Origin of the sequence: Balneola vulgaris DSM 17893, assembly GCF_000375465.1 — a bacterium.
GTDB classification, from domain to species: domain Bacteria; phylum Bacteroidota; class Rhodothermia; order Balneolales; family Balneolaceae; genus Balneola; species Balneola vulgaris.
The window spans coordinates 288357-346027 of the sequence record NZ_AQXH01000002.1 but is presented as its reverse complement, the minus strand read 5'-3'; the positions used below and the strand labels follow the sequence as shown (position 1 = coordinate 346027).

The window sequence follows — 57671 nt, the reverse complement described above, 5'->3', positions numbered from 1 at the left end:
AAGATCTAATCAGATGCTTCTCGAGTGTTTTTAAACCGATTTGTTCCGTATCAAGCGGGTTCAATTCCATGGTCTATCCTTCATTAGTTAAAATAAGATAGTGAAATCGATTTGAAATATAGAACTAGAATGAATCAGGCTTATTCTCCGATTTTCTGAAGGAATGATTCTTCATCCCAAATTTCAATGCCTAGGTCTTGAGCTTTTGTAAGCTTACTACCAGCAGCTTCACCAGCTAATACCGCATCTGTATTTTTACTCACCGACGAGGTTGTCTTACCGCCATGCTTCTCAATCAATTCTTTAGCCTCATTTCTAGAAAGAGTCGGTAAAGTTCCTGTTAACACGATTTTCATGCCTTCTAATGCAGATGAAGCTTGTTCTTTCTCTTCCACTTCAAATTGAAGTCCAGCTTCAACTAAGCGTTGAATGATGGCCTGATTGGTTTCATTCTGGAAGAAGCTTACCACTGATTCGGCTATTCGAGGGCCGATAGAATCTACGGCAAGTAGTTCTTCTTCAGTAGCAGATTGGAGTGCAGATAGGGATTTAAATGCATAGGCTAAATCCTTTGCAACGGTCTTACCAACAAAGCGAATACCAAGGGCATACAATACTTTTTCGAAAGGTTGTGATTTACTCTTTTCAATTCCATTGATAAGATTTTGGGCACTTTTTTCAGCCATACGCTCTAGTGGCGTAATTTGATCAATGCTAAGGTCATAAAGATCAGCGTAATTGGTAATCAAATTAGCTGAAACCAGTTGATCTACAACGGATTCCCCAAGTCCATCGATATCTAGAGCATCACGAGCGGCAAAATGTTCAATTTTTATTCGCAGTTGCGGTGGACAAATAGGATTAATACATCTCCAAGCCACTTCACCTTCATACTTAATGAGTTCAGCACTACATGCTGGACAATGAGAAGGGAATTCAAAAGGTTGATTTCGATCTGGGTTGTCAGGATTTACTACACTTATGACCTGAGGGATGATTTCACCAGCTTTTTCAACAACTACAGAATCTCCGATACGAATGTCTTTACGTTGAATTTCATCTTCATTATGAAGGGAAGCTCGTTTTACTGTGGTTCCCGCAAGTAATACCGGATTAAGTTCAGCCACGGGCGTAATAGTCCCTAATCGTCCAACTTGAAGGGTAATATCATTAATTATAGTAGTAGCTTGTTCGGCTTCAAATTTATAGGCTATAGCCCAACGCGGGAATTTCGATGTAGTTCCGAGTTGCTCACGCAGTGATGATTGGTTGATTTTTATAACCACACCATCGGTTTCGTATGGGAGCTTATGTCGAAGTTCATCCCATTCTTTGATTTGTGAATGAACTTCTTGGATAGTTGAACAAACTTTGGGATGCTCGTTGATAGGGAGCCCAAATTCTTGCATCAACTCATTCTTTTTAGATTGAGTGAGCTGTTGGTCTTCGTTATCGAAAAGTACGTCGAAGGCAAAAAACTTTATAGGCCTTTGAGCTACAGCCTTTGGATCCTGCATTTTCAAAGAACCGGCTGTTGAATTTCTTGGGTTGGCAAAGGTGCTCAAATCCTCTTCTTCACGTTTTTGATTAAGTCGTGCAAAGGCTTCCCGTTCCATGAATGCTTCACCTCGTACTTCAACTACTTCTGGGTAATTACCTTTTAGCTGAAGAGGGATATCACGGATGGTGCGAATATTTCGTGTAATGTCGTCGCCTTTCTGGCCATCACCACGTGTTGCACCCACTACAAGTTTACCGTGTTCATAACGAAGTCGAATGGAGGCACCGTCAAATTTCAGTTCAACAAAATAATCGTAATTGTTGTGTCCGAGTAATTTTTGAACCCTTTTGTCAAAATCGTTTAGCTCTTCTTCGTTATAGGTATTATCTAAACTTAAAAGAGGTATTGGGTGCTCAACGGTCTCAAATTCAGATGATACTTCACCACCAACTCGTTGTGTAGGAGAGCTAGGGTCGAGTAGTCCAAACTCGGCTTCAAGTTGTTCTAATTCTTTGAGCTTCTCATCGAATTCCTTGTCGCTCATAAAGGGTTGAGCGTGATCGTAATAGGCTTTGTTTGCTTCTTCTAAGAGAGTTCTAAGTTCTTGAACTCGGGTTTTAGCCTCTTCTTTCTTCATTGAGTTTTCTAAAATCGAATAGGGTATATGATACTATCTGGTGCTGCTACACCTAGGTTTTCTGGAAACGTGAATGGTGCAGCTTGTAGGTATCGTGGTTGATTGAGGATTTCGCGCGTAATAACTACTGAATTTAACTCAGGATCAAAATGATTTTGACGAGGATTGTCAATCACATGACCATTAAACAATAAAAGCATTCTTGAATACTGACCACGAACGAGTAGGGAATCACTAAAATCGAAGTTATAAGCTTCGCCTTGGTTCATCCAAAATGGATTGGTTTTACCATTAAAATCACTAGTAACACGAACGGGGTCTAATACATCATATGCGGCATAAACTGCCACAGTAATAGTGTCATCTAAAGTAATTGCAGAATTTGAGTTTTGTCCAGCCGAAGAGTTTGTTGGTGAACTAAGTGGTACTGAAGTAGTACTTGTAGTATCTATAACCGAAGTATTTAGGTCATTATTCGATGATGGTTCAGATTGTGTGACTTCATTACTCAGAATTCCACCTTCTTCTTTGGTGAATAAATCTTGACCGAAATAATACCCAACTGCACCAAGCACAATTATTGTAAAAAAGATGCCTAATAGAATACCAAGTTTAGAATTTGTTGGAGCTGCATAAACTTTCTTGCTCATGTCGGCCCAATTTACAGTAGCAACGGTAGGCTTATCTTGAGTGGCAGCTACCGGTTCCTCTTGTAAAAATTCGGGACTTTCTTCGATCTCTTCTTCATAGGTAGATGCAGTGGATGACTCTGTACTAGCTACATTCGTAGAATCAACTTCAACTGTATCCTTATTTACACTATATGACTCAACAGAGGTGTTGGGGTCGCGCAAAATTAGTAAATCGTTGCTATATGTGCCTGCTTCTGTTTTTTCCAGTGCTACTCTAATATGATCAGTCGGGATCTTTAAAGCCTTCGCATAACTTCGAATAAAACTTCGAAGATATGTAATACTCTCGCTGGAACTACTTAGTAGAGTGTCATTTTCTATAGATTGAAGGGTATGAACCGGTATTTTTGTAGAGTTGAATATATCCTCTAACGTTAAGTTCTTCTCCTTTCGGATGGTTGCGAGATCATTACCCAGCGACATATGCAACTAAATTAAATTTCATTTTTTGTGATTTACAGAGCAAACTAAGTAATTAAAGTTGTCAGCAAAAGCAACATTTCAAATTTAAAAAAGAAATAAAGTGCTCAAGCTCGTTAAATATTTTAGTTCCTCCATAAGTCATCTGTTATTTCCCGAAGTTTGCCTGCTTTGTGGCACCAAAGTTTCCGGAAAATTTAAGATGATTTGTACCGAATGTGCCGTTTATAAATTCGAGAGTGCTACACAAAGCTATGAGGATAGAATTAATATGCCTGAAGGGGTCTCGTTCAGGGTAGCACTTTGGAGTTTTGACAAAGGGGGATATCTACAGGAAATTCTACACAAATTGAAATATCACCGATTAACCGCTGTAGGTGAAGATTTAGGATTATTTCTTGGAGCGCGAATTAAAAAAATTCCTGCTGCAAAAATATTGAATAAAGAGAATTCATTAATACTGCCGGTTCCACTTCACCCCAGAAAAAAACGGATGCGCGGATTTAATCAGGCGAGATATATAGCTATGGGAGTATCGGAAGTTCTAGGTATTCCGCTGTGTGATTCAAAAAGTGTTCGGCGAATTAAGAATACGAAGTCACAAACGGGTTATAGTCTAAAAAAGAGAAGAGCGAATATTTCGAAAGCATTTAGGATGGAGGATGCAGAAGAGATAACCGGTAAGCATATCATTATCATCGATGATGTTATTACTACTGGAGCAACAACCTTTGAGCTTGCCAATGAATTAAAAATTGCAAAGCCTTCAAGTATCTGCATCGCGACAGTGGCACAGGCATGAATTAAGTTAATCTTTAACTTATATTCTGCCATGACTAGAGAACCAAGCAAATACGAATGGAACATGATGGAATTGCAGGACGGTATTACTACCTCCAGTGGCAATTGGTATCATACAAACAGCAAACAGATTAATAACTATATCCCGGGGCTTCTTAAGAAGTTTAAGGTCGAGGATATCATTAAAAATGCAGATCATTGGGTAGCTAGTGCTAATGGGTTTTCGCTGGTAGTATATCTCATTCTCGCATTGCTTGGGGTTAATCCATACTTGTCAGGTATCATCTCCTTACTCTTTTTTGTTATGTGGTATAGGAATACCAGTGCCTTTGCATACCCTGGATTAAATAGTTTGGCGAGACTTCTAAATTTTGATGGCTTTATTTATGTGATATCCGGTGCTTCTCTCATATGGTTAGGTATGTCGGGGGCATATGTAGCTACTTGGATCGGCTTGGTGATGTTTTTTCTCTTTAAAGTGGGACTGCTTCAGTTAGGTATGAAATGGCTGGATAAAAAAAGTGATAAAGCTGAACGCCAAGATAAGATTCTAAATATGCTTTTAATCCGATATGGAATGAAAGAAGGGTTAATGAGTGGCAAAATTGAAGACATGCAAAAGTCATTAATTAATACTGTGAATTACCACAAGACAAGGAAGAAAAAATAGAAATGTCGGATAAGAGGATATTTCTAGTAAGGCATGGGGAGACAGATTACAACCGGGCCAAATTGATGCAAGGGAGAGGGATAAATGCTTCAATCAACGAAAAAGGTTTAGCACAAGCAGAGGCGATAAAGCGTGAACTTGAAACGATAAAGGTTGATGCTATTATAACGAGTGGTTTAAAACGAACTCAAGAAACGGCCAAGCCTTTAAGCATTCACCATGATGTTCCCATTCAAAGTTATTCAGAACTAGACGAAATGGATTTTGGGGCATTAGAAGGTAAAGCCTTTGATGAGGTAATAAATGATCTTAAAGCATTGCATTCGAGTTGGAGTTCAGGATTGTTGGATGTGCCTGCTGGAGGAGGAGAGACCCCTATTGAGGTGTTTAAACGAGCAAATAAAAAGGTGCTTGAATTACTTGGAACAACCACAGCATCCACTATTGTTTTTGTGCTTCACGGACGGTTGTTAAGAATTTTATTATCTGAATGGCTAGGATTGGGGCTTAAGAATATGCATCAAATTGAACACACCAATGGCGCCATAAATGAACTTGTGTGGTATAAAGGTAAATTTGAAAGCCGGCTATTAAATCAGGTAGATCATTTGAATGATTTGCACCATGATTAATCCATATATATGAGGAATGTTGCTTATCTTCAAAGCTTGAAACCATCAGGCTAAAGAATTGGTTTTACGCTTTAAATAATCCAATAAAATTATGAGTGAAAAAGTAAGGTCGATGTTCGCTGATATTGCTAGCGACTACGACAGAATTAATACAGTTTTATCATTTGGTGTACACCATGCGTGGCGAAAAAAAGCGATTTTAGAAAGCGAGGCCAAAACTGGTGATCATGTGTTAGATTGCGCAACAGGAACCGGTGATTTAGCGATTGCCTTTAAAAAGGTTGTTGGGGAATCAGGATATGTTATGGGGACTGATTTTTGTGCTCCTATGATTGAGCCAGCTCCTGCCAAAGCAGAAAAAGAAGGGTTGAGCATCGACTTTGAAGTAGCAGATGCGATGAACTTACCTTATGAAGATAATTGGTTCGATATTTCAAGTATATCTTTTGGAATCCGAAATGTAGACGAGCCTGTTACCGCACTTAAAGAAATGGCGCGTGTTGTAAAACCGGGTGGTAGAGTGGTAGTTTTGGAATTTGGGCAACCCAATGGTTTACTCAAAATGCCTTACAATTTATACAGCCAACATATTATGCCAGCTGTAGGTGGGTTTTTAAGCGGTAACCGTGAAGCCTATACCTACTTACCTAGAACTAGTGCTGCTTTTCCAGCGGGCGACAACTTTATTAAGTTAATGGTTGAAGCTGATTCATTCACTGAAATGAAAGCCATTAAATTAACTGGTGGTATTGCCTATATATATGTGGGCGTGGTTCGATAAATTTATATTTTAAGGATTAATAAAAAACAGATTTATGCATATAGAAGACATTAAAAAAGTATTACCTCATCGCTACCCATTTTTATTAGTTGATAGAGTATTAGAGAAGGGTGACGATAAAATTGTAGCTATTAAAAATGTTACGGTAAACGAAGAGTTTTTTAACGGTCATTTCCCTGGTCAGCCCATTATGCCAGGTGTTTTACAAGTAGAAGCGCTTGCACAAGCGGGTGCTATTTTATTAATGACTGAAAAAGTTGAAGATCCTGAAAACTCATTAATGGTATTCACAGGTATTAAGAATGCTAAGTTTAGACGTCAAGTTGTACCAGGCGACCAACTTAAACTAGAAGTTACATTAGGTTCAATGCGCCGTAATTTTGTAGTTATGACTGGTGTTGCAACCGTTGATGGTGAAGTTGCATGCGAGTTAGAAGCATCTGCAGCAATAGTTCCAAAGCAATAAAAAACCATGAGTACGAATACCTCTGATCGCCCCGCAAAAATTACCACACAAACGGTCGTAGATATGAAGCGAAATGGAGAGAAAATCTCCATGTTAACCGCTTACGATTTTACGATGGCCACCATTGTTGATCAAGCAGGTATTGATATTATTTTGGTTGGTGATTCGGCAAGTAATGTGATGGCTGGTTATGAAACTACCGTGCCAATGACTTTAGATCACATGATTTATCATACCTCATGTGTGGTACGTGGGGTTGATAGAGCACTTGTTATTGCCGACCTGCCTTTTATGAGTTATCAAGTTACGGCCAAAGAAGCCCTGATTAGTGCTGGCCGGATGATGAAAGAAGCTGGCGCTCACGCTATTAAGCTTGAAGGTGGAAAACCAATTGCTGGTACCATTCGAAAAATAGTAGATGCAGGTATCCCCGTGATGGGTCATTTAGGGTTGACTCCTCAAAGCATTTATAAGTTTGGCACATATAAAGTAAGAGCTACCGATGAAGAAGAAGCCACAGCATTAATCGAAGATGCTAAACTACTTCAAGAGGCGGGATGTTTTTCCATTGTGTTAGAAAAAATACCTGCTAATCTAGCCAAAAGAGTTTCTGAAGAATTAGACATTCCTACTATTGGCATTGGTGCTGGTGCTGGTTGCGATGGACAAGTGTTAGTACTTCACGATATGCTTGGGCTTAACAAAGGCTTCAATCCACGATTTTTACGTAGATATGCCGATCTGCATTCTGAAATGACAGGTGCAGTTCAACAGTACATAAGTGATGTTAAATCAATTGATTTTCCTAACGAAGAAGAACAATACGGCGGATAATGAGCGACAAAAAACCACTGATTTTAGTTTGTAACGACGATGGTATTTTTTCACCTGGTATTAAGGCTCTTGCTGAAGTAGCAGAAGAATTTGGGGATGTAGTGATTGTAGCTCCCGACCGCCAACAAAGCGCTGTTGGGCACGCTATTACAATGTCGGTTCCTTTAAGAGCAAACGAGATGACGGTTGCCAATAAGTATAAAGGATTTGCTGTAAATGGAACACCTGCCGATTGTGTAAAACTTGCACATGGTAACTTATTGGAGCAAAAGCCTGATCTAGTATTAAGTGGTATTAACCACGGGAGTAATGCAGGTATCAATATTCTGTATTCAGGAACCGTTAGTGCTGCTACCGAAGGTACGATTCTAGGCTATCCATCGATTGCTGTAAGTTGCACAGCCTACCCTGAAGACGCAGATCTAAAAGGAGCACAAGAAGCTGCACGCCGTGTAGTGCGCTATGTTCTCGACCGTGGTGGGTTGCCAAAAGGTGTTACACTAAATGTGAATGCCCCTGAAGGCGAGTTCAAAGGTATTGAATGGAGCCGTATGGCTGATAGTCGTTACGTAGAGGAATACGAAGATCGTAAAGATCCATATAACCAGGCTTATTACTGGTTAACTGGAAAGTTTGAACTGCTTGACGATCGAGAGGATTCAGACATTCATGTATTGAATGAAGGCAAAGCTACAGTTACGCCTATTCAATATGATCTAACTGATTATACTCTTCTAAAGGAAGACGGAGACGAAGTATTTTTGTAAATAAAAGAGTAAGGCGTCTAGAACCCTTGCTCTTTTAGCATCCGTAGAATTCCTGTCCAAAACTGGTTGTAAACCGGTTTATTCTCTTTACTTACCTGAACATTAATTTGGTTCATATGCGAAAGTTCAAGCGTTCCCATATGCTCACCCCATTTTGCACTTTCTACCGATACAAATGAGTCGTTGACCCCTTCTTTAGAATAGATTTGAGCATTTTGAAAGAGAAACACAGGGTTTAATGATTTCTCAGTGCCTTTCCCCACAGCAGCACTATACGAATAGTATGGAATATCAGGATGATTGGGTGTGTTAGGGTTGAAGGACTTTTGAATGTAGTTCCTACATAGTTGTTCAACCGAACTTAGTACCTGGCTTTTTTCTTGTGGGTATACACTATTGCCAAACCAATCAACCACATCGCTTAATTTCTCTGTGATGATTTCGGGGGTCTTTAGAATCAGATCAGCTAAATATGTGCCGTGATGAGGTGAAGCAACCGTAGTTAAAGAGGTGACTCTATGGGCAATATCGAGATGAGCTAAAGCAAATCGCATATCTAAGCCACCCATACTATGGGCTACTACACTTACTTTTTCTAAGCCGTATTTATCACATACTAAGTTGATTAAGCGAACCCAATTTTTTGCCCTCGTTTCAATGGAAGCATAGGGCACAACATTGGGGGCAAAAGCCCATACTCCATGTTCTCTCATCAACATGCACGGATCATGTAGGGGAGAAGGTTTTACTAACGAACCAATAGCGCCAAATCCATGGCAAAGAAATACAGGATATTTTAGAGGAATAATATCAGGTTGAGTAAACTCTTGAAGCTTCAATCGCTTTAAAATAGCGGGAGTATTCGTCATGCTATTCAGCCCTTTGAGGTTCTGTGGTAATTAAACGGATGGTACTACGTATCGTGTTGCCGTCATACACATAGATATTCATATCCTTTTCCGGGAAAAGGACTTTCGCTGGAGATGCAAGCTTTAAATCTGTTAAAGATTTATGAAGATCGAAATGAAATACGGTCTTCGAAAAAGAAGGGGGTACAGGAACTCTATACACCGTTCGTGTGAAACTACTATCAACCTCAATTTTATAGGTTCTGTAGTTTGAACCTATAACTGGGTCTTCAATTAATTTAGTTTCTATGAGCTCATTTAGATCCATTAACTCAGATGGATCTATCTTTTCGATAGGTTTAGCGAAAACTAGAATCACCATACTTACAACGCATAATAACGCCAGCAGAATAGTGGTTAGCGATTTTTTATTTCTAATTTTCAAGCTTATTTATTTACCCAAGTTAGATTTAACAATCTAAAAACATCCAAGCTAAAAAGTTGGGTCAGATTTTAAATTTGTATTCTTTCTTAAAGAAATTACATTATACCCGATCATTTACAGACATATAGATAAGTAGACACGAAATTTAGTTCATCAAAAGCATTGGGTTAATACCCCAGGGGAATAATTGAAAAATCAGATTTGGGTAAAAGACGGCACTAAAGATGCCTTTTTTATAATTGAAAAACGCTCATTTGTCATTATAGAAGCAAGTGCAGGTGCGTTAAATCTATATGGGCAGCCAGAAACTTATTTTGAAAATAAATCACTTGAAGATTTAAGTTTTGAGTGTGACAAGAGTATTATTTGTGCAGATGGAGACCCTTACGCGAGTAGAATAATTAGAAGGCATAAAGCAGCAAATAATGAAGAGTTTCTTACCTATTTGTCTTTAGATGCGGCATGTGATGAGTCAGATAAAATAAGATGCAGTATTACACCTATCCATGCAACTAACCAAGTTGATCATCACGAGCTTCGTAACAGCGATTTAATATCTCAACATTTATACAAATCTGAGTTAGGTATTATTCATTGGCAACGGAATTTGAAATTATCTGAATGGTCAGATCAAATGGTAGCCATTTCGGGATTAAAGGCTGATGACGTATTAGGCTCTTCGATTTTTGACCTCAACTTTGTGGGTTCTGAAAAGATTAATGAGGTAAAAAAGACTCTATTCTGCTATCTAGAAAAAGAGTATGAAAAATTTCACATCGAAACATTTTTAGCACAAAAAGACTCGGTTCAAAAGAGAGTAAAACTGAACTTTAGTGTGGTTTGGGATGATAATAGGTGTATAGAATCCATCATGTGTTTTGTGGAGGATAAAACCGATGCCTACCAAAAAGATCTTCGCATAAAAGAAAGTGAATTACGCTATAGAACTTTGTTCGACTCTTCCACAGAGGGAGTGCTTATTTATAAAGATGGCCATTTTTTTGATTGTAATGAGCGAGCGACACAGTTATTTGGTTGTTCAAAGGATGAAATAGTCGGTCAATCACCGGTGTTTTTTTCTCCTGAGTTTCAGAAAAATGGAGAAAGATCGGATAAGATGGCTATGAATTATATTCAAAAAGCCATTGAAACAGGTCAACAAACCTTCGAATGGAGCCATTCTAAACTTGATGGTACAGTTATAGATACGGAAGTGAGTTTAGTAGCTATAAATATTGAAGGGCAAACATACATTCAATCTATCATCAAGGATCTAACCAGCCGCAATGATAGAGAAACGCGCATCAGAAAAAGTGAGAAGCTATTTAGGAGTTTATTCGAGAATTCTTCGAATGCCATAGTAATGGTAGACGATACCAATAAGGTGGAGATGATAAACTCTAGTTTTAAGAAGCTGTTTGGTTACGATGAAACCGAAATCATTGGCGAAGATATTGATGCAGTTATAGTGCCAGATGATGAATATGAAGAAGCACCTAAAATGCCAGCTTTAGGAATGAGCCAAATTAAGCTCACAAAGGAAGTAGTTAGGTTGAATAAATTCGGTGAACGTAAACATCTGATACTGTCAGCTATTCCAGTGTATCTAAATGAAAAGCCATTTAAAGGGTATGGAATTTATATTGATATCACAGATCTAAAAGAGAAAGAGCGTACACTAAAACAATCGCTCTATGAAAAGCAGCTGTTGTTGGGTGAAATTCACCATCGTGTAAAAAACAATTTAGCCCTGGTTACTAGCTTGATTCAGTTGCAATCATATGAAGTGAAGGATGCACAGTTAATCGAAATTTTATCGAACTGTGAAGGTAGAATTCGGTCGATTGCCACCGTACATGAGTTGTTATATAAAAGTGAAAGTTTTTCGCATATACCCTCGGTTGAGTGCATCCATAAAATTGTGAAACAGATTCAGCAAATGGATGATAAAGCGGATATCACAACAGATGTTGAAGAACTTCAGATCAACATTAATCAAGCTATTACCTTAGGCTTGTTACTGAATGAAATACTTGTGGATGCAATCAACAGAAGGTCACAGATTTATCCGCAAATCCATTTAGTATTGAAAAGAGATGGAGATCAAATAATGATTTCTATTAAATATGGTGAATGTGCACCGGTAAATGAGCTTCGAACAGAAGAGAGTAAAAAGTTCAATTCCACACTGATAAATACACTACTTCAGCAGTTAGAAGCCGAACAACAACCACAACTGGATGGATATGGTGGGCAGATTATCCGTTTTAGAATGTCGGATGAAAAAGGGTCAGCAAGTTATAGCTTATAACGCTATTTCTTGAAAATATGACCTAACACAGCAGTTGCAACTTCTAGTTTTGAACCTTTGAGTTGAAGGCTATCAGAAGGGCTGATTAAGTGAACTACATTGGTGTCAACTTCAAAGCCTGCACCAGCTTCAGAGAGGGAATTAGCTACGATCCAATCAATATTCTTTTTCTTGAGCTTGCTGGTAGCATTATCAATCAAATTCTCAGTTTCCATCGCAAACCCAATCAGAGTCTGTCCTTCGAGCTTTCGCTCTCCTAGCCAAGCTAGTATATCTTGTGTGCGCTTTAAATCGATGGACGAAGAGCCTTGATCCTTTTTAACTTTATGCTGATGCGTTGTAGAAGGAGTGAAGTCTGAAACGGCGGCCGCCATGATGATAACATCCGCGTCTTGGTGATTCTGAATAGCTTTAAATAAATCTTCCGCACTTATAATGCTTTCTGTAGTAACACCTTCTGGATGAGGAACGTGAATAGGTCCATGAATAAGGTGTGTAGCCGCTCCTAAGCGTAATGCGGCCTCTGCCATGGCAATACCCATCTTGCCGCTGCTAGGGTTGGATATGAATCGTACAGGGTCGATGTATTCCCTAGTAGGACCTGCAGTTACAACCACTTTTTTGCCTGCAAGTGGACCTTCAATCGAACCAATGATTTCATCGGCTTTTTCTAGAATTACATCAAATTCGGGTAATCGACCTTTTCCTTCTAATCCACTTGCTAAAAAACCAGCTTCAGGTTCTAACACATGGTAACCGAACTCTTGCACGGTTTTAAGGTTATCCGTTACCGATGGGGATTCATACATCTCACCATCCATAGTTGGACAAATCAATAAAGGGCAACGAGCAGCAAGCACGGTGCTTGTTAGCATGTTATCGGCTGTGCCATGTGCAATTTTTGATAGGGTATTTGCGGTACAAGGTGCAATAACAAACAGGTCAGCCCATTCGCCCCAATAAATATGACGTGTCCAGTCGGTGGAATCTGAATCTTCTGGGAAGATGTCGATGGCAACTTCATGGCCAGATAAGGAAGCAAAAGTATCTAAACCAACAAAGCGAGTGGCAGAAGGAGTCATTGTGACTCTAACTTCAGCACCCGCTTTTTGAAATTCTCTTAGTAAAAAAACAGCCTTATAGGCTGCGATACCGCCGGTAACACCTAAGATGATGCGTTTACCGGAGAGCATAATTAGTCCTCTTCTGGACGGCGGAAATAAGTTTTTCCATCTTCCATTTCATTAATGGCACGCTGAACAGCATGAGGAAGTTTTTCAAAAGATTTTGAAATCTGCTCTTGTTCTTCATTGAATGAAAACTCATCGTCATCTTCGAAACCTTCGAAGTATTGAAGTTTTTCATCCAACTCTAATTTTTCTTGAGCTGCGATTTGACGTGCTCTTTTTGCCATGATAACTAGCAACTCATATTTGTTGCCGGTAGTCTTTTTAAGCTCTTCGATGTCAATAGTTCTTATTGGCATATTCTCTAATTTGAGTTCATGAATTCTTCAACAGCGCGCTTAACTTGAGCGTAGGCTGCCTCTAAATCATCATTAATAATGACCCGATCGAACCGATCGGAGTAAGTAAGTTCTTCTTTAGCTCGTTCTAAACGTAGGGCTAAAGATTCGTTGTTTTCAGTGCCTCTGGCTATTAAACGCTGTTTTAGCACTTCCATTGAAGGTGGTTTAATAAAGATGCCGAGGCACTCATTACCGTAAAGTTCTTTGATATTCACGGCACCTTTTACTTCAACGTCAAGCAGAACAAAATAGCCTGATTTTAGATTTTTATCAACCTCTGAACGTAAGGTTCCATAACGTGTTCCACCGTAAAATTCTTCCCACTCTAAGAAGTCTTTTTCGGCTATTCGTTCCTCAAATTCTGCAGGCGTTAAAAAGTGATAATGAGTTCCATTTACTTCGCCTGTTCGAGGCTTTCTAGTAGTGGCTGAAACTGAAAATTTAAGCTGCTCGAAGTCTTTAAAAAGTTTATGAGCAATGGTGCTTTTACCGGCTCCACTTGGAGCTACTAATATGATTAGTTTTCCTTTTTTCAAGTACCTGTCTCTTCTTATTCTACGTTTTGAACTTGCTCGCGAATTTGCTCTAATGTTTCCTTCGATCGAACGATGTGATGTGCAATACCAGAATCGTTGGCTTTAGAACCAATGGTGTTGAGTTCACGGTTCATTTCTTGTGTGAGGAAATTCAAGCGACGTCCTGATGGCTCTGGCTGTTCAATGGCTTCAATAAAGAATTTTAAATGTGCTCGCATTCGAACAATTTCTTCAGTGATGTCCATTTTATCAGCAATCACGGCGATTTCCGTTTCTAACCGATCGCGGTCAAAGTTTTCATCATCCAGCAACTGCTGAATACGATCTCTGAGTTTATTCCGTACCTCATCAACTCGGCCATCACTTACCTTTTCAACTTCGTTGAGGTTTAACTCTATGGCTTCAATGCGTTCGAGTAAGTCTTTTTTCAATTGACTTCCTTCTCGAGTGCGCATCGCTATTAAATTCTCAAGCGCTTGTTTTGCAGCTTTTTGAACCACAACCCATTTTTGGGCTAAAATTTCTTCATCATCTTCTTTAGTGATGAAAACATCATTAAAACTCGTGATGTTTCTGATACTTAAATCGCCTTCAATATCGGCTGCGCTTTGAACCTGGCGTAGCAAACGAGCATAGGCTTTTACTTTTACTTCATCTACTTCAATGTGAGGCTCACCCGAATCAACTTCCGACACGTGTACAGAAACATTCAGCTTGCCACGATATATCATGGACTGAATAAGCTCTTTTAAAGTGAGCTCTTTATCTTGAAGTCGTTGAGGTAGACGAATGGAAAGATCCATGTACCTACTATTGAGTGATTTGATCTCTACGGTTGCTGAAATGCCGTTTTCTACGGCTTCACCCCGTCCAAACCCCGTCATTGAAATAATCATAATAGAACCAATATTTTTTTAGCTGTGCAAAGGTACAAAAGTAGAAGGCAGGAATAAACAGTGAGTGCTACTTTAAAAAATTAGGAAATAAAGCAGTTAGCTCGAGGTTTAATAAATTAGTTGTCTAATAACCGACGATGGTAATTTATTTGACCTAAATGGTAGCTCATATGTGCGTACAGGTGCATGAAGAAGTATTCAACGGTCATTTCATGTCCGAAGGGTTCGATAGGATAGTTTTTTGAAAGTTCTTCATCTGTCATGCTATCTAATGTGTCGCATACAGATTTCTTGGCCGCTCTGATGCGCATCAGTAATTCAGACCGATCTGTTTTGCCATTAAACTCAAAATCTCTGTCACGCTCGTATCCATCTTTGCTTATTACGCTTCCAAAAAAATGAGATAGATTGCCTGCAATGTGAAGGGCAAGGTTTCCACCGCTATTATTAATCCCTGATTCTTTGATCCAGAGATTATGTTCGTTGTTATAACTCATGATTTCAGATTCTAAGGTCTCAAAATCACGGGCGAATAATTGACAGAGTGTATCGGGATTCAAACTGTTTCCTCCACTTTTTTTAGACTAACGGCATTAGCACAATATCGCAAACCACTTGGTTGTGGTCCGTCAGGAAAGATGTGTCCAAGATGTGCATTACAGGTATTACAAACTATTTCCACGCGAACCATTCCATGTGTATGGTCTTTAAGATAAGCGACTGCATTTTCTTTTATAGGTTGGGTAAAAGATGGCCAACCAGTTCCACTTTCGAATTTTTCGTTGGCATCAAAGAGTAGTGTGTTGCAGCAAACACAGGCATAAATACCGGGATCGAAACGACTGCACACATCACTCGAAAAAGGACGTTCAGTACCTTTTTGGCGGGTTACAGCAAATTGTTCATCGGTTAATAGTTGCTTCCATTCGGTTTCCGATTTCTCAACCCTTTGATCGGGTTCCGGATTACCATTTCGAGCAAAATTTAAAATATCTATCCACTTCAGCATAAAAGGAAATTTAGACTAATAAAGTATTTTAACCGCAGAAAGCAAAAAGTTCACTAAAATGATTCCTTTAGGGAAAAGAAAAAGCCCTCAAAAGAGGGCTTTAAGTCTAGTTTGCTACAAGCTCTTTTACCTTTTGTGCAAAAGCTTGGGCGGCTTCTGGCGATGTGCCTTCGCTATAAATTCGGATTATAGGTTCTGTGTTTGATTTACGTAAGTGAACCCATCCTTCTTCGAAATCTACTTTAACCCCATCTACAGTATTGGGATTTAATTCTGAATAATGGTTGTTCACCATCGTGAGTACATCATCTGCATTTTTACCCAATTCAGCTAATTGGATCTTACTTTTACTCATATAGTAGTTCGGGAGAGTGGCTCTGTAGTCAGAAGAGGAGCCATCAAACTCAGCCAGTTGTTGAAGTACACATGCAATTCCTACCAAGGCATCTCTACCATGATGTAGTGCCGGTACAATTACGCCACCGCTGCCTTCACCACCTACAACAGCATCGTATTCTTGCATTTTCTTTACCACATTGATTTCGCCAACAGCAGAACGATGACATTTTTGTCCATGCTTTTCTGCGATATCATCGGCGACTCTAGATGATGAAAGGTTAGTGGCGGTACTCCCCGCATTTTTGCTAAGAATGAAGTCGAATACCGAAGCTTGAGTATATTCTTCACCGAATAGTTTTCCGTTATTATCTACAAGTGCTAATCGATCAGCATCTGGATCTGTAACAACACCAATATCAGCTCCTGAAGATTTTACCAGGTCACATATTTCTGTGAGATGTTCTGGAAGTGGCTCTGGATTATGAGGGAAAAGTCCATTGGGCGTGCAATGAATTTTGTGTGTTTGGCTAACACCAAGTTTATCCAACAATAGGGGAACAGCATCCGAACCGGCTCCATTTACAGCATCAACGGCTACAGATAAATTAGCTGCTTTAATAGTGTCTGCGTTAATAAAAGGAAGCTCAAGAATTTTTGAGATGTGATAGTCTAAGAGGTCGTTATCTTCGGTTATAGTGCCTATTTCATCATACTTCTTGTAAGAAAATTCGCCTTTTTCAGCGATTTCTATCATTGCCTTACCTTGTTCGGCATCCATGAACTCACTGGTATTATTCAGTAACTTAAGCGCGTTCCACTCTGCTGGATTATGGCTTGCAGAGATAATGATGCCTCCGTCCGCTTTGTGGCGAAGTACCCCCATTGCAACCGTTGGAGTAGGTACAATACCAGCTTTGATTACATTACAGCCAACACTGGCTAGAGTTGAAGCAACAATATGCTCGCATAGCTCACCAGTTACTCTCGAGTCTCTTCCTAAAACAACCGTACCACCTTTTAACCAAGTGCCATATGCTGCTGTAAAGCGAGCTAAATTTTCTGGGGTTAAGTCTGTGCCAAAAATGCCTCTAATACCTGAGACAGAAATCATTAATGCCATGGGCTTCTATTCTATGGTTTAAATTTTTATTCGAATGGGTTATTCCTGAGTGATACCTATTTACTTTTTTCAGGGAGCCAAGGGGTTTCTTGATTGCCACTCTGTTTGTTTTCATATCGAGCGAGTACAAAGAGAAAATCAGATAATCGATTTAGATATCGTACCACAAATTCAGAGATGGAATCTTCTTTAGCGCAATCAACACTGATACGTTCAGCCCTTCTACAAACCGTTCTGGCAATGTGTAAGGTTGCACCAGCTTGTGAGCCTCCCGGTAAGATAAAACTCTTTAATGGAGGTAATTCTGTCTCCATTTGGTCGATGGCTTTTTCTAGAAAAATTATTTCTTCATCCCCAATTCGGTCAATTCTCACTTCACGTGAAGGAGGGGTGGCTAAATCGGCACCTAGTACAAACAATTGAATCTGAACCTTTTCAAGTAACTCTCTAGTGGTGGTGTGAACTTCGTAGCTTAACGTTAATCCAAGTACGGAATTGAGTTCATCTACCGTGCCATAAGCAGCGATTCGGTCAGAGCTTTTGGAAACACGCTGACCTCCAAATAGTGAGGTTTCTCCAGAATCGCCTTTTTTAGTATAAATCTTCATAGTTGAGTTTTGCTGAAAAAATAGTCTTTTAAAAACAAAGATACTGATTACTAATCCATCAATTTAGTAGTTCAAATTACAAAAGAAGCATAGTATCTTAGTGGAGCTTTAACTTAAGGACGGTAATCGGTACATGAAAAGAACAATCATTATTTTAATATTATCCTTGGTCGGGATAACATCAGCACAAGCATTTCAAGATAAGAATGTAGAAACGGGGAAGGATGTTCTGAAATTGATGCAAAATCAATACAAAGATACTTGGTACAAACACCTAACATTTACCCAAGAGACCATTTTCTATGGAGCAGGAGAGCGTATTGAAAGAACGCAAACTTGGTATGAAGCTATGAGTTTGCCGGGTAAGTTAGCCATCAAGTTTGATGACAAAGCAAGTGGCAATGGTATATTATTTAATGACGGGGTGCAGCATGGCTACGCCAATGGCATGAAGATTCAGGAGATGAATCGTGTACACGATATGCTAGTGCTGGGTTTTGATGTTTACCATCAGTCGGTTGATAAGACTGCTGAGCAATTAGAAACCTACGGTTATGATTTATCTAAGACGTATGTTGATGAGTGGCAAGGTCGAAGTGTGTATGTAGTAGGTGTAGATAAACCCGACTCTACCAAAGCACAATTTTGGATTGATCAAGAACGCTTAGTGTATGTGCGAAGTTTGACCATTGGTCGGCAAAATACGATCCAAGAAGTACGATTTAATAAGTATCAGAAAATTGGAGAAGCTTGGATTGCTCCTGAAGTAGTAATCTTGATCAATGGAATGAAAGGACTCGAAGAGCGGTATACCGAAATTGATACACCCGACACTTTGAACCCTCTCATATTTGATCCAGCTTCATTTGTTGAAGCTGATTGGGATCCCGCCGATTAAGCGGAGCAGCTTGCACCACCTAACACACAAAACTGTGCACAATATGGGTGGTTTAGATATACTTTTTGGAATGAATCTTTAAGGCTATTCCCTAATTCGAATTGCTCATCATAAGCAATGAGCGTACATGGCAATACCACTGGTTCATCAGTACCCTTGCGCTTCACTACCATGCGTTCAGTAGCGCACATTTGTTGTTGAGGAGTTACATTTAAAATATCCCAACAAGCCGTTGTGATTTCGGGCACGTCTTGAGTAGTGGTCATTTCAGGGAAGATCACGATGTTTTCGCCATCAGCAACTCGTATTCCCACCTCGTATTCATCCAGTATGCTCTGGTAGCCTTGAAGTGCTGTTTGAATAGATTCGTTGGCTAACGAACGACCAGCAACACCTAAAGCAATGCCCATTTTGTGTAGCTTTGCCATAGTTGATAGGGTTCGGTCGAATGTTTTCGGACCACGTTCACTTTCGTGCATCTCAGCGGTGTAATGATCTAAGGAAATACGAAGCGTAAGTTTGCCAGGGTATTTCTTGTTCAATTCATCTAACTCTTCAAAATGCTTGTCAATAGCGCGATAAGCATTCGAAAGCACAAGAACATCGAAGCCACGAGATAAACAAAGTCTAAGAATCGGGAGCATATCTTTATTCAAGAACGGCTCACCGCCCGTAAAAGAGATTTTTTTTGTGTCTAAAGCTAAATCACGAATCTCATCAAGATACTTTTGTACTTCATCTGTTGTGATGTATAGCAGCTCATCATTAGTAGGAGATGATTCGATATAACAGTTTTGGCATTGTAGGTTACAACGAGTACCAGTGTTAAACCATAGTGTTTCTAATTTGTGTAGTTCAACATAAGCACGGTCTTCACCTTTTCCAGTAACCGTTACTTCTTTGAATTTACCACGTGTGTGAAAATTCTCTTTAATCTCTTGTTCTTTTAACAGCATGCAGCAGTATCGTTTGAGTTTGAATTATCTGTGTTGAAAGGTGCGCTTCCTCCGCATCCTTCAAAAATTCCGTAATGGGTCTCAAAATCACCCCAGAAGTCAAAGTGATCTTTAAATCGAGTATCGTGCAACATCATGTAAGTGTTGCCACAAACGGGTTCGATTTTACCTGTTTCAAATAAATGGTGATCGTCGAGTAAAAACGCATCTTTTTGATGCTCTATCGAGCCTTTATATCTCACCGCTTGCCCATAATCTTCGCAATCGCTTTCGAGCTTAGGAAGCTTCATTAGACGATAAGTAACCGAGTAAAAATTGATGTTGCCTACTTTCTCTTTTAGTTCTTCATCCTCAACCGCTATAGGATTGGATGAAACAGCTCTTGGGTCAAGAAACCCAACTTCTTTTGAGATGTTTAAAAAATCATTCCAGTACAGTGCGCCACTTAAGCATTCACCATATAAAATTGGGTCATCTACTAATTCCTGAGGCACTCTACGATCAGCATATACATCGCTAAAGTATATTTCACCGCCTTCTTTTAATAGGTCATATGCGCCTTGAAGTACAGCCCTTTTATCGGTGGCAAGGTTAATTACACAATTAGAAACAATGAGGTCGAGTGATTGCTCTGGGATTCCAAGTTCACCTAGTTCTTCAATATTCCCCTTTAAAAACTCAACATTTGAAAATCCGAATAGCTTTGCGTGATAATCCTGATGCTTCTTAGCCACTTCTAATTGGGCGTCGGTCATATCAACACCAATAACATGCCCACTTTCGCCTACTAATTTGCTAAGGATGAAACAGTCGCGCCCTGAGCCTGAACCTAAGTCGAGTACTTTAAGGCCTTTTAAATGAGTTGGAATAGTTAGCCCGCACCCATAATACTTAATCATAGTTTCATCGTGAAGCTGACTAAGAATGTCTTTTATATGTCGGGGGTACTCGATGTCTGTGCAACAGGCCGACGTGCGAAGGTCATCGGAGGATTTTAGTGTAGTTCCGTAATAGTCGGAGACTTGGTCGTGAATATCCGTTTTCATACACCTCGGAAAAAAAGTTATAATTTGAATGCGTTCTGTTTTAATAACCTTTACGAAGTGGTGACTAAAGCAGATGGGTTAATTAATAAAATTATTCTCTAAATAATTCTATAAATCTGCATTTATATATGTTTTTCTTCCTGTCTCAAATGCAATATTAAGGTGGGCATAGGTTTGGAGCTCTTTGAGAAATTGAGGTGCTTTTGCCAATTCACAAGCAAAAGTCTTAGTTACGTCATCGGTATATGTAGCTTCTTGTTCATGTAAGCCATAATTAAGTACCAATTTATTTATCAGGTTTTCTTGATTGTAAGGGTAGGTTACTTCAAAAAATTGTACCAACTTAATGGTTTGAAGAATAGCGCTTTCAATCACTTCTTGAGTAGAATTGCCATAGGCTTCGATGAGTCCTGCTTTGCCTAATTTTGTGCCACCGAAATAACGAACTACTATGGCTCCAACATCAACAAGATTGGCTGACTTCAATTGATTCAGCATAGGTAAACCAGCTGTGCCACCGGGTTCACCGTCATCACTGCTAAATTCGATGGGCTGCTCGGGATTGATGCGATACGCATTGCAGTGATGGGTAGCATCCCAGTATTCCGTTCTTAACTCTTGAAGTTTATTTTGGAATGCTTCTTCATTGCGAGCAGGGAATAAAATAGCAAGGAATTTTGAGCCTCGATCTTTGTAAACGATTTGGTGAGAGGTAGCTACTGTCTTCAGAATAATCCGTTTTTTTAATTTATTGGAAGTTAAAAGAAATAAACTCTGATTTCACTGTGGTATTTAGAGTGATTCTGTCTTGCCATTGAAATAGGAAAGAACGATTTTCGGGGCGAAATTTGGCAGATCAAAGTTTCAATAAATAATGAAACTCCGCAAGCATTGTGCTTGTTATAAACGCAAATAAACTTAACTACACATTTATGCCTTCACTTCTTAAAGCGATTAATTCGCAGGTAGGACGAAAGATCATGACCGGCATTACAGGAATAGGCTTAATGCTATTCTTAGTAGGTCATATAGTTGGGAACTTATCTATTTTTGGTTCACCTGATGCTTTCAATATTTACACTAAAACACTTGAAGACTTAGGGCCGCTGCTATATGTAATTGAAGCAGGTCTAGCATTCTTCTTTTTATATCACACAATTTTAGGTATTTCAATTTGGTTGAACCGTCGCAAGGCGCGTCCAGAGGGGTATAAGAAATATCAAACTAAAGGCGGAGCTAGCCACCAATCGCTTGCTTCACGAAGCATGATTTATACGGGTATCATCACTTTAGTTTTCCTTGTTTTCCATATATGGACGTTCAAGTTTGGTGACACTGAGATGGTTCAGTTATCAACGGGTGAGATGGGAAGAGATCTCCGTGCACTTGTTATTGAGAAATTTACAGAGCCACTTTATGCATTCGGTTACACCTTTGTATTAAGCTTACTTATCCTACACCTTTCTCATGGATTTTGGAGTGCATTTACTTCATTAACGATGAAAAATGGCAAAGGCTCAAAGAAAGTTCAGTTAGCGGCTTACGGTTTTGCAATCGTAATTATGCTAGCATTTATTTTTATCCCGCTGTACATCTACTTTACAGGCGGCGAAGGTTCATTAATATCATACTAAAGGAATTTGAAGATGAAATTAGACGCAAAAGTACCTGAAGGCCCGTTAGAAGAAAAATGGAAGCAGCATAAGAAAAACATGAAGCTTGTTGCTCCTAATAACAAGCGGAAATATGAAGTAATTGTTGTAGGAACCGGATTAGCAGGTGGTGCAGCCGCAGCTACTATGGCTGAACTAGGCTACAATGTAAAGAGTTTTTGTATTCAAGATTCTGCTCGTAGAGCGCACAGTATTGCAGCTCAGGGTGGTATCAACGCCGCTAAAAATTACCCAAATGATGGCGATAGCATCTATCGTTTATTTTATGATACAATCAAGGGTGGCGATTATAGATCACGTGAAGCCAATGTTTATCGTTTGGCTGAAGTGGCAAACAATATTATTGACCAAGCAGTAGCACAAGGGGTTCCTTTTGCTCGTGAGTATGGTGGATTACTCGCAAACCGTTCGTTTGGTGGAGCTCAAGTATCACGTACGTTTTATGCACGTGGTCAAACAGGTCAGCAGTTATTGTTAGGTGCATACCAAGCAATGATGCGCCAAGTTAATACAGGCAAGATTGATTACCATCCACGCCACGAGATGCTTGATGTAGTTATCATTGATGGCCAAGCACGTGGTATCATCACAAGAGATTTAGTAAGTGGTGAGTTGAAGCGTTGGGAAGCTGATGCAGTTGTACTTGCAACTGGTGGTTACGGCAACGTGTTCTATCTTTCAACCAACGCTAAGAACTCGAACGTAACAGCGGCTTGGAGAGCGCACAAGCGTGGTGCTCTTTTCGCAAACCCTTGTTATGTGCAGGTTCACCCAACTTGTATCCCAGTATCGGGCGACTACCAGTCGAAGCTTACTCTAATGAGTGAAAGTTTGAGAAATGATGGTAGAGTTTGGGTGCCAAAGAAGAAAGGAGACAAACGTCATCCTAATGATATTCCAGATGCAGAACGTTTCTACTACCTAGAGGAGAAGTATCCAAGTTTCGGAAACTTAGTGCCTCGTGATGTAGCTTCTCGTAATGCAAAAATTGTATGTGATCAAGGTTTAGGTGTGGGCGAAACAGGCTTAGCTGTTTACCTTGATTTCCGTGATGCTATTAAGCGCGACGGTAGAGATACAATTGAAGCGAAATATGGTAACCTGTTTGATATGTACGAAAATATCGCAGGTGAGAACCCATACGAGCAACCAATGAAGATTTATCCTGCTGTGCATTACACAATGGGTGGGCTTTGGGTTGATTACAACTTAATGACCAATGTACCGGGCTTATTTGCTACTGGAGAAGCGAACTTCTCTGATCACGGTGCAAACCGATTAGGTGCTAGTGCATTGATGCAAGGTTTAAGTGACGGTTACTTTGTATTACCAGCTACCATTGGTAACTACTTAGCCGACCTAGAGCCAGGTAAGCGTTATGGTACCGACCATGAGGCATTCAAAGCTGTAGAGCAAGAAGCTCAAGAAAAGATTGATAAGCTACTGAGCATCAAAGGTAAACGAACCATTATCGATTTCCACCGAACTTTAGGTAAAATTGTTTGGGATAAAATCGGTATTGCTAGAAATAGAGAAGACCTACAAAGTGCTATTAAAGAAATTCAAGCACTTCGTGAAGAGTTCTGGCAAAATGTGTACGTACCAGGCGAAAAGAATAACTACAATAAGTACTTGGAATTTGCAGGTCGTGTAGCTGATTTCTTTGAACTAGCTGAGTTGATGGCAAAAGATGCCCTTGATCGTGAAGAGTCATGTGGTTGTCACCTCCGTGAGGAATTCCAATCGGAAGAAGGTGAAGCAATCAGAAACGATGAAGACTATTCATACGTAGCAGCTTGGGAATACAAAGGCCTAAATGGTGAGCTACAAGAAGAACTACATAAAGAAAATCTTGAATTTGAATACGTTGAACTAAAGCAGCGTAGCTACAAGTAAGGAACATATTATGAGTAAAGACATGAAAATACATTTGAAATACTGGAAACAGGCTGGTCCTGACGTTGAAGGTCATTTCGAAGAGTATACCTTAGACAATGTGAACGAACATATGTCCTTCCTTGAAATGTTGGACGTATTAAATGAAGAACTTCAGCTAGAAGGTAAAGAACCTGTTGAGTTTGATTACGATTGCCGTGAAGGTATTTGTGGATCGTGCAACTTGGTGATCAACGGACAAGCACATGGCCCAAAAGCAAAAGTAGCTTGTTGTCAGCTTCATATGCGTAACTACAAAGACGGTGATCATATTACCATCGAACCTCCAAGAGCAGCAGCATTTCCTGTAATTAAGGATTTAGTTGTGGATCGTGGTGCTTTCGATCGTATCATCGAAGCAGGTGGTTATGTTTCAGTAAAAACTGGTTCAGCTCAAGAAGCAAATGCACTTCCAGTTGAAAAAGAATTATCTGATGAAGCATTCGATTACGCTACGTGTATTGGTTGTGGAGCTTGTGTGGCAGCATGTCCAAACGCTTCAGCTTCCTTGTTTACAGGTGCTAAATTAGCTCACCTCAACAAATTCCCACAAGGTGAAGTTGAGCGTAGCAATAGAGCTGTTGCAATGGTAGAACAAATGCAAGAAGAAGGCTTCGGCGATTGTTCAAACTTTGCTGAATGTGAAGCAGTTTGTCCGAAAGGTATTTCTATCTCAGCGATTGCTGAAATGAGAAGAGATTATATGAAGGCTGTTATCAGCTAAGAAATTAGCCTTTATACATTCGTTATTAAGCCATACATGTCTCATGTATGGCTTTTTTTTTATATCTCTTACAAGTATTAGAAGATTCTGTAACAGTGTAAATAGTTAACTCTCTATATTACTAAGGCAATGATTTAAGCACTCTATAGATATTTACTGAGACATTATTATGTTTTTTGAAACCCACTCCCTCATGGGCCATCTTAAAATGATACTGTTTGTTGGGTTAATTACTTGCACAACGGCAATGAATACTCAAGCACAACAGACCATCCCATGCACAAGCGATACAAACTTTAGAACCTTAGACTTTCTAATTGGTAGCTGGACTGTAAAAAGTACCGATGGAAGTAGAGATATCGCCACTTCAACGTTTAAGAAAGAAGCAAAAGGTTGTGCAATCACGGAGCACTGGGAAGGAATAAACGGTTTTCAAGGTTACAGTTTATTCTATTATAGCCCAATGAAAAGTAACTGGTTTCAAGTATGGATTACAGAAGCCCCAAGAGCTAGAGGCGGTTTAAAGGAAAAAGAGATGGACATGTATCCACCCCTAAATAGTGTAGTTTTTAAAACAACATACTATACCAACAATGGCACTCAGGTGTTGGAAAAAACCACCTATACTCGCACATCAAGCGCTACTATTTTGCACCAAATTGAAGTAAGTACTAATGGAGGTTCCGACTGGTCGGTTTCCTTTGATGCCGAATACCATCGTAAAAGAAGCCTCTAAAATTGAACTAGATCAATTTAAAAAGGGTATCTATTTCGCTTTTGGTATTCATCGAATTCGGTGATACTCGAATGGTTGAATGGTTATCAAATGGTCTTAAAACCACTCCATGCTGATTGAAAATTTCATTCGAGAATGTGGATGGTTTTTTATGCTTTAACTCGATTACAAACAAGGAGCCGCTTAACTCCCAGTTATTTGGCGATCGCCATTCAGTATTTGGGTTTTGGTGAGCGAGTGTTTTGGCATAACGGGTGAGTGATTGTAGCTTTTCCGTTTTACCTGATTTGAATGAGTTTTTTTGGAAGTCGAAACAATGGGCTAATGTGACAACTTCAGCTAGGTTTCTAGTGCCATAATCTTCAAAAATACGTGCACTATTTTCCCATCTATTTTGCCCCCAAGTAACCCACATAGGAGCAATTTCACGTTGTGCTTTTTCACTGAAGTAAGCGAAACTGACTCCTTTTGGTGATTGAATCCATTTGTGTGTACTTGTTGCTAATACATCAACATCTAAATCCGAAACATTGATAGGGATCATACCTACCGTTTGAGCTGCATCCACCGCAATGAGCTCAACACCTTTTGATCGGGCTAGTTTAGCGATTTCTTTGAGGGGGTGGCGTAATCCAAAAGTGTTATCAATATGAGGAATTGAAAGTACTTTGGTATTCGAGCTTATCTCACGATCGTAGAGATCCAGAATTTGTTGGATTGAAATCGTTGGTAGTTGATCGGTTGGGAAATCAAACGATCGAACTTTATAACCTCTTGTTTTGCTGTGAACCTGAAATGGAATACTAGCTCCAGCATGATTCAGATTACAAAAGAGGACTTCATCATTTGGACCTAATGGAAAGCCTTGTGCAATCAGATTGAATACTTCAGTAGTATTATGAGTGAAAGCGATGTTTTCAGCCTTGGTATTGATAAAATCTGCCGCTTTTTGTCTACTCAACTCAACAGGCTCAACCCACTCTGGTCCCCACATATGTAGCCATGGGTTGGTTTCACACAATTCAAGATAGTGGCGATGGGCTTGCTGAATAAGAATGGGAATGGTTCCTATAGACCCATGATTTAGATACGTGACACTAGGGGAGAGGGAATAATCTGTGGCCGACTCTAAACCAGTCATCGTTCGCGATTGAAGCTCGTGATTAGCCCACTCAGAAACAGCAGTGATGCTACCGAATGCCGCTGCACCAACGCCCGATGCTAAAGTTTTTATAAATCCACGTCGTGATGTTTTCATAGCTTTAAAATGAAGTTAATACCGATACAAGTTTAGCCATGTCTAGTTCATCATTATAGATACTCGGTGATACTCGAATCGCATCTCCTCGATAGGAAACTAAGATGTTGGCTTGGGTGAGGGCTGCTTTAATCTTCTCCATATCATGCTGATTGCCTAAACGAATTCCAAATAAGTTGGAGGCTCTATATTCAGTTTCTTCAATCCAATAACCCGCCTCTCGTAATTTTTGAATGGAAGGTTCTACAAGATTTCTACAATACTCTTGGATGTTTTCAGGGCCCCATTCATTCAGTTTTTTTACCGCAGCAATTAACATCGGCACTAAGATAAAGTTACTATGCTCGCCTACTTCATAGCGTAAAGCTCCATCTTGGTAACGATCACTATAGTTCACTAAATTTGAAAAGTTTTCACTTTCATATCTATTAATCCAGTTCTGTTCAATAGGCGATCCATGGTTTAAAGACGGACCATAGTACGCCATCCCGATACTATAAGGCCCCATCAGAGATTTATAGCTTGCTGTAACTAACGCATCAGGTTTAATCTCATCAATATTGAATGGCATTGCCCCAATTGATTGAGTACCGTCGATGGCCATGAGCGCACCAACTTTAGTAGTTTTAGCACGAATGGCTTTCATATCAAAGATGGTACCATCCGCCCAATGTATATTACCCATCGCTACTAGACGAGTATGTTCGTCTATAGCCTCCAAAATTTGCTCGTTCCAAGCCTTTCCCCTCCCATCTAGGGTATTGGGTGGCGCAATGGTTTTGATGGTCGCTTGGGCTTTATTTGCGATTTCCATCCATGGATACACATTGCTTGGGAATTGCTCGCCAGCAACAATAATATTATCGCTTGCTTTTAATTCAACATTCTTAGCAACATTTGCCATCCCATAAGAAGCAGAAGGAATTACAACTAGTCTATTCGGTTCACTACAATGAACAAGCTTAGCATATTCTTTTCTAAGTATGTCGGTTTCATCAAAAAAATCGGTAGGAGGAATTATATGTGGACGGCGTTTCCTTTTAATGCCCTGAATTCCCGCTTCTTCCACGGTATTCAAAAGTGGAGACATATATGCGCAGTTCAAAAAAGTAACATTAGGGTCTAAATCGAATTCAGCTTTCTTACAATCCATGAAAAGGGGCAAGTATTATTTAATTGAAATATCAGCTGAAAATCATGTACTCCTTTCAGAATTCAAAATGAGATGCTTACTTTTAATGAAATTTTCAAAGAGGATAAATGATAAGAACAGCTACTCTTCAAGACTTAGAAACCATTCACTCCCTAAATGAAGCCGCACTTCCGCATGTGAATAGCATTCCTATTGCAGATTTCGAGGAGTTTCTGCAAATAGCTAAACACTTTGTTGTAATCGAAAAGGAGAATGAAATAGCGGGATTCTTGATTACTCTCGACGAGAAGCAAAGCTATGATAGTGTTAATTATCAGTTCTTTTTAGATCAATATGATAGTTTCGAATATGTTGATCGAATTGTAATTGGGGATGCTTTTAAAGGAAGGGGATGTGGTAAAGCGTTATATCAATTCCTATTTGAAAATACCGAGTATCCTAGGGTAACCTGTGAAGTAAACATTGAACCACCGAATGATGCATCTATGAAATTTCATGAGAAAATGGGGTTTTATGAAGTAGGACAACATCGAAGTGAAGGCGGGACAAAGTTGGTGTCGCTAAAGTGTAAGGATATCGATTAGGATTTAATCGGCACTACTTTCCACTTTAGTTTCGAAGTAATAAAAGGCATCAATGATGTCCAAATACACTCCATCGAAGCCGGCATCGATGATTTTTTGGGTATAGGAAGACTCATCTCCATAGATAATACGCTTCCAATCTTTCTGCCAATAACGCACTTTGTAATTGCCTTCCCAATAAGGGTTTTCTTCATCTAACCAAGAAGGAGGATTCTGATCCCATGATGGTTTCCAATAATATCGGAAGTCACCAGATTCCCCAATACTCATGTAACTGACCAATAAACGCTCACCACCATTCTTTTTAGTTCTTATTTGTTCTAGGTCTAGTGGTTGCAATACTTCATCATGGAAAAAGGCATCCATGATTATGAGGTCATAATTGGTATTTGCTAAAGTAGATAGTAGCTCTTTCTTAGTTTCGAAATGTTGATAATTGAGTAAATAGAGGAAGTTTTGAACGTCATTAATGGAACGAATATTTAAGGCATTCTCATTGGGCAATCGTAACGGATGGTCTGGGATTCTATCTAATTCACGCGAGTTGGCACTAAAGGAAATGAAATTTCGCTGCTTATTTTTTGAATAGGCGTCGTCCATTAAGTTGGGGTACTTCACGTAATCGGTAACAAGTACTGGTTTGTTATATTCTTGTGCCACATCAAGTAAGGAGGTGATATACTCGGTGCTTTCTAAAGGGGTAGGAGTGTCATCGGCTTCATAACCATAAAAAAGGTCTTCCTGGCCTATGGCATCTATAGCCGACAGGTATTGCTGAGCAACTACAGTATTCTCTGTTGATTCCTTAAGTAGAATCTCATGACCATTTTGAGGTATGACAATGAAATCTTCATCTTGATTGCGGGCATAATCACCAATTTCGATCACAAAATTCCGCATCTCTTGGCGATAATCTAGGTTTTTTGCTTTTTCAGTTGGAGTGCAATTACTGAAAAACAAAAGCGCTAGTAAAAAGAAGAATAGCTTCATGGATTTTTGTTTGATGAACTCGATGATATCAATACTTTCAGACAATGAAAAAAGAAGGTGTGAATTTGACCGATTCAATTCAACTTGCTGAACAGAAGCTTCAAGAAATATGGGGGTATCCTGAATTTCGGAAAGGGCAGAAAGAAGCTGTTTCGGCAGTATTGGAGAATAGAGATACTTTAGTGCTTTTCCCTACAGGTGGGGGTAAATCACTGTGTTATCAAGTTCCAGCTTTGGTAAAAGAAGGGCTTACATTGGTTATATCGCCACTTGTGGCACTCATGCAAGATCAAGTGCAGCAACTTCAAGATTTAGGAGTATCGGCTACATTTATCAACAACACGATTGCGCCTTTTGAGGTAGAACAACGCCTCGTTAATGCTCGCAATGGGATGTATAAACTGTTGTATTGCTCGCCAGAGCGACTTAAAACAACCTTATTTCACAATGAACTTCAGAACCTAAATGTTCAACTGGTTGCCGTTGATGAAGCACATTGTGTGTCGGAATGGGGGCATGATTTCAGGCCTTCATACCGAGAAATAAAAACTAATCTTGCAGGGCTTCCATCCACTACCTCTTGGATTGCCTTAACGGCTACGGCTACGCCTGAAGTAAAAGCGGATATCATTCAAAATTTAGAGTTTGAAAACCCTGAAGTGATTTCCTTAGGTTTCTCTCGTCCCAATTTAAAGTGGTGGGTAGTTTACACAGAGAAGAAACGTGAAAAGCTGATCGAGGGAACACTTAAAGCGCTCAAAAAAGGGGACGGTTTAATTTATGGTGGTACGCGACGAAACTGTGAAAATTGGGCGGCTTATTTTTCGAACCAAGGCATCAAGTGTAAAGCATACCATGCAGGTGTTCAGCCACTCGACCGGCGCGATATTCAACGTTATTGGGTAAAAGGAACTGTTCACTTAGTGGTGGCTACGAATGCATTCGGGATGGGTATTGATAAGCCCGATTGTCGATTTGTGATTCACGAGGAGATGCCTTTTTCAATTGAAGCCTATTATCAAGAAGCAGGACGTGCAGGGCGAGATGGGGAAGAAGCCTTTCCCATTTTGTACTATAAACCCACAGATTTTAGCCAAGCAAAGCTACGTATTGAACAGAGCTATCCTACTCGAGAACAACTAGAAAAAGTATATCAAGCATTATGTGATAGTTTAGAATTAGCCGTTGCTGGGGTGATGGAGGCTTCGGTACCTCTCGATATAGAATCCGTAAAGATTCGTTCGAAGCAAGCTCTGGGTATTTGTAAATCGTCACTGCGCTTACTGGATCAATTTGGCATCATAGCTTGGGAGCAAAAAGTAAAGAGTGGTTTATCGATTCAGTTTATTCTCAGTAGAGATATGCTGCAAAAGTTCAAAGAACGGTGCAATAACCCTGAGAAGGTAGAATTTGTAGATCAACTTGAACGGGTATTAGATGCCCGTGCCTTTTATGAGTCGGTGGACATCGAAGAAGAGTACCTCATGAGCGTGCTTAACGTTAGTCGGAATGGATTGGTTAAAGCATTAAACGTACTGATGCAAAACGATCAAGTGTTGGTGTTTAACAAGCTTGAAGAGCGAGACTTAGTGCGTGTGTTGGAAGCTCGATCATCCCAATTACCTATAGGGAAAGATGAAGTTGAAAGGCATCGTAAACACCTGCTTCAAAAGCTTGATAAGATGAACGAGTTCGTGCTATCAAATAGCTGTAGAGAGGTTTTCCTTCAGCAATATTTTGGGAATTCAGAAACTCAAGAATGTGGACATTGCGACAATTGTATAAAGACGAATGAGAAGTGGCAATCACAGGGCATGGATGCCAAACTATTGCGGGCATCGATGCAGCAGCTGGCGAGTCAGCCTCGTAGTGCTGAACAGTTAAAGTCGGCATTAAATATTGACCTTAATACAGCGCAATCGATCATTCAATATCTACTAAAAGAAGAACGCATAGAAGCGGTTGAAGAAGAAACTGGACTTTACTCCATTACATCATCTAGCTGAACGGGAGCAGGGCCTTTCAGTTGTTCAGTTGAGTCTTGCACATTTTCAAAGAGTACCATGAGTCGATCAATCCGCTTTATAACACTGTCTACTCTAACTTGTTGAGCCGCAACTTGGCTTTGATAAAACTGATGACTTGTTAGAAATTCCTCTTTCGATATGTCATATTTATCCCAAATAGCATTGAGTAAAGAGTCGGGTTTCTGAGGTGGTAAACTTGGATCGTAATACACCTTAAGTAGCTCCAATTCCAGAAAGATATCTAAATACAGATCCTCACTCATTAAATCAGCAGGTGCTTCAACCTTGTATTCTTCAACACAACTGAGCTGGAGTGCGGTTAAGATGAAAAGTCCGATGAGTAAGAATCTGTTTGCCATATTATTTAGCAGGTGCTTTTGGATCTAATGGACGCATAATTAACTCATTTATCAAGAAATTATCTGGAGTTTCAAGAACATGAATAAGCGTATTTGATACATCTTTAGGGTGCATCATGTTGGGATGTTGGTCTACATCTTCCATTGAATCAAAGAAATTGGTTGCAATAGAACCCGGGAAGAAACAGGATACTTTAATGCCATCATATCTCAGTTCTTTAAAAAGTGCATCACTAAATCCGCGTAAGCCATATTTGGTGGCGTTGTAAGCAGAAATTTCAGGGTTACCCATCAAGCCAGCGATAGAGGAAATATTAATGATATGGCACACTTGCTCGTTTTCTTTCATAAGCGGTACGATAAGCCGTGTGAGATAGAACACACCAGATAAGTTCACATTAAGCATGCGGTCCCATTCATCAAGCTTGAGGTCGTCTACTTTTGCAAAGTAGCCTAAACCAGCATTGTTAATCAGAATATCGGGATAATAGTCCGCGTTAAAGGTTTCACTTACCCACTCTTCTAATTTGGCGCTATTAGTGATATCAGCGGTGACAGGAATAAATTGCTCGCCTAATTCTTTTTTGATAGCGTTTAATTTATCGGTACTGCGAGCTAACCCATATACGGTTGCGCCACGCTGTATTAAATCTTTTGAAAATTGAGCACCAATTCCACTACTTGCTCCGGTTACAATTGCTACTTTAGATTTTAAATTCATACTGTCGCTGATAATTTTTATTCTTGTTTAAAAGGTAATACAAAATCATGAGCCAAATCGATTCAAAAAGTTCCCAAAATTCTCTATTCGTTGATATTGGAAATACGTCTCTAAAGCTTGGGTATTGTTCATCAGGGAGCTGGAAAGTGCCTGATCGCGATATTTCTACCACCGAAAGTCTCATTCAATGGCTCTTAGAAGAAGAGACCACTTTCAACCGAATTGTAGTAGCTAGTGTTCGCAAAGATCTTACAGCACGTTTACAGTCGGCTATAACGGAGATGGAAATTGTTCTTGTAAACTTAGAGGGTATAAACCATCAACGTTTGAACTATGACACACCTCAATCCCTTGGTATCGATCGCTATTTAGGGTGCTTAGGCGCTTGGTACGATTGTAACCAACCCGTAGTAGTAATTGATAGTGGCACGGCGTGTACGCTCGATTATATGGATGCAGAGGGTATTTATCAGGGAGGAGTGATTATGCCGGGCATCACCGTTCTTCAAAATGCCTTCAACGATTTTGCTCCAGAACTACCCTTATCAGAACGAATAATTCCATCTAATTGGCCGGGTAAAAATACTGCTGAATCATTGCAATGGGGACAGTTTGGCTTATACCTAGATGGCGTTCGATCTATTTTAGCTCGATATCAAAAACACCAAGGCGACTTCAGGTTGTACTTAACAGGTGGCGATGCTAAAGAGCTCTCTAGGCATCTCAACATTCCTTGTAAGCGTGATCCCTTTCTCATCTTCAAAGGGATGGTGGCCTACCTTAAAGAGCGTTAAGTTTATTTTGAATTAGAGCTAGCACCATTTCGAGGGCTACTTTGTTTTTCCCACCACGAGGGATGATAATATCCGCATAGCGTTTACTTGGCTGAACAAACTCTAAGTGCATTGGACGTACAAATTTTTGGTATTGCTCCATCACATTTTCAACAGTTCGCCCACGCTGATTGATATCTCTTTTGAGGCGCCTTAGTAGGCGAATGTCATCATCAGTATCCACAAAAATCTTTACATCCATGAGATCTAATAAATCAGGCTCACTGAATATTAATATCCCATCGATGAGGATTACACGCTTAGGAGTAACCGTTTTTGTTTCTTCTTTGCGAATATGATTAGCGAAATCATAAGAAGGAACTTCAATAGGGTAACCTTCACTTAACGCATTGATATGCCGAATTAGAAGCTCAGTTTCTAAAGATGCAGGATGATCAAAGTTATGTGTAATGCGCTCCTCGAAAGGAAGGTGTTTAAGGTCTCGGTAATAAGAATCGTGTTGAAGCAAGTTATGGTTTGCTTCCCCTAGAGTTTTTGAAATATGCTCTACTACGGTAGTTTTCCCGGATCCACTTCCTCCGGCTACCCCTATAATCAAAGGTTTACTCATTCGCTGATGCGGTATTATTGGTCGACAAGCTAGCGTCTTGTTCGGCTTTATATTGTTTCACAGCTCTATATATGGCTGATGCTATTAATGATTGTCCCCAATCACTTTCTAAATAGCGTTGTTCGGCAGGATTGGTTAAAAAACCAGCTTCTACTAAAATGGCTGGCATAGTAGCTTGGTATAGTACTACTAAACCCATTTGCTTAACCCCACGTGATTTACGTTGAGCTCGGTTCTTTAGTTGGTCTTCAACCATGTAAGCAAAACGTTCACTGGTTGCAATGTTACCACTGTGGGCAAGTTCGTAAACAATTAAATCTTCTTCTGTTAAGTCGGCCATCACCTCATCAGCATATAGCTGATTTTCCTCTTTCATAACTTCAAAGTTCTTCTCACTTCTATGTAATCCTAAAAAGAATACAGAGGAGCCATATACACGAGAGCTGGTATATGCATCAGCATGAATTGAAATAAATAGATCGGCTTCGGCACGGTTAGCAATACGGCCGCGTTCTTCTAAAGCAACGTATCGGTCGTCTTCACGAGTATAAATTACTTTAACACCCGGGATACCTTCTTCAATATAATTACCTAGTTTTTTGGCGATTTTTAGAACAACATCTTTTTCTTCTGCTCTTCGTTTGTAGCCCAAGTTACCGGGATCATGACCACCATGGCCGGGATCAATTACGATAGTATCAAATTTGAGCTTGTCTTTAACATTGGTAAAGCTACTTGGTATTTCAGGAGTTGAGCTTGTAAAAACAGTGGGTACTTCCGATTCAGTAAAATCTTCGGGCAGCATTTGCTCATCTTCAAACCAATTCAAAGCCATGAATTGCTGCGTATATGGAATCAGTTCTTCTTTGGTAGTTTCGGTTAAACCTACAAGTAAGTGCTTTCCATTTTGGTCAGGATAAGCATTGGCTTTGAAATACATATCTTGATTCAGATATATATCTACCCCGAATCCATCATCTAATTTGTATAACATTACTTGTTCTACCTTTTCACCGGGTTCGGGTAAATCGATATTCGTTGTATCTATATCACCCCTTAAGATCATTTGTACTAAATCGGGAGCTGGCTGAACCAACTTGTAATGATCAACGGCGGCATCTAAGTGGTAGCGAATTACAACCCCTTTACCATCACTGCGTTCTACTTTCGAAATTCGTGAAAGCTGTGATTGAGCAAACGACGTTGTTGGAAACGAGAATAGCAGGAAAAGTAAAGCCAATACAAAGCTAGAAAAAGAAGGCATCTTTTCTGTTAATTGATTTTTATAATGCATGGCGTTGTAGATGATTTGCTGAATTTAAGGCTTTATTGTAAGCTTAAAAAGCAGAAATTTTGGTGCTAGATGTACTTTATAAAGGCTCAGAAATTAAATTATTGTAATAGATATAAATGATTGAATACAATTAGTACATTCGTTTTTAAACTTTAAAAATATACTCCTATCAATAAACAGATTACACGTTTTAAGCTGAGAGTTTTAAAGCAATTGAAGTCGCTTAAAACCCTCATAATAGCATATTGGGCTAAGACTCTGGATGCTACAGCTATTTTTTTGAGGTTCGCTTCTCGAAAGTTTAGAGCTCTCATGATCCCGATTCAGCGAATCTTTGGTTTTTATGTGATTCCAGATCCAATTAAATCTCGAAGTATAGATTTAAGTGCTTTTTTAACGGAAACCGATCAAAAGATTGCCGAGCTACCTAAGTCATACAGAGAGTTGTTCGACTTATCTGCTGCTATCAGTTCTGAGATGTTTATTAATGCTGGGGATAATATAAATCAGGTTCAAAAAGCCTATGATGCTTGGAAAGACGGCTTCCCAAGTAGTATTGCAATTGTAGGCGAAAAGGGAAGTGGGAAGTCGACCTTGATACATATGCTAAAAGAATCTGTGTTTACAGATATTCCCATTACCAATATTGATTTTGCGCAGTCTACATGGAAGATAGAACAGATATTAAGCTCGCTGGGAACCGCTTTTGAAGTATCGGATGTAAACCGTCCTGAAACACTTATTAACGCCATTAATGCCCGAGATGAGCGTTTCGTAGTATGCCTTGAAGGACTTCAGAATTTATACCTTAGAAATATTAACGGCTTCGAAGCTTTGGAAGCCCTATGGTTGATTATTTCAGAAACGAAGGAAAAAGTACTTTGGCTTACATCATGTTCTAGGTATGCATGGGAGTTTTTGAATAAGGTTGAAGGCATTGATGCTCACTTTAGCCATGTATGCGCAACAGATACACTCAATGATGAGCAAATCACGAACGTGATTATGAAAAGGCATGATAAGAGTGTATTTAAACTTCGTTTTGAACCGGATGAGTCTACTCGAAAATCGAGAAACTATAAAAAGCGACTCAACAACCCGAAAGAAATACAAGCTTATTTAAAGGAAGTCTATTTTGAAGAGCTTACTGAATTAACGGGAGGGAATGCATCAGTTGCGGCAATTTCGTGGCTTCGATCGATCAAAAAAATTGAAGGTAGAACGCTTGTAATCGCGCCTTTTCAACCGGTAAACATTGATTCTCTTGAGATTCTCAATTCAGAAACACTATTTGTATTAGCGGCCATCATACTGCACGATACTTTGAAAGTAGCTGAATTATGTAGGGTGATGAACCTGAATCTTTCTACCAGTAAAGTGTTACTGTCTAGATTGAAATCAAGAGGCTTTTTATTGGAGAACCAAGGAGCCTATTACCTCAACCAGTTGGTATACCGCCAAGTGCTACGCTTACTCAAAAAACGAAATATCATTCACTGAGTATGAAAAAATCTATAATCACATTTTTGTTGTTTTTATGTTGCTCGGTGGTGGTTTCTGCACAGATCCCAAATCTCAATTCTGTTCAACCAGATTCGGCGGCTACCGATAGTTCTTCCATTGTTGAAGGATTACCCACAAACGTTGTTCAGTTTGATGAGTTATTTTCCACGGGTAAGATAATATCTGCCTTAGTGCTGCTAATACTTACCTTTTTCTTCGTTCGATTGGTCGTTTTCTTACTTGAACGATTGGCGGAGAATCAGTCGGCCTATCGATTGATGATCAAGCGATTGATTCCTTTTTTAAATGTCGCGATATGGTCTACAGCCATCTTTATTGTGATTGCAGGAATTATCGATCCCCCAATAGAAACTGTATTAACCGTGGGTGCCTCAATTGGTATAGCTGTTGGGTTCGCTGCTCAAGATATTCTTAAAAACATTTTTGGCGGTTTCATCATCATCCTGGATAGCCCATTCCAAGTGGGGGATAAAATTGAAGTGGACGATTATTATGGAGAGGTAACCCAAATTGGGCTTCGTTCTACACGCATTGTAACTCCCGATGATAGTTTAGTAACCTTACCGAATGCAGATATTGTAAATAATGCCGTATCTAATACAAATTCTGGGGCTTTAGATTGCCAAGTGGTAGCCTCCATTTATTTACCTGCCGATTCAAATATCTCACTGGTTAAAGAGATTGCGTATAAAGCTGCGATTTCATCACGATATGTGTATTTAAACAAGCCAGTAGTAGTGATCACTGAAAACAAAGTGATGGACAAAAATTACTTACTTCATCTAAAAGTAAAAGCCTATGTATTAGATATTCGGTATGAGTTTTTACTGAAAGGCGAAATAACGGAGCTTATACTTACTGAACTAAACAGAAGGCAACTCTTGCCAATTAGTGACCTCACTAAGCAAAAAGAAGGGGCTTAGAATTTAAAAAGCCATTAGGGAGTATATCCACAATGGCTTTTTCTTACTTCGCGTATATCGTAAAAATGGTTGGGCGTTTGTGAAGCTCTGGTTTCTTTGATTTTGCCCACTCTCCGATTTGTTGAGTTCGGATTTCTTCATCAGGTAAGGTGATGTTGGTTGCAACACTTAACCATGTTTGGGGCGAACAATTCTCTAGAATTGAGCTGAACATCTCATTATTTCGATGAGGCGCTTCCATAAATATTTGTGTTCGATCATGTCGGCGCGACTCTCCTTCAAGCTGAATAAGCATCTGCTTTTTCTTTTTGGCATCGATGGGTAGATAGCCGTGAAATGCAAATTGTTGCCCATTAAAACCGGTAGCCATGAGGGCTAAGAGAATCGATGAAGGACCAACTAAAGGCACAACTTTAATTCCATTTTGATGCGCCATCTTCACAAACTTTGAACCAGGATCGGCTACAGCAGGGGCTCCCGCTTCTGATAAAAGACCAACATCACGCCCGTTTTTAAGAGGTTTTAGAAATGAGAAGACCTCATGATCAGGGGTGTTCTTGTTAAGCTGGTAGAAGTCAATTTTGAACTCAGGAATAGCATCACCAACCCATTGTAAGAACTTCACTGAAGTTTGAATGTTTTCCACTACCATTACATCCAATTTCCGAAGTATAGAAAGAGTGTATTCAGGGATGGTATTATTCTCAGGGGTCTTTCCTAAGGTTGTAGGAATGAGGTATAAGGTTCCTTTCATAGGTCTACTCTCTCAATTACGAAGTCGTCGTCGTTAGATTTACTTTTTCTATTTGAGTATCGCTGTATATAAAATGCCGCAATCACCATTACGATGGCTCCTACTATGGCAACGGCCATATTGTAGAAGGAAGTCTTTACTTGTATGGCATAGGTTGGATGAATCACAATTTCAGGGTAACCATTAGGGCGATAACTAATAAGAACCGAAGGACTTTGTAATATCTGTTGAGCCATTTGAATGGAAAGTGTTTTCTTTCGCTCAATAGTAGTTCCGTCTTCCGTTTCGAATCTTAGAACAACAAAACCATTGCTTTGCGCCGCAATTTGTTTGATCTCAAGATCCATGATTTCAGCTTCATATTGTTCACCCTTGTCGAAAGTGGTTTGAGTACCCATGTACACCATACCTTGTTGAATGACTAGGAAAATGAGATAAGCGGGTATAATCCAAATAAGTGATAAAACGCGATACTTCGACATTATTTATCCTGTGTGATTTCTTGAATAGTAGTTTCATAAAGTGCAGGATCCCAAATTAAACGTTGTTGGTAATCCTCCTGCATATGATTGGCCGACAAGTGAATAAAGAAAGCAACCGGTAAACGATCAAAGAAAACCGCTTGAGCTGAGGTATGCCCATCATAAATAGATGTACCGTAATCCACACCACTTAACATGCCTAATCGGTTATCATAGATTGCTCCATAATTGGAAAAGCTTCGTTGAATAGCTTTACCTTCGTTTACCCAACTTAGTTTGTCTTTTATTAAGCGTGTGATTTCTTTATTCAGCAATTCATCACGCTCAACTTTAGCCATTAAATTCGCCATCTCACGAGCAGTGGTTTGAGGGAATTTTGCCAATGCATTCTTTTCCTCTATAAAGCTGATGTTCAAACGCTCACTTTTAAATAGATCTATCATTTCGGAATGAAATGCATCATCTGTACCGAATTTTTGAGCGAGAGCAATGATTTCATCGTCAGTATAAGTTCTTGAAGTATCTGAAACGGACGGTTGAATAGAGAGATATAACCCAGAAAAAGGCAGTGGATAATCGGTATGTTCTAGCTGTAGGCTATCAACAGTAGCAAATATGTTGTCAGGCCCTAAGGTGAACCAAATATAGTCGGACGAGGCCAAATCGTTTGTGGCTATCATAACAGACACCACGTCATCGATAGTAATACTTCTATCTTCGATGGCTTCTAATAATTCGATGCCCGAGTTATGTGCATTTTCACTGATTTGCGGCAGTGCATAGCGGTTGATGTCGTCTAAATTAACAGGGGTAGCTGGGTCAATTATGCCTTCTTGAACTTGACGTGCGTATTCCGTTAATAAAAAGAAATTCGCAATCGTGCCTTGTGTTCGAGGAATGTCGGCGCCGTAATAAATGCCAGAGTCAGGATCTTCAACATTGAAGCTAACAATGGACATGAACTCTGGGTGTTCCCCAATAAACTCGGTTAAACCTTTTAAAGAGTAGGTGCTTTCCACATACTCGTAGCCTTCTTGCATACCATCTGTGTTCTTAAACAGCGTTTTGAAAGCATTAAAGTTTGGGATTCCAGCGGCAATAAAAACAGCTATAGTTGCCACTATAAAAAGGAGAAGGAAGATGAGTATTCTCTTCAAATCAAAAAATGGTTTCAGGTTATTCTTCTAATCCGTGTTAAGATACGAATAACCTTTAACCATTATCAGAAAAGGATCGTTGAGTTTGAAAGCATTTACAAAGTGTGAGTCTTACTCAGAGGGTTGATACTTCAAGTAAGACTCATTTTGAATAAAACTCTACGAAATAACGCGCATTATCTGTGCACATAACCAAGCTCCGAAGGTACCAATACCATATCCAAGAACGGCCAAAAGTACACCAACGGGAGCAAGAGCAGGGCTAAATGCCGATGCAACAATAGGAGCAGAAGCTGCCCCCCCTACATTGGCCTGACTTCCAACAGCCGTGAAGAAGAAAGGTGCTTTGATAATTTTTCCTACTAGCAACAGCACTATTACGTGAATAATAATCCAGGTGAAGCCTATGGCAAAGTATCCCGGTACTTCGGTGAAAGCGCCAAGGTCCATCTTCATACCAATGGTCATTACTAAGATGTATAAAAATAGACTACCAATTTTGGAAGCACCTGCACCTTCCAGCTTTCTAAGTTTAGTGAAAGAAAGGGCGAAACCACCTAATGTGGCTACAACTATTATCCAGAAAAACTGAGAGGCGAAACTGAGTCTTTCTAAGCTAGGGGCATTTTCTTTTACCCATGGCGCTACAGTATCACCAACCAAATGGCCAAGGCCTGTTATGATAAATGCGATAGCTGCAATTTTAGTGAGATCAACCAAGGTTGGAACTTTTGCAATACTTGCTTGATAATCGGAAACACTTTTCTTCAGCTCTTCAATGGCTGATGCGTCGGCTTTGAACCATTTGTCAACACGATCGCTCATACCGGCACCGTAAAGGATAAAAGCCATCCAAATGTTTGCCACAATGATATCAACGGTAATCATTGCACTAAATAGGGTGTCGCTTGGTTGAAAGATCTCATACATAGCCGTTTGGTTGGCACCTCCACCAATCCATGAACCTGCTACCGTTGAAAGCCCTCTCCAAATCTCGTCAGGTCCGGCACCTCCTACAAGCTCGGGGTTAATAGCTCCAATAATCATCAATGCAATAGGGCCACCAATTATAATTCCTACAGTACCGGCTAAAAACATCACTACCGCTTTCCAACCTAAATTCATGATGGCTTTCAAGTCGATACTAAGCGTTAATAGGATTAAACTGGCAGGTAGTAAGTACCGCGATGCTACATGATATAAACTTGAACCATCTGGCGATATCACATTCAAGGTGGTGAAAATCGATGGTATGAAATAACACAACAACAAAGACGGAACGAATCGATAAAATTTCTTCCAGCCTGCGTGTTCGCTGTGTGAGGTTACAAATATCGCGGCCAATATGGCCATTAATAGACCAAAAGTGATTGCATCGTTAGTAATAAGTGGTGCTACAGTAGTAGGTTCCATATGCTATGTATTAGTTTTCAAAAAAGGTGCGAAGTATATCGTCGATGAGTGCACTCCAGTTTCCCCAAGAATGCCCTTCATTAACTTCTGTGTATTTTAAATCCACGTTCAGTTCGTTCAGCAACTGCTTCATGCGTTGTGCATCATTCAAATTGTCCCCAATGGTTCCACTTGTAATGTACACTTGCTGTGGTGCTTTTTTAGCAGAACGCACAAAAGTATAGATATCAGCATCGTTATACCAGTAGGCAGGCGACTGAGCCCCAATATTTCCGATTATTTCTGGGTGACGGAATCCGATATAGGTGGCGGCTAAGCCTCCTAAGCTCGTACCTATAAGGGCGCGGTCTTCGGCTTTTTGAGAAGTGTTGTAGTCGGTATCTATTTTTGGGATGAGTTCTGTAGTCAAGAATTCCGAGAAGTCATCATTCATCGAGTATTCTTGGATTCTATTATTGGTATTCAAATCTGATGGAGACCTTGAATCCACAAAAACAGCTATGATTGGCTCAATCTCACCAAGGTGAATCATATTGTTGAGCAAGGTATAAGCTCCGCCTAATCTTCGATTCAAATATTCATGTCCGTCTAAAAAATAAACTACTGGAACATCGGTCATTTCAGCATAGCCAACTGGAGTATAAACTCTGTATTGTACATCGTAGCCAAGAGATTGGCTATTAAATTTGAGGGGTCGGGGTAATGTGCCTGTACCCGCTTCAGCAATTTCAGCTTTTAATTCTTCAGGTTTGTAGTTGGGCATTCGGAGTTCTGAATTCACCCCAAATCCCGACCATTGAACGAAAGGGTTTTCAGAATCGGGAATCCAGTTTCCACCATCTACGCTAATTTTATAATCAACTCTGGCATCAGAAGGGAAGTGCATTTTTAGATACCAAAGATCCGTTCCTCGAACTAATGTGCCATTAGCTCCGCCATCATTTTCAGCGGTATTAAAATTGAAGTCGCCAAACCATTCAACTTGATCGGCATACCCTTTATAGAAGAAAAAGGCTGTGGTGTCTTGAACAAAAGGAATCTGTTCGGTTTGATTGAGGTAGTTCCACAAGCTATCAACTTCTCGTGTTCGCAGGGTGTAGTTATCGATTGCGGAAATTTCATCAAGCTTTTGCTGTAAGTCTTCTGCAGAGAATGTATCACTTTCAGGGTTGGAGCAAGCCGATGCGATACAAAGCATCAGAATTAGTACAAATTTATATGCTTTCATGAATTCTAGATTAGCTACTGTTGATTTATGTGATTGAAGTGGGCTAAGAATAAAAGAAAATCGGCATCGAAAGGAAATTAATGTTGTTAGAATGCAAAAAAACTAAAACAACACAGTTATTTCAATACAAGCTTCTTACTTTTAAGCCACATTAAAAATAAGGTAAAATGATTGTTTCAAAATTTGGCGGAACTAGTGTTGGAAGCTATGCTGCCATGCAACATAGTGCTAGTATTGTAGCTGCCGAACCCGATCGTAAATTAGTAGTGATCAGTGCTACTTCAGGGACGACCAATGATTTGGTTGCACTTGGGAATAGTGAGTTATCGTACACTGAGCGCGAAGAGATATTGATGCGCATTGAAAAGCGTCATCTTGAAATTATTGAACAGCTTAAAGACGGTGAGGAAGTTGATAAACAAGTAAGACTTTTACTTACCGAACTACGACAGCACTTAGAGCAGATTGCACGTGATAAGCGTTGGAAAGATCATTTAGTGGCCTTTGGAGAACTTTTAAGCACTCGAATTTTCACGCAAGTATTAGGAGAAGCAGGTGTAGAGGTAGAGTGGTTAGATGCTCGGGATATGATGAAGACAGATTCTCATTTTGGGCAAGCAGATCCTGATTTAAAAGTAATCAAAAAGAAATGTGCTAAATACGTACAGAGTGGAAAACGATATCTCACCCAAGGCTTTATAGGGTCAGATATATTTGGCAATACTACCACATTAGGACGTGGAGGGAGTGATTTGTCCGCTTCTTTATTTGCTGAAGCTGTTGAAGCAGATATGTTAGAAATTTGGACGGATGTAGCAGGTATTTATACCACCGACCCTAGAGTGGTTCCCGCCGCACGACCTATTCATGAAATCACTTTTGATGAAGCCGCTGAGCTTTCTGTATTTGGTGGAAAGGTTCTTCACCCTGCTACGTTAAAACCGGCTATGCGTGGAGGCGTGAAAGTTCGGGTGGCTTCAAGTAGTGAACCCAATAAGAAAGGAACGGTGATTGTACATGAAGCAGGCGACGCTCCTGTAATTCGTGCGCTATCTCTTCGAAAGCATCAAACCCTATTGACAGTAAAGAGCTTAGACATGCTTCATCAATATGGGTACTTAGCAAAATTATTTCAGGTACTAGCCAACCATAAGATTTCGGTAGATTTGGTAAGTACGAGTGAGGTAAGTGTATCGCTTACTTTAGATACAGCTGTGAGTGCATCCAACAAAGTGGAACTCACTTCAGAGGTAGTTACAGAGTTGGAATCATTTTGTGAATTGAAGATTGAGAAGGATTTTTCTCTTATTGCTATGATTGGGAACAATCTGAATAATACTGCCGGTATAAGTGGAAAGCTTTTTAATATGTTGAAGGGTTACAATATTCGAATGGTGTGCCATGGATCTAGTGAAAACAATGTGTGCTTTTTGGTGAACCAAGAAGATGGAGAAGAGATTCTTCAGTTACTTCACAAAGAATTTATTGAGGACTAAATGATGAAAATATCTGTGATAGGAACGGGTAAAACGGGAGGGAAGGTAGTAGAAATGCTGGGAGAGCATCTTTTGCATACTTTTGATGCCACGAATCCACCTACTGTTGATGCCCTTCAAGAAAGTGATGCCGTTATCATCTTTGTTCCAGGCGATGCCGTGCCTGATTTGATGCCCATTGTTTTGGAATCAGGAACACCAGCGGCATGGGGAAGTACAGGGAATGAATGGCCCGACGATTTGGATAAGCAAGTGAAAGAAGCCTCTACAAGATGGGTTCTTGCAACGAACTTTAGTTTGGGAATGAATATCATCCGCAAAAGTATAGAAGCCATATCAGTGGGATCTAATATCTTAAAAAATCCATCCTATCATATCCATGAAGTGCATCACGTTCATAAAAAAGACGCACCAAGTGGAACCGCATTATCATGGAAAGAATGGTTGAATAAAGAGGTGAAAGTAACATCAGCTCGCGAGGGTGATGTAAATGGCATCCATGAACTTAAGGTGCGAACGGCGACCGAAGAAATTACCTTAAAGCACGAGGCATTAGATAGAGCCCTTTTTGCAGAAGGAGCCATTTGGGCAGCAGAACAATTAATAAATCAAGAGGAGTTAGCTGATGGCGTGTACGCCTTTGGTCAGCTTTTCGATAGAGTTACAGGATTATCATGAACCATCCAGAATTTCCACTTTATACCGCAATGATTACGCCTTTCCTAGAAAATGGAAAGGTAGACTACGAAAGTTTTGAATATCTATTGCGAAAACAGGAGCAGGCCAAAAATGGTACTCTAATATTGGGTAGTACAGGTGAAGGGCTAAACCTTAGTTCCCATGAAAAGAAAGAGATTATCAAATTTACCCGCTTGTTAGATTTAGATGTACCGTTAATGGTAGGCATTGGCGGACATGATATTGAGGAACAAAAAGCGTTGATACAGTACGCCGATGAGGTGGGAGTGGATAGCTTTTTATTAGTAACACCACTTTACGCCAAGCCGGGCAAAGAAGGGCAGTTTGAGTGGTTTAAAACATTATTGGCTACTACAAAAACTCCATGTATGCTTTATAATGTGCCGTCTAGAACAGGGGTGAAATTACACCCTGAGGTACCAGCTCGACTTGCCGAAGAGTTTGACCACATTCTTGGTATCAAAGAGGCTAGTGGAAGCGTGGAAGATTTTAAAGCGTTCAGAGATCACGCCCCGAGTCTTGATTTATATTCAGGCGATGATGGGCTTACCGAAGCTTTCATTAATGAAGGTGGTGTAGGGTTAGTATCCGTAGCTTCGAATGTTTGGCCAAAGCATACCCATAAAATGGTAGCATTGATGCTTGAAGGAAACGTCGAGGCCTTATTTAGTGACTGGGAAGAATCGGCAGATGCGCTGTTTTCTGCATCCAATCCGGTGCCTACTAAAGTGTTGGCTCAGCATAAAGGTTGGATTAAAAATATCACCGTTCGCTTACCATTGTCGGTTAAAGATTTAACGGCGGAAGGCGAAGAGGCGCTATTAGAAGCGGATCGCAAAATCAATGTTTGGTATAACGCTTAGATAAGTATCTAAGATTAGTATATCGCTTATACAAAAAAGGCTCGAAGTGTTAAACACTCGAGCCTTTTTTAATAGAATGAAACAATCAGAAAAATTATCTCAATGCTTCTTCAAGTTCTAAAGAGGCATTACTGTTGTCATCACGGTACTTCACGATGATCGGGCACGCCATACTAAGACCTTCATTCTTAGCCCATTCGCTATTCATTGGTCGTGTACCCGGTATTACAACGGCGCCTTCAGGGATTTCAGCACCACGCTCACGTACTTCTTCATTCACAGCATCATAAACAGGAATAGACTTTGAAAGTACTACACCTGGTGCAATTACGGCTTGTGATTTCACAAGTATACCTTCTACAATTACTGCACCAGCGCCAATAAAGCAATCATCTTCAATGATAACTGGATTCATACCAACGGGCTCTAAAACACCACCAATTTGTACTCCAGCTGAAAGGTGAACATTCTTACCAATTTGAGCACATGAACCCACTAATGCATGGCTATCAACCATAGAACCTTCATCAACATAAGCACCAACATTAACATAGGCCGGTGGCATAATTATTACCCCCGATGCTACATAAGCACCACGACGAACAGAAGAGCCACCTGGTACTAAACGAACACCATCTTCTGGCTCAAAGAAACGTGGAGGCAGATTATGTTTATCAACAAAGCCTTCGTAAATCCCCTCAAAAGAAGTATTCGTGCCATTTTTAAAAGACTCTAAAATAGCTTGTTTTACTTCGATGTTTGCTTCCCAACCATTTTCAGTTTTATTGGCTGATCTAAGCTCTCCAGTTTCTAGTTTATCTAATACTTCTTCGTAATTCATGATTTGATTATTTGAATAATAGCTTGTGTTGTTCAAGTGAACAGCACTCCATGCAATACCATTCTTAATGAGGGTTAAAATTCAGCCCAAAGATAAGGTTTCCGCACTCATATATCATGAGTAGAAATGAAATTTATCGGGTTTTAAAAACCAGATTCTTATAAAGACCGAACAGGTTGTATTAAATCGTCAGATTTTATTTAATTATAAGCTTAAAAAATGAAGGGGTATGGAGAGGTATAAAAATTTACACTATTGGTTATTAATACCATTTTCTATCGCTGTACTAGGCTTTATGAGAAGTTATTATCTCGACTTCTTAAACGTTTCATTTGGGAATCATGTACACGGCCTAACTTCAACTCTATGGTTTGTATTCATAGTCATTCAGCCATATTTAGCTACTCATAAAAGGCTGAAGCTACATCGTAAGTTGGGTCGAATTGGGACTTTCCTTGCGGGAGCCGTTTTTGCTTCAGCACTAGTGATGATTCCAGAGAATATCCGATTTGCTCGAACTGATATCGATCCCATTGTTGCTCCAGATGAATTCCTTTACGGAGTTTCCTTCTTTGATATCATATCCATTTCGGGATTTGCTGCCAGTGTTGTTATTGGTGTTCTGCGCTCTAAGAAAATTGATGAACATGCCATTTGGATGATTTCATCGGTGCTCTGGGCACTTATGCCGGCGCTGGCTCGATTTGCACTTGCATTAATTTTACTCACAGACGGTACTATGATGAGCTTTGCCTACTTAGCGATGATCACAACACCTGCGATTCTAATAACAGCACTTATAATCATGTATAAGTTAAAGCGATGGCACCCAGCCATGCTTGCCGTAATTATAGGTCACATAAGTGTTTACTTAATAATTCCGCTAGGTAATAACCCAATATGGATAGATATAGCTACTGCTCTATTCTCTTTTAAAGGATAGGAATACAATAGTATTAAAAAGAAGATACAGAGTATCAAACCATGCTCTCAGTTAAACTGAAAACATGGTTGATATACATTGTTTGAAAAGAGGAAGAGTCGTTTAGGCTACTAGTGCTTTATTAGCGATGGCTAGGCCATTCACAAATGCTTGAATCAGAGCTTCTAAGGTATCGGGTGAAGCGGCTTTTGCAGTGAAAGTATGTCCTTCTTTTTCTAAAGTTAAGGTCACAATTACTAGTGAGTCGGTATCTGGACTGAGGATTTCAACTTCATGATTCTTAACTACAAGTGGTAAGAATGAGTCGGTTTCCGCTTTGATGGCGGTTAATACCGCATCCATTGGTCCTACACCTTGATCTAATGAAATGATTTCTTCGCCGTCTTCAATGCGCAATTTAACGGCTGCAGAAACTAAGCCGTGCTTACGCATGGTGATTTTATAATCCACTACTTCAACAGGATAATGCAGTGAAGTGTCGGTACTATAAACCAGAGATTTCAGGGCTTTGATTTCCTCTTCTTTCAAGGTCTTACCTTTTTTCTCAATGCCATTCACATACTCTTCGTAGAGTTTAACCTGATTCTCTTCTAGGTTAATATTGCTAGGGAGTGCCGTTTCGCGAGATTGTCCCCAACTGCTTTTCTGGATTTTAGGATAGCCAGATTCAATGTACTCTTGAATGCCTTCTAATTTCGGCTCCAAAATGGGCGATGAAAGTGAGTATTTGGCTACTATATGCCCAGCTTTAAGTCCTGATCCGGTAAGTACAAATAAGCACTTTTTACCCTTAAAAGTATCGAGGTTGTTCTTGAATGTAGCTAAAGGAATGGCACAGGCAGGCTCAGTAAAAATACCTTCCTCCACCGTCATTTCCTTCATGCTATCTAAAAGCTCATTTTCAGTGGCGGTATACGCTTTGCCATCGGTAGCTTCAATGCCTTCAAGTACTTTATAGAAATCGAAAGGGTCGCCAACAGCAACGGCATCGGCCATCGTGTTAATTTGCTCTTTTATGATTTTTTCTTTCTTGAAAATACCTTCAACAACCGGTGAGCTTTGTTCTGGCTGAACGGCTACAAAACTTGGAATCTTATCGATTACACCAGCGGCTTTCATTTCAACCATGCCTTTGTAGATAGCAGCGAAGTTTGTACCTGCACCAATTGGAACGAAGATATAATCGTAATCCATGGGGCCTTGCTCGGCAAGCTCGTAAGAAAAGGACTTTTGCCCTTCTTGCCTGAATACGTAATCACCGGCTAGGTAATAATTTCCTGATTTAGCGAACTCTCTACAAAGCAATTCACACGCTCTGAAGTCACCCTTAATTCGGATGATAGTCGCATCGTAAATAGTGGATTGAGCAAGTTTAGCATCCGGAGTTTTCTCTGGTACGAATACAAAACAAGGAATTTTGAAATAACAGGCATAAGCAGCTACAGAAGCGGCCATATTCCCAGTTGAGGCTAAGCAAATGGCATCAGCTCCTAGCTCCATTGCTTTTAAAACTTCAACATAACTCCCACGATCTTTAAAACAACCCGTTGGGTTCTCAAGTTCAAGCTTGGCGTATAAATCAGCGCCATATTTTTCTGATAATCGATCTAAACGTCGCAGTGCCGTTGGGTGGTTTTTTAGCGGATCGGGCTGAATGTTTTCAAGCGGATATTGAATCTCTGGACGTGCTTCATTGTACTCAATTACTAAAACGTTACCACATTCGGTACAGTAGGTGCTTGTTTTTCTTTCGTCGTTCACGGTATTGCATTTAATGCACCGCATGGTATATCCTGAATTGGAGCTCTTCATCGTAGGATAAAATTATAAATTTAGAGTACAGTTATTAGACACTTAAAATAAGTAAAAAAGTGCCTAGAAAAATACCACAGTTTAGAGTGGTAACAGAATGATCTCATCGAAATCTAAGTCCAGAACTTCGAATATGGGAGACGCAATTTCTTCGATTTCTTCTTCAGGATATTCATCGAGACCTTCTAACTTCACATATAAAGTGTCATTATGCTCGTCTACATAAAATTGTGCGTCTGTAGATTCGAAACTTTCTTTTAAGGTCTTAATTAGAAATTGAAGATCTTCTTCAAAAGATTGATGATCTAATTCTTCAGTATTGCTCATGTAAATAGGTTTGATTTGCTGTAAAAATACTCCGAGTTTGAACCATGAACAAGAAACTTCTTAGACTTTATGAGATTGCTCAACAGCCCAAGCGAACTATAATAGGTTTGATGTCGGGCACTTCACTTGATGGGTTAGATATTGCTCTTTGTTCATTTAAATGGAAGAAACCAAGCTTAAAGGCGTTTAAAACCATTCCCTATCAGGAGGAAGTTCGATCTCGAATCGAAGCTATTCGCTCTAAGCCTACCGTAGATTTACAGGAAGTGTGCGTGTTAAATGCAGAGCTTGCTCGATGGTATGCATCTGCTGTGCTTGAAGCCATTGAAGAATGGGGGGTAACTCCTCAGGAGGTAGACTTAATCTCTTCACATGGGCAAACCATTTACCACCTTCCCTCACCGACTATTAATAGTACACTTCAAATTGTGGATGCGGATCATATAGCTTCTTTAACGGGTATAACCACGATCAGTGACTTTAGGCAAAAGCACATCGCAAAAGGAGGAGAAGGGGCGCCATTAGCAGGTATAATGGATGAAGCTATTTTTCGAGATGTGGAACAAAATCGTGTACTTCTGAACTTAGGAGGCATCGCAAATCTCACCTGGTTGCCTTCCGAAAAAACCTCGTCTGAAGTTCTTACAACCGATACTGGCCCAGCCAACACCTTGATAAACGAAGCGATGTTGAAATACTTCAATCTACCATTTGATGAAGAAGGGAAGGTTGGACGGCAAGGATCAGTGCATAGCGAATTGCTGAAGTATCTACTATTGGAGCCCTATTTTAGAAAGCCATTTCCAAAAACCACAGGACAAGAAGATTTCAACTTAAGTCTGGTAGAGCAACTGATGGAGAGTTACAGTATTGAGGTGGAAGCAGAAACACTCATCGCTACTTTAACGGAGTTCACCGTTCAAAGTATACATCGAGCTCTGGATGACATTGTGGGTACGCAGAAGTTTGAGCTATTTGTAAGTGGTGGGGGAGTTCATAACCAATATATGATGCAACGATTGCAAGACCGTTTAGAGCATGCCACTATAAAACCTTTTGATGAATTAGGGTTCTCTGCTGATTCCAAGGAAGCGGTATTGATGGCTTACTTAGCGAATGAACTTGTAACGGGCGGCGATTGGGAACTCGGTAAAATCAGCTTATAACCGAAAGTACATACTGGTATTCTTGTATAAGCGATTCCCGTATTGGCGTTCCCTTCTCAAAAATAGCTTCTTGAGTTTCTTTGTATTCAATTCGGCCTTCCTCGGTTTCTATAAAAATGGGATCTAATCCTTGATCACGTAAATCGTATGGACTTGCCTTCATATCCACTAGGCGTGCTTCGTAGGCCAATTCAAATGCCTGTAGAATGATATCGCTAGATATCCAGGGGTATAATTTAAAGGCCCATTTATACAGGTCCATATTCGAATGAATACAGCCGGGTTGTTCGGTTTCGGCAAATTTCTCTCGACTTAACTCAAAGCGATTCATCGGTTGAGCTGGCTGAGTAAAAAACCGAAATGCATCGAAATGAGTACAAAGCAAAGGTCTTGATTCCACAAATGTGGCGATATCATCAGGCTCCATTCTTAAGGGCACTTGATCATGGCGAGGCTTTTCCGCCTTGTAAACCATTGCCCATTCATGCATGCCAAAACAACCAAAACTAGGACGTTTATTGGCTGTATTCTGCAACATGCCTAGAATCCAACCTAGGGATCGTATTCTTTTTTGTGGGAATAAATCAGCATTCAGGTAGGCAATTTCGCTATCAACACTCAATTCGCTTAATTCTGGTAGCTGGAGAGCATCTTGGCCATCAAGGCTAAGGGCTACTCCAAGTCCTGGAGACCATCGCCTTAACATGGATGGGCGAAACGCATAGTACTCGAACAAAAAATCCATTACCGGATTCTTTACATGTTGAGACCTTTTTATGAGATAATCACCAATCAATGCTTCCACTTTTTGGGCATGCTTTGATTGACGATCCACCCAAGTATCAGGGGCTAAGGTCTCTCTAAATGTACGTTCAAGGGGCGTGGTTGAAATCATGTTTCAAAGATAGGGGGATATATACATATATGCATAGAGTTTTAAATCTGACCGTTATCAGCTAAGTTCACGCATAGCCATTATTATGAAAGCACCACTCATTATTCAGATCTATCGGTTTGTTCTTCATCTAAGATTACATTATCAGTTCTTGGTACTGTCAGGGGGATATTTAGCAGCAACTTTAATCGTCCCGATTGAGACTCCAAATCTATATTGGCTTCAGTTTATCAATGTGCATGTACTCTTATTTGGTGGTGCAACCGTGTACAATTCTTATTGGGACAAAGATGAAGGACCTATTGGTGGGTTGAAGCATCCCCCTAAAATGGAACAGTGGATGCTTTTTGGTGCTTGGGTTTTTCAATTAATAGGAGTGATTTGGGCGTTTCAAGTAAACACATTGTTTGTAGTGATTTACAGTTGTAGCGCTATGCTTTTTTGGTTGTATTCAAGCCCAAAGTATCGGTGGAAAGGCCATCCTTGGTTGAGTATGATTGCCATTGGTGGGAGTACAGGATTGGCTTCGTTATTGTTAGGGACCTTAGCTGCGGGGCATTCGATTTCATGGATTACTGGGATAGCAGCACTGGGGGTTGCTTGTGTAATGCTCAGTCTATATCCAGCATCTCAAGTGTATCAAAAAGAAGAGGACGAGAAGAGGGGGGATCAAACTTTTGCGATCATATATGGACTGAAAGGGATAAAACTGAATTTCTATTTTCTGTTTCCTATAGGACTCATTGCTTTGGCTGTGGGGATGTATACACGCCATATTTGGGGTGCTTTGATATTCTTCGCAGTGGGTAATTTAATATATCTGGTACTTGGATTTTGGGTATCAAGATTAAAAGGTGTGGCTTATGAATATGTACAGGTGATGAAGATTAAGTTCATCGCTTCCTTTGGATTCGTTGCCTTTATTCTATCATGGTTATTGCTACAATCAATCAATACAGGGTGAAATTGTTGGTACCTTTGATGCGTAATAAAAACGCATATCATGAGTACCCTACAAAAGAGTCTTATCTCTCAAAATATTTTAGATGAAGCACTTAGTTATGAAGAATATTCAGAACTAACGGAGAGACTTTATCAAGAAGGTAGAACTACCAACGATGATAACTCAGAAAGCATGTTGCACTACACCATGCTAAATATGCAACGCACAGCCCGTTGGAATAAAAGAGGGAAGCTCAACGATTCATTAGTAGAAGTGCTTGAAACCTTGCCCAATAAAATGATTTGGTTGGTAATTACAGAAGGGTGGTGTGGAGATGCATCACAAGTATTACCATTTATTCAAAAAATGGCAGAATCAACGGAACAAATTGAGCTTAAATTGATTTTAAGAGATCAGTATCCCGAGGTAATGGAACACTTTCTTACCAAAGGAACGCGTGCCATCCCAAAACTTGTGATGCTTGATGCGAACAGCTTGGATGTGTTAGGCGTTTGGGGGCCCAGACCTGCCATAGTGCACGATGACCATATTGCTAAGCTAAGAGACCCAAATTTTGATAATAAAAAAGCTTCAGAAGAACTTCATATCTGGTATGCACGAGATAAAGGAAGAGCAGTGCAAGATGAGCTAGAAGCTATGCTCAAAAGCATTGTTGTTTAGTTAGTTAAATGATAGATACAGAAAAGGCAGCCTAATTAGAGCTGCCTTTTTTGATTTAACAATATAAGAGTGTTGTTACTTAATCAACGTCATCTTACGTGATTTGGTGAACAACTGACTTCCAGAAATACTCTTCGCACTAATTCTATACAAGTATACTCCACTGGCTAAATTACTAGCATCGAAGTTGAACTCATGTGAACCAGCAGACTTCATTTCATTTCGAAGTAATTCGGCTACCTTTCTACCATTAATGTCATATACCGTAATATTTACATTACTAGACGAGGGTAGGCTATAGGAAATAACCGTAGAAGGGTTGAATGGATTTGGGTAATTCTGATTTAAAGCAAAAGATTCTGGGATTACCGATTCCGTTACTTCTTCTTCAGTAGATACTGCCGAGCCCGGTGTGCCTGCCCACATTCCTCTACCATGGGTAGCAACGGCCACTCTATTATCTTCTGGGCGGCTATCAATGAACTCCACCACATTTAGGCCTATACCATTGGGGTCTTCACGCTCCCATATGGTATTGCCGCCATCTAAAGTGGTTGTGGAATACAAGCCTGTACTCGTTCCAACTAAATAGACCGTGCCAGCCGAGCCTTCGATAATTGCAGCGGTACGTACACTCGGGCCTTCTGCGCCTTCTAAGTTTCCACCAATAGTTGACCACGTTGCTCCACCATCTGAAGAATAGTAAAGGCTTTCGATGGCATAGTTAGAGAGTACTGCAATCAATTCATCGCCATCAGTAGCATTAACAGCAATATCGTGAATATAGGCACCTGCAGCCGCATCAGGAGGGGATATATCAACTCCACCTGAGGTAGCAGTGTTTGCATTATCAATTCTGTACAAGGTAGGCTTCAATGTAGATGAACTACCCCCTAAATATAGTCGATGAGAAGGGTTGTTTGTAGACACTTCTAAGGTACTTATGGAATGTCCTGCAGTCCCTACGTTAATATTAAATAGTTCTGCCCAACCTACACTAGTGCCACCCTGTTGGTAATTTGGTATATGCGAAAGTGAATCATTTCTCCAAATATGATTCGATTCAGGGTAATACATAATGTCTTCATCACTTGGGTCAACTTTAAAAGGATGAATAAATTTCTGATTTGCTGAGCCTTCAGGTTCAATAAATGACCATTGTCCACCCTGATTGTATGGAGATAGTAGGTCGCCTGTTGGTGTATAAAGCAATCTTGAAACGTTACCTCGTTGAGAGGACACATACCCATAATCTTCTCCTAAATATGCATATGAGCCGTCACCCGAAGACACATCATTTGAAGAACTAACACCTGTTAAGAAATTATCTCTAAAAAATGGAGACCCGTTATCTTGGGTACCACCAATATATCGATCATCACCTGCAATTCTTGGAATAGCAACCGTGTAGAACTGAGTTACATTGTATCCATTCACTTTGTGAGTCCATTGTACCGTACTTCTTTTGATACTATTGGTAACTGAAACTCCACCATCATGTCCACTCCATACTTTATTGGATAGTACAGGATCAAAAATAATGGCATGATTGTCTGGATGATGCCCTTCGTAGGTACTCACATCATTAGCTGTAGAATAACCACCAACCCATGTTAGATTGCGGTCATTCTCCGCTTCACTGGGCTTTGTCTTGAAGCCATCGAATGAACGGAACATGTTCGTACCACCAATCACAACAAAATCTTTGTTGTTGGGATCTACAGCTATTTCAAGGTTATATCCACCCTGCATATTCATACTGCCCACAGATCCTCCAAAATCAGGAATATTTGCAGAACGATTTTCAGTCTTAGTCAAATCTGATAGGTCGGTATAGATAAGGAATGGGCTTCCATCGTATCCAAATACATAAACTGAATTAGGATCTGATTCTGAAATAGCAATGCGCGTTCGGCTAAATGTAGTCGGAAATTCATTGGTAGTGATGTCGGTCCAAGTTAAACCGTCGTCATTTGAACGGTAAATGCCTGGAGAATTAGTATGGCTCACACCTTCATCTAAGAAACCAGTTTCGGATAGGGTAGCTATTACAACTCCGTTTGCATTAATTTGAACATCACTCCAAGAATGCTCGTTAACTTCACCAAGAACTAAATCAAAGGTAGCACCGCCATCGTCAGAACGATAAATACCGATAGCATTACTCGCAAAGAATACAGTTCCCGTAGTTGGGCTTACTGCTACACGGCTTACAAAATCATAGCGGCTGTCGAAGCGTGTTAAGTCTCCTGCTGAAGCTAACATGGTCCAGGTTAAGCCATTGTCGGTAGATTTATAAATTCCAGAACCGTAATAAGTAGCGCCACCACCACGGGCACCTGCCGAGTTCCCACTATATTCACCTGTAACGTAATACCATGTATCTCTATGGCCAGCACGAGGGTCTTGAGCAATACTAGTTACACTTGGGTTTTGATCTGCAGTAGTTACTTGAGTCCAAGTTTCACCTTGATTCGTAGATCTCCAAACACCACCAGATACCCCGCCAGCAAGTATGATATTGTTATTATCCATGTCTACCGCCAATGCACGGGTTCTACCACCCACATCATTCGGCCCTAAGGCTTTCCAATTAAAGGTTTGAGATGCTTTTCTTTTCCCTTTAAAATGAAGAGGTAGGTTTTTAGCATGAGCAATTTCTTTCTGGCGAATGCCTTCTGGAATTCTGTTCGTTGCTGGATCTCTCATGAGTTCGAAAAAATACTCATCACGAGCTTTTTTCTGCTCTACGCGTTCAGCTAAATTGCCTTCTTCTTCCTTCTCAAGTTGAGGCGTAGTTATAGGAAATGTATTGTTTTGAGTGGTATCAATGCCCATTAAAAGCAGGAGCGTAATTAAACTTAAGCTCGCTAGTGTACCTGATTTTTTTAGCGTCATAGTCTTATTCTTAATCAGTAGTGGTGTTCTTAATTAAATGTAGCAATGCGCCACTGGCTAGTCGCATTCATACCCATCGAGCTTGAATGTTCAATCACAGCGTGAAATGTATCTCCGTTTTCTAACTTAGATCGCTTTTCTAGCTTTGATTCGTGTACCTTTAGTGTAATTCGTTGATTCTTTGATAAATCTTTGGCTGTTCTGCCTTGTTCAATAACCTCAATCACATCAACTTCTAAAGTTTTCTGCTCAGAAGTAGAAGGTGTTATATTGATAATCTTAAATTCTCCGTATAGTTGGTCGGGACCAATAGACGAAGGAGCAGGTAATTTAGCGTAAGTCACCTCTTCTCCCTTGTTATTCTTATTGCTGGCACACGACAAGATCAGAGTAACAACAATGATTGGTGTAAGTAAAGCTTTCATTCGAAATGTTTAAATTTGTAAACGTTCAATATTAGAAAATCCTCTATTATAATCATCTAATTTCGTCATAACTAAAAAGAAAAATCATAACACATTGAGTAGCAGTAAATTCACACAGTATATAGCCCAAACAAGCGACTTCCCGTTATCACTTGAAATTTCGCATGCTGAAGGCCCTTTTTTATATACTACGAAAGGAAGGGAGTATTTGGATTTCATTTCGGGAATTGCTGTTAGCAGCTTGGGGCATAGGCATCCAAAAGTAGTTGAAGCATTGCATAAACAGATCGATGCTCATTTACATGTAATGGTATATGGAGAGTTTATTCAGAAGCCACAGGTTGAATTTGCTGAGCTTTTACTTTCGAACTTACCGTCCTCTTTTGATCAAGTATATCTTGTGAATAGCGGCACTGAAGCCAACGAAGGAGCACTCAAATTAGCTAAGAAATATACTGGACGTAAGAAACTAGTGGCATTCAAAAATAGCTATCATGGCGATACTCATGGTTCGTTAAGTGTAACGGGCCGTGATGTTTATAGAGACCCTTATTTACCTTTACTCCCCGATGTGCATTTCGCGGCGTTTAACTCAGATGATG

General features: G+C 39.9%; 60 protein-coding genes (2 of these 60 cut by a window edge). 26 read left to right on the top strand and 34 right to left on the bottom strand.

Annotation, left to right across the window (positions count from 1 at the left end; translation table 11 throughout):
• From B155_RS0108665 to B155_RS0108655, 3 genes are all read right to left on the bottom strand, one after another.
• Positions 1-70, bottom strand: partial view of an alanine dehydrogenase gene (locus B155_RS0108665; protein WP_018127874.1) — the start only. 1145 nt of this gene lie to the left of the window's left edge; the window shows 70 of its 1215 coding nt (coding positions 1-70); its start codon is at positions 68-70; its stop codon lies off the left edge, out of view.
• A 70-nt stretch (positions 71-140) separates the two neighbouring features.
• A complete protein-coding gene (ligA, locus tag B155_RS0108660) occupies positions 141-2138 on the bottom strand; it encodes an NAD-dependent DNA ligase LigA (RefSeq protein WP_018127873.1) in 1998 nt (665 codons plus the stop codon).
• 8 nt (positions 2139-2146) lie between these two features.
• The gene (locus B155_RS0108655; RefSeq protein WP_018127872.1) at positions 2147-3253 is read right to left on the bottom strand and encodes a helix-turn-helix domain-containing protein; all 1107 of its coding nucleotides are present in this window, start codon (positions 3251-3253) and stop codon (positions 2147-2149) included.
• A 199-nt stretch (positions 3254-3452) separates the two neighbouring features.
• On the opposite strand from B155_RS0108655, the gene B155_RS0108650 reads away from it, so the two are divergent.
• The 7 genes from B155_RS0108650 to surE all read left to right on the top strand — a co-directional run bounded on the left by B155_RS0108650 (position 3453) and on the right by surE (position 8201).
• Entirely contained in the window at positions 3453-4052 is a 600-nt protein-coding gene (locus B155_RS0108650) for a ComF family protein (protein WP_018127871.1), read from the top strand.
• A 30-nt stretch (positions 4053-4082) separates the two neighbouring features.
• On the top strand, positions 4083-4721 hold the full coding sequence (locus tag B155_RS0108645; RefSeq protein WP_018127870.1) for a hypothetical protein: 639 nt from the start codon (positions 4083-4085) through the stop codon (positions 4719-4721).
• Positions 4722-4723: 2 nt separating this feature from the next.
• Positions 4724-5353, top strand: a complete 630-nt coding sequence (locus B155_RS0108640; protein WP_040368363.1) for a histidine phosphatase family protein — start codon at positions 4724-4726, stop codon at positions 5351-5353.
• Between the two features lie 91 nt (positions 5354-5444).
• Positions 5445-6134 carry a bifunctional demethylmenaquinone methyltransferase/2-methoxy-6-polyprenyl-1,4-benzoquinol methylase UbiE gene (gene ubiE, locus B155_RS0108635; RefSeq protein ID WP_018127868.1) on the top strand — a complete coding sequence of 230 codons (690 nt, stop codon included), beginning with the start codon at positions 5445-5447 and terminating at the stop codon, positions 6132-6134.
• Positions 6135-6168: 34 nt separating this feature from the next.
• Positions 6169-6600 (top strand): 3-hydroxyacyl-ACP dehydratase FabZ, encoded by a 432-nt coding sequence (fabZ, locus tag B155_RS0108630; RefSeq protein WP_018127867.1) that lies wholly within the window; start codon positions 6169-6171, stop codon positions 6598-6600.
• Between the two features lie 6 nt (positions 6601-6606).
• Positions 6607-7434: a 3-methyl-2-oxobutanoate hydroxymethyltransferase gene (gene panB, locus B155_RS0108625; RefSeq protein WP_018127866.1), complete on the top strand. Its 828-nt coding sequence runs from the start codon at positions 6607-6609 to the stop codon at positions 7432-7434.
• Positions 7434-8201: a 5'/3'-nucleotidase SurE gene (surE, locus tag B155_RS0108620; protein ID WP_018127865.1), complete on the top strand. Its 768-nt coding sequence runs from the start codon at positions 7434-7436 to the stop codon at positions 8199-8201. Before panB ends, surE begins: the two co-directional genes overlap by 1 nt.
• A gap of 17 nt (positions 8202-8218) precedes the next feature.
• Here surE and B155_RS0108615 read toward each other — a convergent pair whose 3' ends face one another.
• Complete coding sequence (locus B155_RS0108615; protein ID WP_018127864.1) at positions 8219-9070, bottom strand: esterase/lipase family protein; 852 nt, start codon at positions 9068-9070, stop codon at positions 8219-8221.
• A 1-nt stretch (position 9071) separates the two neighbouring features.
• On the bottom strand, positions 9072-9494 hold the full coding sequence (locus B155_RS0108610; protein WP_026167277.1) for a hypothetical protein: 423 nt from the start codon (positions 9492-9494) through the stop codon (positions 9072-9074).
• Positions 9495-9681: 187 nt separating this feature from the next.
• On the opposite strand from B155_RS0108610, the gene B155_RS0108605 reads away from it, so the two are divergent.
• On the top strand, positions 9682-11805 hold the full coding sequence (locus B155_RS0108605) for a PAS domain S-box protein (protein WP_018127862.1): 2124 nt from the start codon (positions 9682-9684) through the stop codon (positions 11803-11805).
• Positions 11806-11807: 2 nt separating this feature from the next.
• On the opposite strand, the gene coaBC is transcribed toward B155_RS0108605, so the two are convergent.
• The 8 genes from coaBC to B155_RS0108565 all read right to left on the bottom strand — a co-directional run bounded on the left by coaBC (position 11808) and on the right by B155_RS0108565 (position 17841).
• A complete protein-coding gene (gene coaBC, locus B155_RS0108600; RefSeq protein WP_018127861.1) occupies positions 11808-12998 on the bottom strand; it encodes a bifunctional phosphopantothenoylcysteine decarboxylase/phosphopantothenate--cysteine ligase CoaBC in 1191 nt (396 codons plus the stop codon).
• Positions 12999-13000: 2 nt separating this feature from the next.
• Positions 13001-13291 carry a DNA-directed RNA polymerase subunit omega gene (rpoZ, locus tag B155_RS0108595; protein ID WP_018127860.1) on the bottom strand — a complete coding sequence of 97 codons (291 nt, stop codon included), beginning with the start codon at positions 13289-13291 and terminating at the stop codon, positions 13001-13003.
• A gap of 5 nt (positions 13292-13296) precedes the next feature.
• Complete coding sequence (gmk, locus tag B155_RS0108590; RefSeq protein ID WP_018127859.1) at positions 13297-13869, bottom strand: guanylate kinase; 573 nt, start codon at positions 13867-13869, stop codon at positions 13297-13299.
• A 14-nt stretch (positions 13870-13883) separates the two neighbouring features.
• Positions 13884-14765 carry a YicC/YloC family endoribonuclease gene (locus B155_RS0108585; RefSeq protein ID WP_018127858.1) on the bottom strand — a complete coding sequence of 294 codons (882 nt, stop codon included), beginning with the start codon at positions 14763-14765 and terminating at the stop codon, positions 13884-13886.
• 116 nt (positions 14766-14881) lie between these two features.
• Positions 14882-15325 (bottom strand): DinB family protein, encoded by a 444-nt coding sequence (locus B155_RS0108580; RefSeq protein WP_026167276.1) that lies wholly within the window; start codon positions 15323-15325, stop codon positions 14882-14884.
• Complete coding sequence (gene msrB, locus B155_RS0108575; RefSeq protein ID WP_018127856.1) at positions 15322-15774, bottom strand: peptide-methionine (R)-S-oxide reductase MsrB; 453 nt, start codon at positions 15772-15774, stop codon at positions 15322-15324. Before msrB ends, B155_RS0108580 begins: the two co-directional genes overlap by 4 nt.
• Before the next feature lie 106 nt (positions 15775-15880).
• The gene (gene glmM, locus B155_RS0108570; protein WP_018127855.1) at positions 15881-17233 is read right to left on the bottom strand and encodes a phosphoglucosamine mutase; all 1353 of its coding nucleotides are present in this window, start codon (positions 17231-17233) and stop codon (positions 15881-15883) included.
• Between the two features lie 56 nt (positions 17234-17289).
• A complete protein-coding gene (locus B155_RS0108565) occupies positions 17290-17841 on the bottom strand; it encodes a cob(I)yrinic acid a,c-diamide adenosyltransferase (protein ID WP_018127854.1) in 552 nt (183 codons plus the stop codon).
• A gap of 133 nt (positions 17842-17974) precedes the next feature.
• On the opposite strand from B155_RS0108565, the gene B155_RS0108560 reads away from it, so the two are divergent.
• Positions 17975-18739: a LolA-like protein gene (locus B155_RS0108560; protein WP_018127853.1), complete on the top strand. Its 765-nt coding sequence runs from the start codon at positions 17975-17977 to the stop codon at positions 18737-18739.
• On the opposite strand, the gene B155_RS0108555 is transcribed toward B155_RS0108560, so the two are convergent.
• From B155_RS0108555 to B155_RS13615, 3 genes are all read right to left on the bottom strand, one after another.
• Positions 18736-19695, bottom strand: a complete 960-nt coding sequence (locus tag B155_RS0108555) for a radical SAM protein (protein WP_018127852.1) — start codon at positions 19693-19695, stop codon at positions 18736-18738. The genes B155_RS0108560 and B155_RS0108555 overlap by 4 nt on opposite strands.
• Positions 19686-20741 carry a methyltransferase domain-containing protein gene (locus B155_RS0108550; protein ID WP_026167274.1) on the bottom strand — a complete coding sequence of 352 codons (1056 nt, stop codon included), beginning with the start codon at positions 20739-20741 and terminating at the stop codon, positions 19686-19688. The genes B155_RS0108555 and B155_RS0108550 overlap by 10 nt, the downstream gene beginning before the upstream one ends.
• A 108-nt stretch (positions 20742-20849) precedes the next feature.
• Positions 20850-21443 carry an IMPACT family protein gene (locus tag B155_RS13615; RefSeq protein ID WP_276130832.1) on the bottom strand — a complete coding sequence of 198 codons (594 nt, stop codon included), beginning with the start codon at positions 21441-21443 and terminating at the stop codon, positions 20850-20852.
• 230 nt (positions 21444-21673) lie between these two features.
• Here B155_RS13615 and B155_RS0108540 point away from each other — a divergent pair, with 230 nt between their 5' ends.
• From B155_RS0108540 to B155_RS0108525, 4 genes are all read left to right on the top strand, one after another.
• Complete coding sequence (locus B155_RS0108540; protein ID WP_018127849.1) at positions 21674-22375, top strand: succinate dehydrogenase cytochrome b subunit; 702 nt, start codon at positions 21674-21676, stop codon at positions 22373-22375.
• 12 nt (positions 22376-22387) lie between these two features.
• On the top strand, positions 22388-24310 hold the full coding sequence (locus tag B155_RS0108535) for a fumarate reductase/succinate dehydrogenase flavoprotein subunit (RefSeq protein WP_018127848.1): 1923 nt from the start codon (positions 22388-22390) through the stop codon (positions 24308-24310).
• A gap of 10 nt (positions 24311-24320) precedes the next feature.
• Positions 24321-25073, top strand: a complete 753-nt coding sequence (locus B155_RS0108530; RefSeq protein ID WP_018127847.1) for a succinate dehydrogenase/fumarate reductase iron-sulfur subunit — start codon at positions 24321-24323, stop codon at positions 25071-25073.
• 193 nt (positions 25074-25266) lie between these two features.
• Positions 25267-25809: a hypothetical protein gene (locus tag B155_RS0108525; protein ID WP_169331286.1), complete on the top strand. Its 543-nt coding sequence runs from the start codon at positions 25267-25269 to the stop codon at positions 25807-25809.
• Between the two features lie 7 nt (positions 25810-25816).
• On the opposite strand, the gene B155_RS0108520 is transcribed toward B155_RS0108525, so the two are convergent.
• Positions 25817-27067, bottom strand: a complete 1251-nt coding sequence (locus tag B155_RS0108520; RefSeq protein WP_018127845.1) for an aminotransferase class V-fold PLP-dependent enzyme — start codon at positions 27065-27067, stop codon at positions 25817-25819.
• A 4-nt stretch (positions 27068-27071) separates the two neighbouring features.
• Positions 27072-28220 (bottom strand): aminotransferase class V-fold PLP-dependent enzyme, encoded by a 1149-nt coding sequence (locus tag B155_RS0108515; protein WP_018127844.1) that lies wholly within the window; start codon positions 28218-28220, stop codon positions 27072-27074.
• A gap of 107 nt (positions 28221-28327) precedes the next feature.
• Between B155_RS0108515 and B155_RS0108510 the strand changes: the two genes are divergently transcribed.
• Positions 28328-28804: a GNAT family N-acetyltransferase gene (locus B155_RS0108510; RefSeq protein WP_018127843.1), complete on the top strand. Its 477-nt coding sequence runs from the start codon at positions 28328-28330 to the stop codon at positions 28802-28804.
• A gap of 3 nt (positions 28805-28807) precedes the next feature.
• Here B155_RS0108510 and B155_RS0108505 read toward each other — a convergent pair whose 3' ends face one another.
• Positions 28808-29839: an endo alpha-1,4 polygalactosaminidase gene (locus tag B155_RS0108505; protein WP_018127842.1), complete on the bottom strand. Its 1032-nt coding sequence runs from the start codon at positions 29837-29839 to the stop codon at positions 28808-28810.
• On the opposite strand from B155_RS0108505, the gene B155_RS0108500 reads away from it, so the two are divergent.
• Positions 29839-31800, top strand: coding sequence for a RecQ family ATP-dependent DNA helicase (locus B155_RS0108500; RefSeq protein ID WP_018127841.1), 1962 nt, complete (start codon positions 29839-29841; stop codon positions 31798-31800). The genes B155_RS0108505 and B155_RS0108500 overlap by 1 nt on opposite strands.
• On the opposite strand, the gene B155_RS0108495 is transcribed toward B155_RS0108500, so the two are convergent.
• Positions 31776-32180, bottom strand: a complete 405-nt coding sequence (locus B155_RS0108495) for a hypothetical protein (RefSeq protein ID WP_018127840.1) — start codon at positions 32178-32180, stop codon at positions 31776-31778. The genes B155_RS0108500 and B155_RS0108495 overlap by 25 nt on opposite strands.
• 1 nt (position 32181) lies before the next feature.
• The gene (locus B155_RS0108490) at positions 32182-32901 is read right to left on the bottom strand and encodes an SDR family oxidoreductase (RefSeq protein ID WP_018127839.1); all 720 of its coding nucleotides are present in this window, start codon (positions 32899-32901) and stop codon (positions 32182-32184) included.
• A 47-nt stretch (positions 32902-32948) separates the two neighbouring features.
• Between B155_RS0108490 and B155_RS0108485 the strand changes: the two genes are divergently transcribed.
• The gene (locus B155_RS0108485; protein ID WP_018127838.1) at positions 32949-33695 is read left to right on the top strand and encodes a type III pantothenate kinase; all 747 of its coding nucleotides are present in this window, start codon (positions 32949-32951) and stop codon (positions 33693-33695) included.
• Here B155_RS0108485 and udk read toward each other — a convergent pair.
• Together udk and B155_RS0108475 are read right to left on the bottom strand one after the other, a co-directional pair.
• Positions 33682-34305, bottom strand: coding sequence for a uridine kinase (gene udk, locus B155_RS0108480; protein WP_018127837.1), 624 nt, complete (start codon positions 34303-34305; stop codon positions 33682-33684). The two genes, B155_RS0108485 and udk, sit on opposite strands and share 14 nt — an antisense overlap.
• Positions 34298-35599 (bottom strand): N-acetylmuramoyl-L-alanine amidase family protein, encoded by a 1302-nt coding sequence (locus B155_RS0108475; protein ID WP_018127836.1) that lies wholly within the window; start codon positions 35597-35599, stop codon positions 34298-34300. The genes udk and B155_RS0108475 overlap by 8 nt, the downstream gene beginning before the upstream one ends.
• Positions 35600-35911: 312 nt before the next feature.
• Here B155_RS0108475 and B155_RS0108470 point away from each other — a divergent pair, with 312 nt between their 5' ends.
• Both B155_RS0108470 and B155_RS0108465 read left to right on the top strand, forming a co-directional pair.
• Complete coding sequence (locus B155_RS0108470) at positions 35912-37099, top strand: ATP-binding protein (protein ID WP_018127835.1); 1188 nt, start codon at positions 35912-35914, stop codon at positions 37097-37099.
• A gap of 2 nt (positions 37100-37101) precedes the next feature.
• Positions 37102-38046, top strand: coding sequence for a mechanosensitive ion channel family protein (locus tag B155_RS0108465; RefSeq protein WP_157464815.1), 945 nt, complete (start codon positions 37102-37104; stop codon positions 38044-38046).
• A 43-nt stretch (positions 38047-38089) separates the two neighbouring features.
• Here the strand turns inward: B155_RS0108465 and B155_RS0108460 are convergent, their stop codons facing one another.
• From B155_RS0108460 to B155_RS0108440, 5 genes are all read right to left on the bottom strand, one after another.
• Positions 38090-38800 (bottom strand): SAM-dependent methyltransferase, encoded by a 711-nt coding sequence (locus B155_RS0108460; RefSeq protein WP_018127833.1) that lies wholly within the window; start codon positions 38798-38800, stop codon positions 38090-38092.
• Positions 38797-39282 (bottom strand): hypothetical protein, encoded by a 486-nt coding sequence (locus tag B155_RS0108455; RefSeq protein WP_018127832.1) that lies wholly within the window; start codon positions 39280-39282, stop codon positions 38797-38799. The genes B155_RS0108460 and B155_RS0108455 overlap by 4 nt, the downstream gene beginning before the upstream one ends.
• A complete protein-coding gene (locus tag B155_RS0108450) occupies positions 39282-40439 on the bottom strand; it encodes a serine hydrolase (protein ID WP_157464814.1) in 1158 nt (385 codons plus the stop codon). Before B155_RS0108450 ends, B155_RS0108455 begins: the two co-directional genes overlap by 1 nt.
• Positions 40440-40598: 159 nt before the next feature.
• Positions 40599-41852, bottom strand: coding sequence for a DUF819 family protein (locus B155_RS0108445; RefSeq protein WP_018127830.1), 1254 nt, complete (start codon positions 41850-41852; stop codon positions 40599-40601).
• Positions 41853-41862: 10 nt separating this feature from the next.
• Complete coding sequence (locus B155_RS0108440) at positions 41863-43080, bottom strand: alpha/beta hydrolase (protein WP_018127829.1); 1218 nt, start codon at positions 43078-43080, stop codon at positions 41863-41865.
• Between the two features lie 167 nt (positions 43081-43247).
• On the opposite strand from B155_RS0108440, the gene lysC reads away from it, so the two are divergent.
• From lysC to dapA, 3 genes are read left to right on the top strand one after another with little or no spacing between them, the layout of a single operon-like run.
• Positions 43248-44576, top strand: a complete 1329-nt coding sequence (gene lysC, locus B155_RS0108435; RefSeq protein WP_018127828.1) for a lysine-sensitive aspartokinase 3 — start codon at positions 43248-43250, stop codon at positions 44574-44576.
• Positions 44577-45254, top strand: coding sequence for a dihydrodipicolinate reductase C-terminal domain-containing protein (locus tag B155_RS0108430; RefSeq protein WP_018127827.1), 678 nt, complete (start codon positions 44577-44579; stop codon positions 45252-45254). It abuts the gene before it with no gap.
• Positions 45251-46138 carry a 4-hydroxy-tetrahydrodipicolinate synthase gene (dapA, locus tag B155_RS0108425; RefSeq protein ID WP_018127826.1) on the top strand — a complete coding sequence of 296 codons (888 nt, stop codon included), beginning with the start codon at positions 45251-45253 and terminating at the stop codon, positions 46136-46138. The genes B155_RS0108430 and dapA overlap by 4 nt, the downstream gene beginning before the upstream one ends.
• A gap of 94 nt (positions 46139-46232) precedes the next feature.
• Here the strand turns inward: dapA and B155_RS0108420 are convergent, their stop codons facing one another.
• Positions 46233-46979 carry a 2,3,4,5-tetrahydropyridine-2,6-dicarboxylate N-succinyltransferase gene (locus B155_RS0108420; RefSeq protein WP_018127825.1) on the bottom strand — a complete coding sequence of 249 codons (747 nt, stop codon included), beginning with the start codon at positions 46977-46979 and terminating at the stop codon, positions 46233-46235.
• 229 nt (positions 46980-47208) lie between these two features.
• On the opposite strand from B155_RS0108420, the gene B155_RS0108415 reads away from it, so the two are divergent.
• Positions 47209-47922: a hypothetical protein gene (locus B155_RS0108415; protein WP_018127824.1), complete on the top strand. Its 714-nt coding sequence runs from the start codon at positions 47209-47211 to the stop codon at positions 47920-47922.
• A 102-nt stretch (positions 47923-48024) separates the two neighbouring features.
• Here the strand turns inward: B155_RS0108415 and B155_RS0108410 are convergent, their stop codons facing one another.
• Both B155_RS0108410 and B155_RS0108405 read right to left on the bottom strand, forming a co-directional pair.
• On the bottom strand, positions 48025-49707 hold the full coding sequence (locus tag B155_RS0108410) for a pyridoxal-phosphate dependent enzyme (protein ID WP_026167272.1): 1683 nt from the start codon (positions 49705-49707) through the stop codon (positions 48025-48027).
• Between the two features lie 108 nt (positions 49708-49815).
• Positions 49816-50061, bottom strand: a complete 246-nt coding sequence (locus B155_RS0108405; protein ID WP_018127822.1) for a hypothetical protein — start codon at positions 50059-50061, stop codon at positions 49816-49818.
• Positions 50062-50105: 44 nt separating this feature from the next.
• Here B155_RS0108405 and B155_RS0108400 point away from each other — a divergent pair, with 44 nt between their 5' ends.
• Entirely contained in the window at positions 50106-51227 is a 1122-nt protein-coding gene (locus B155_RS0108400; protein WP_018127821.1) for an anhydro-N-acetylmuramic acid kinase, read from the top strand.
• On the opposite strand, the gene B155_RS0108395 is transcribed toward B155_RS0108400, so the two are convergent.
• Entirely contained in the window at positions 51217-52122 is a 906-nt protein-coding gene (locus B155_RS0108395; RefSeq protein WP_018127820.1) for a hypothetical protein, read from the bottom strand. The genes B155_RS0108400 and B155_RS0108395 overlap by 11 nt on opposite strands.
• 85 nt (positions 52123-52207) lie before the next feature.
• Here B155_RS0108395 and B155_RS0108390 point away from each other — a divergent pair, with 85 nt between their 5' ends.
• Together B155_RS0108390 and B155_RS0108385 are read left to right on the top strand one after the other, a co-directional pair.
• Entirely contained in the window at positions 52208-53086 is an 879-nt protein-coding gene (locus B155_RS0108390) for a UbiA family prenyltransferase (RefSeq protein WP_018127819.1), read from the top strand.
• 39 nt (positions 53087-53125) lie between these two features.
• A complete protein-coding gene (locus tag B155_RS0108385) occupies positions 53126-53746 on the top strand; it encodes a thioredoxin family protein (RefSeq protein WP_018127818.1) in 621 nt (206 codons plus the stop codon).
• Positions 53747-53821: 75 nt separating this feature from the next.
• Here B155_RS0108385 and B155_RS0108380 read toward each other — a convergent pair whose 3' ends face one another.
• Together B155_RS0108380 and B155_RS0108375 are read right to left on the bottom strand one after the other, a co-directional pair.
• On the bottom strand, positions 53822-56644 hold the full coding sequence (locus B155_RS0108380; protein ID WP_018127817.1) for a T9SS type A sorting domain-containing protein: 2823 nt from the start codon (positions 56642-56644) through the stop codon (positions 53822-53824).
• 29 nt (positions 56645-56673) lie between these two features.
• Positions 56674-57069 (bottom strand): hypothetical protein, encoded by a 396-nt coding sequence (locus B155_RS0108375; protein WP_018127816.1) that lies wholly within the window; start codon positions 57067-57069, stop codon positions 56674-56676.
• 94 nt (positions 57070-57163) lie between these two features.
• On the opposite strand from B155_RS0108375, the gene B155_RS0108370 reads away from it, so the two are divergent.
• On the top strand, positions 57164-57671 hold the 5' end (the start) of the coding sequence (locus B155_RS0108370) for an aspartate aminotransferase family protein (RefSeq protein ID WP_018127815.1). Its footprint extends 683 nt past the window's final position; the window shows 508 of its 1191 coding nt (coding positions 1-508); the start codon lies at positions 57164-57166; the stop codon falls past the right edge of the window.

Bases quoted from the DNA above. Each gene is read 5' to 3' on its own strand.
- ligA (WP_018127873.1), bottom strand. From the start codon at position 2,138: ATGAAGAAAGAAGAGGCTAAAACCCGAGTTCAAGAACTTAGAACTCTC.
- B155_RS0108655 (WP_018127872.1), bottom strand. From the start codon at position 3,253: ATGTCGCTGGGTAATGATCTCGCAACCATCCGAAAGGAGAAGAACTTA.
- B155_RS0108650 (WP_018127871.1), top strand. From the start codon at position 3,453: ATGATTTGTACCGAATGTGCCGTTTATAAATTCGAGAGTGCTACACAA.
- B155_RS0108645 (WP_018127870.1), top strand. From the start codon at position 4,083: ATGACTAGAGAACCAAGCAAATACGAATGGAACATGATGGAATTGCAG.
- B155_RS0108640 (WP_040368363.1), top strand. From the start codon at position 4,724: ATGTCGGATAAGAGGATATTTCTAGTAAGGCATGGGGAGACAGATTAC.
- ubiE (WP_018127868.1), top strand. From the start codon at position 5,445: ATGAGTGAAAAAGTAAGGTCGATGTTCGCTGATATTGCTAGCGACTAC.
- fabZ (WP_018127867.1), top strand. From the start codon at position 6,169: ATGCATATAGAAGACATTAAAAAAGTATTACCTCATCGCTACCCATTT.
- panB (WP_018127866.1), top strand. From the start codon at position 6,607: ATGAGTACGAATACCTCTGATCGCCCCGCAAAAATTACCACACAAACG.
- surE (WP_018127865.1), top strand. From the start codon at position 7,434: ATGAGCGACAAAAAACCACTGATTTTAGTTTGTAACGACGATGGTATT.
- B155_RS0108615 (WP_018127864.1), bottom strand. From the start codon at position 9,070: ATGACGAATACTCCCGCTATTTTAAAGCGATTGAAGCTTCAAGAGTTT.
- coaBC (WP_018127861.1), bottom strand. From the start codon at position 12,998: ATGCTCTCCGGTAAACGCATCATCTTAGGTGTTACCGGCGGTATCGCA.
- rpoZ (WP_018127860.1), bottom strand. From the start codon at position 13,291: ATGCCAATAAGAACTATTGACATCGAAGAGCTTAAAAAGACTACCGGC.
- B155_RS0108585 (WP_018127858.1), bottom strand. From the start codon at position 14,765: ATGATTATTTCAATGACGGGGTTTGGACGGGGTGAAGCCGTAGAAAAC.
- msrB (WP_018127856.1), bottom strand. From the start codon at position 15,774: ATGCTGAAGTGGATAGATATTTTAAATTTTGCTCGAAATGGTAATCCG.
- glmM (WP_018127855.1), bottom strand. From the start codon at position 17,233: ATGGCATTAATGATTTCTGTCTCAGGTATTAGAGGCATTTTTGGCACA.
- B155_RS0108565 (WP_018127854.1), bottom strand. From the start codon at position 17,841: ATGAAGATTTATACTAAAAAAGGCGATTCTGGAGAAACCTCACTATTT.
- B155_RS0108560 (WP_018127853.1), top strand. From the start codon at position 17,975: ATGAAAAGAACAATCATTATTTTAATATTATCCTTGGTCGGGATAACA.
- B155_RS0108555 (WP_018127852.1), bottom strand. From the start codon at position 19,695: ATGCTGTTAAAAGAACAAGAGATTAAAGAGAATTTTCACACACGTGGT.
- B155_RS0108550 (WP_026167274.1), bottom strand. From the start codon at position 20,741: ATGAAAACGGATATTCACGACCAAGTCTCCGACTATTACGGAACTACA.
- B155_RS0108540 (WP_018127849.1), top strand. From the start codon at position 21,674: ATGCCTTCACTTCTTAAAGCGATTAATTCGCAGGTAGGACGAAAGATC.
- B155_RS0108535 (WP_018127848.1), top strand. From the start codon at position 22,388: ATGAAATTAGACGCAAAAGTACCTGAAGGCCCGTTAGAAGAAAAATGG.
- B155_RS0108530 (WP_018127847.1), top strand. From the start codon at position 24,321: ATGAGTAAAGACATGAAAATACATTTGAAATACTGGAAACAGGCTGGT.
- B155_RS0108525 (WP_169331286.1), top strand. From the start codon at position 25,267: ATGGGCCATCTTAAAATGATACTGTTTGTTGGGTTAATTACTTGCACA.
- B155_RS0108520 (WP_018127845.1), bottom strand. From the start codon at position 27,067: ATGAAAACATCACGACGTGGATTTATAAAAACTTTAGCATCGGGCGTT.
- B155_RS0108515 (WP_018127844.1), bottom strand. From the start codon at position 28,220: ATGGATTGTAAGAAAGCTGAATTCGATTTAGACCCTAATGTTACTTTT.
- B155_RS0108510 (WP_018127843.1), top strand. From the start codon at position 28,328: ATGATAAGAACAGCTACTCTTCAAGACTTAGAAACCATTCACTCCCTA.
- B155_RS0108500 (WP_018127841.1), top strand. From the start codon at position 29,839: ATGAAAAAAGAAGGTGTGAATTTGACCGATTCAATTCAACTTGCTGAA.
- B155_RS0108495 (WP_018127840.1), bottom strand. From the start codon at position 32,180: ATGGCAAACAGATTCTTACTCATCGGACTTTTCATCTTAACCGCACTC.
- B155_RS0108490 (WP_018127839.1), bottom strand. From the start codon at position 32,901: ATGAATTTAAAATCTAAAGTAGCAATTGTAACCGGAGCAAGTAGTGGA.
- B155_RS0108485 (WP_018127838.1), top strand. From the start codon at position 32,949: ATGAGCCAAATCGATTCAAAAAGTTCCCAAAATTCTCTATTCGTTGAT.
- udk (WP_018127837.1), bottom strand. From the start codon at position 34,305: ATGAGTAAACCTTTGATTATAGGGGTAGCCGGAGGAAGTGGATCCGGG.
- B155_RS0108475 (WP_018127836.1), bottom strand. From the start codon at position 35,599: ATGCATTATAAAAATCAATTAACAGAAAAGATGCCTTCTTTTTCTAGC.
- B155_RS0108470 (WP_018127835.1), top strand. From the start codon at position 35,912: ATGATCCCGATTCAGCGAATCTTTGGTTTTTATGTGATTCCAGATCCA.
- B155_RS0108465 (WP_157464815.1), top strand. From the start codon at position 37,102: ATGAAAAAATCTATAATCACATTTTTGTTGTTTTTATGTTGCTCGGTG.
- B155_RS0108460 (WP_018127833.1), bottom strand. From the start codon at position 38,800: ATGAAAGGAACCTTATACCTCATTCCTACAACCTTAGGAAAGACCCCT.
- B155_RS0108455 (WP_018127832.1), bottom strand. From the start codon at position 39,282: ATGTCGAAGTATCGCGTTTTATCACTTATTTGGATTATACCCGCTTAT.
- B155_RS0108445 (WP_018127830.1), bottom strand. From the start codon at position 41,852: ATGGAACCTACTACTGTAGCACCACTTATTACTAACGATGCAATCACT.
- B155_RS0108440 (WP_018127829.1), bottom strand. From the start codon at position 43,080: ATGAAAGCATATAAATTTGTACTAATTCTGATGCTTTGTATCGCATCG.
- lysC (WP_018127828.1), top strand. From the start codon at position 43,248: ATGATTGTTTCAAAATTTGGCGGAACTAGTGTTGGAAGCTATGCTGCC.
- B155_RS0108430 (WP_018127827.1), top strand. From the start codon at position 44,577: ATGATGAAAATATCTGTGATAGGAACGGGTAAAACGGGAGGGAAGGTA.
- dapA (WP_018127826.1), top strand. From the start codon at position 45,251: ATGAACCATCCAGAATTTCCACTTTATACCGCAATGATTACGCCTTTC.
- B155_RS0108420 (WP_018127825.1), bottom strand. From the start codon at position 46,979: ATGAATTACGAAGAAGTATTAGATAAACTAGAAACTGGAGAGCTTAGA.
- B155_RS0108415 (WP_018127824.1), top strand. From the start codon at position 47,209: ATGGAGAGGTATAAAAATTTACACTATTGGTTATTAATACCATTTTCT.
- B155_RS0108410 (WP_026167272.1), bottom strand. From the start codon at position 49,707: ATGCGGTGCATTAAATGCAATACCGTGAACGACGAAAGAAAAACAAGC.
- B155_RS0108405 (WP_018127822.1), bottom strand. From the start codon at position 50,061: ATGAGCAATACTGAAGAATTAGATCATCAATCTTTTGAAGAAGATCTT.
- B155_RS0108400 (WP_018127821.1), top strand. From the start codon at position 50,106: ATGAACAAGAAACTTCTTAGACTTTATGAGATTGCTCAACAGCCCAAG.
- B155_RS0108395 (WP_018127820.1), bottom strand. From the start codon at position 52,122: ATGATTTCAACCACGCCCCTTGAACGTACATTTAGAGAGACCTTAGCC.
- B155_RS0108390 (WP_018127819.1), top strand. From the start codon at position 52,208: ATGAAAGCACCACTCATTATTCAGATCTATCGGTTTGTTCTTCATCTA.
- B155_RS0108385 (WP_018127818.1), top strand. From the start codon at position 53,126: ATGAGTACCCTACAAAAGAGTCTTATCTCTCAAAATATTTTAGATGAA.
- B155_RS0108380 (WP_018127817.1), bottom strand. From the start codon at position 56,644: ATGACGCTAAAAAAATCAGGTACACTAGCGAGCTTAAGTTTAATTACG.
- B155_RS0108375 (WP_018127816.1), bottom strand. From the start codon at position 57,069: ATGAAAGCTTTACTTACACCAATCATTGTTGTTACTCTGATCTTGTCG.